This window comes from Flavobacterium collinsii, assembly GCF_902804485.1.
GTDB lineage: Bacteria > Bacteroidota > Bacteroidia > Flavobacteriales > Flavobacteriaceae > Flavobacterium > Flavobacterium collinsii.
This window is the reverse complement of the sequence record NZ_CADCST010000069.1, coordinates 1-57,671: the sequence shown is the minus strand read 5'-3', so window position 1 is coordinate 57,671 and position 57,671 is coordinate 1. Positions and strand designations below refer to the sequence as shown.

Sequence of the window (57,671 nt, the reverse complement as noted above, 5' to 3'; positions counted from 1 at the left end):
TCAATTTTATGTCAACTTATTTCAGGACGAGACATCGCTTAAATAAAAAAAGCCTCCCGAATGGAAGGCTTTTGTATGATATAGAAACAGCTATTATTTTTTAGCGTGTTTTGCATATTTAGTTTTGAATTTATCAATACGTCCTGCAGTATCGATAAGTTTAGATTTACCAGTATAAAATGGGTGAGATGTTCTAGAAATCTCCATTTTTACAACTGGATACTCAACTCCGTCAACTTCAATTGTTTCTTTTGTATCTGCAGTAGATTTAGTGATAAAAACTTCGTCATTTGACATGTCTTTAAATGCAACTAATCTGTAATTTTCTGGGTGAATTCCTTTTTTCATCTTTTTATTTTATTTATTGTTTAGAGCAATTTTATTTTGAAGCTTTTCCATGGTTAGAAAAAGGTGTAAACAACGCTACTCTTTTTTGTTTAAAACTTTTAATTATTTTTAAGTGTGCAAATTTACAACTTTTTTCGAATTAACAAATCTTTTAATCAATAATTTTAACGGCCTTGTGATTTGTATTAATTTTTTTAATATATATCTAGTGTGTATTGGGAATTACTATATTTGTGGATTAATTTTAAAACATATAAAAATATGATTAATGAAGTTATAAAAAAGAATGGAATTACTTACGGTGTAATGATTGGAATTGCATCTGCATTATTTACTGCTACAATATATGCAATCGATTTAAATCTGTTCACTGCCTGGTGGATGGGCATTATCGGCATCGTAATCAGTCTGACAATCAGTATTATTTTACTTTCTAAAACCAAGAAAGAATTAAAAGGAGTTTTTTCGTTCAAGGAGGCTTTTACAACTTACTTTTTGGCAGCTGTAATTGGCGTTTTAATTTCTACCTTATTTAACATTGTTTTATTTAACGTTATTGATCCGGGTGCAAAAGACACTCTAAATGAAATCATGATCAAATACACGGCAAACATGATGCAGAAATTTGGAGCTCCTGCTTCGTCTATCAATGAAGCCATTAGCAAAATGAAAGAAAGCAGCCCTTACTCGACTTTCGAATTATTAAAAGGATCTGTTTTTGCAATCGTTATCAGTGCCATTTTTGGATTAATTTTCGCAGCATTTTTTAAAAGCAAAACTACACAAGAATAAAAAAATAAATGAATTTATCTATACTTATACCGCTTCTAAATGAGGAGGAATCACTACAAGAACTCTATTCGTGGATTATTAAAGTGATGCAATCTAACAATTACTCTTATGAAATCATTTTTGTAGATGATGGAAGTACAGATGATTCTTGGAATATTATTGAAGGTTTTTCTAACGAAAATCCGAATGTAAAAGGAATTCGTTTCATGAAAAACTTTGGAAAATCGCAGGCTTTACATGCGGGTTTCGCCAAAGCGCAGGGTGATGTTATCATTACCATGGATGCTGATTTGCAAGATAGCCCGGACGAAATTCCAGGTTTATATGAAATGATTACAGCTCAAAAATTTGATTTAGTTTCAGGCTGGAAGAAAAAACGTTATGACTCGGTTGTAGCAAAGAATCTTCCTTCGAAATTATTTAACTGGGCCGCCAGAAAGACTTCAGGCGTTGAGCTGAACGATTTCAACTGCGGATTAAAAGCTTACAAAAATGCCGTTGTTAAAAACATAGAAGTTTCTGGTGAAATGCACCGTTACATTCCGGTTTTGGCAAAAAACGCTGGTTTTAATAAAATCGGTGAAAAAGTGGTTATTCACCAGGCCCGTAAATACGGGGAAACTAAATTTGGAATGGAACGTTTTATAAACGGCTTTCTTGATTTAATTACAATCTGGTTCTTATCACGATTCGGAAAAAGACCAATGCACTTATTTGGCGCCATTGGATCTTTGATGTTTATAATTGGTTTTTTATTGGCAGGTTATATCGGAATCTCCAAATTATACCATATGTATAATGGAATGAAATACAGTCTGATCACCAGCAATCCTTGGTTTTTTATCGCTTTAACCACTATGATTCTGGGAACACAATTGTTTCTGGCCGGTTTTCTGGGCGAAATTATCCTGAGAACCAAAAGCAACGAAGCACGTTATAAAGTAGCCCGAGAGGTTAATTTCTAACACAAAACTGTTATTAGGAATCTGGTTCTTCTTGCGGCTTCCAACCGTAAAAAAAACAGGCAAATTCCAAACAACGCATAAAACAAACTTATAAAAATAAATAGTTCCCGAACTCTATTATTATTTAAATATAAAAAGACACGAATGATGAATATAGCACCTAATATTCTAAATGTAGTAAACGAATGGTTAACACCAACCTTTGACAGCGAAACACAAGCTGCTGTTAAAGAATTAATGACAACTTCACCAAAGGAACTTGAGGAAAGTTTTTACAAAAACCTTGAATTTGGAACTGGCGGAATGCGCGGTGTGATGGGGGTTGGAAGCAACCGAATTAACAAATACACACTTGGAAAAAATACTCAGGGTTTATCTGATTATTTGCATGTCGCTTTCCCTAATCAGCCTTTAAAAGTCGTTATCGCTTATGATTGCCGTCATAACAGTAATACTTTAGCCAAAATTGTTGCTGATGTTTTCTCTGCAAATGGAATCCATGTTTATCTGTTCTCCGATTTACGACCAACTCCAGAATTATCGTTTGCACTTAAATATTTAGGCTGCCAATGCGGGATTGTACTAACAGCTTCTCACAATCCACCGGAATATAACGGTTATAAAGTGTACTGGGAAGATGGCGGACAAATTGTACCTCCACAGGATGCTGCAATTATCAACACTATCGAAAGCCTAGGTTACGATAAAATTAAATTCAAAGCCAACGAAAGTCTGATCGAGTATATCGATTCCGAAATCGACAAAGCTTTTATAAAATCGTCTATTGAAAATGCCAGTTTTAATACACCGGCAAAAGCAAAAGACGACTTGCATATTGTTTTTACATCTTTGCACGGAACATCGATTAAATCTGTTCCTGAAACTTTATCACAGGCGGGTTACAAAAATGTACACATCGTACCGGAACAAGCCATTCCTGATGGAAATTTCCCAACCGTAAAATCTCCAAATCCTGAAGAACCTGAAGCTTTGACAATGGCCTTAGCTTTGGCCGATAAAACACATTCGGATATTGTAGTCGGAACAGATCCTGATTGCGATCGTCTTGGTGTTGCCGTTAGAAACAACGAAGGCAAAATGATTTTATTGAACGGAAATCAAACGATGGTTTTAATGACTGCTTTCTTATTGAAACAATGGAAAAAAGCAGGCAAAATCAATGGAAAACAATTCATTGGTTCGACAATTGTCTCAACTCCAATGATGATGGAACTGGCCACAAACTATGGTGTGGAGTGCAAAGTAGGATTGACCGGTTTTAAATGGATTGCCAAAATGATTAAAGATTTCCCGGAACTTCAGTTTATCGGAGGTGGCGAGGAAAGCTTTGGTTTCATGGTTGGCGATGCTGTCAGAGATAAAGATGCCGTTGCTGCAACCTTATTAATTATCGAAATTGCCGCTCAGGCAAAAGCAGCCGGAAGTAGTGTTTACAAAGAGCTTTTACAGCTTTATGTTGAAAATGGCTTCTACAAAGAACACCTGGTTTCTATAACTAAAAAAGGAATGGAAGGTCTGGAAGAAATCAACCAGATGATGATCAGTCTGCGCGAAAATCCGTTAAAAGAAATCAGCGGTCAGCGTGTTATTATGATGGAAGACTACCAATCGTCAATTGCCTTAAATTTATTGAACGGTGAAGAATCTGTTATGGATGTTCCAAAATCAAACGTATTGATTTATTATACTGAAGACGGGTCTAAAATTTGTGCAAGACCAAGCGGAACAGAGCCAAAAATTAAATTCTATATCAGTGTAAATGCAGAATTAGAATCAGTCCAGGAGTTTGATGAAGCAGAAAGCTATTTAGACGGAAAAATACAAAATATCATTGCAGGAATGCAATTGAAATAAAAAAATGAGTGACAAACCTGACACAAATAACAAACCTGAACTATTAGATTCAATAATTGGACTAATAGATCAGAGTCGTCATTTTGTTGCTAAAACGGTTAATCAGGAATTAACACTTCTGTATTGGAAAATTGGAAAAACGATCAATAAAGAGATTCTAAAAAATGATCGGGCTGATTATGGAAAGAAAATCATTCAAGGTTTAAGTTTAGAATTATCCAAACGATACGGTACAGGATTCAGTAAAAGAAACATACATAGTTTCATAAAACTAAACTCTGTTTTTCAAGACTATACAATTGTGCAGACAGTGTCTGCACAATTGAGCTGGTCACATTTATACTCAATATTAAGTACAGAAAGCGATTTAAAACGTGAATTCTACATCCAAATGAGCATTCACGAAAGATGGAGCGTGCGAACCTTACAAGAACGCATTGACAGTATGCTTTTTGAAAGAACTGCTATCAGCAAAAAGCCGGAAGAAACAATCGTTAATGATTTAGCTTCACTAAAAAACGAAAAACAAATTAGCCCGGATTTAACTTTCCGCGATCCTTATTTCTTAGATTTTTTAGGACTACACGATACTTATTCTGAAAAAGATTTAGAAAGTTCGATCTTAGCTCAATTACAAAAGTTCATTACTGAAATGGGGAGTGAATTTGCTTTTCTCGCCCGCCAAAAAAGAATAACAATTGATGATGAAGATTTTTACATCGATTTACTTTTTTACCATCGTGGTCTACGCCGTTTGGTTGCCATTGACTTAAAACCAGGAAAATTTAAAGCGGGTTACAAAGGCCAAATAGAGCTTTATTTACGTTGGCTAGAGAAAAATGAACAAAAAGAAGGCAAAAACAAACCAATTGGATTAATTTTGTGCAGTGAAAAATCTCCCGAGCAAATTAATTATTTAATGCTGGATAATGACCAAAAAATTAAAGTTTCAGCTTATTTTAACCCAATTACCAGAAAAAAAATTATTGCTAGAAAAACTCGAAAGAGCCATTGCTATAGCAGAAAATAACATCCATAAATAAATGAGTAATTTTAAAAAAATAGTTCCTTTTATATATCCGTATAAAAAATACGCATTCCTAAATATCTTTTTTAATATTTTGTATGCGCTTTTTAGCACACTTTCTTTCATGGCATTAATTCCTATGCTTCAGGTTTTGTTTGACAAAACAAAGAAGAATTATGTGATGCCAACTTATGACGGAATTACCCATGCAAAAGAATTTGCCGAAAACTATCTAAGCTATTACATTACAAAAAATACAGATCCTAATAATCCCGGTTTTATACTTTCTGTGATGGTCGCTCTTATCATTTCAATCTTCTTATTGAAAAATTTAGCCGATTATCTCGCTATGTTTTTTATTAATTTTTTGCGAAATGGTGTATTAAGAGACATGCGAAATGCGTTGTATAAAAAAACACTGGAATTACCATTGGCATTTTATTCTGAAAAAAGAAAAGGGGATGTTATTTCCCGAATTTCTGCTGATGTAAATGAAGTCCAAACTTCGTTTTTAGCCATCTTAGAACTTATCGTAAAAGAGCCATTAACTATTGTTTTTACGATATGTGCTATGTTAATCATCAGTGCCAAACTTACCTTATTTGTCTTTATTTTTATCCCTGTTTCGGGTTACATCATTTCCTTAATCGGAAAACAATTAAAAAAACAGTCCGGAAAAGCGCAACAAGAACAAGGAAGTTTTTTATCCACTATTGAAGAAACAATTGGAGGATTAAAAGTCGTAAAAGGATACAATGCCGAGAATTACTTCAATACTATTTTTCAAAATTCAACAGAACGCTTTTTCAAACTATCCAACAGTATCGGGAATCGTCAGAACTTGGCATCACCTGCCAGCGAGTTTATGGGAATCACTGTAATTGCAATTTTACTTTGGTACGGAGGACAAATGGTTTTAATTGAAAAAACACTTGACGGCCCTTCTTTTATTGCTTATATGGGATTAGCCTATAATATTCTAACCCCTGCAAAAGCAATCTCTAAAGCTTCCTACGGAGTAAAAAGAGGTAATGCTGCTGCTGAACGCGTTCTTGAAATTTTAGAGCAGGAAAACACGATTACATCAAAAGATAAGGCGTTCGAAAAAACATCGTTCGACAATAACATCAGCATTAAGAACATCAACTTCAAATATGAAGATGAAACCGTTTTAAAAGACTTCTCTCTTGACATCAAAAAAGGGCAAACCGTTGCACTTGTCGGACAATCCGGAAGTGGAAAAAGTACGATTGCTAATTTGCTGACACGTTTCTACGACGTAAACGATGGGACAATTTCAATTGACGGTATCAACATCAAGGATATCAATTTGCAATCTCTTCGCAGTTTGATGGGACTGGTAACTCAGGACAGTATTTTATTCAATGATACCATCAAAGCTAATATTGCCTTAGGAAAACTCGACGCGACAGACGATGAAATTATCGAAGCACTTAAAATCGCTAATGCTTTTGAATTTGTAAAAGAACTTCCTTTAGGCATTTACACCAACATTGGCGACAGCGGAAACAAACTTTCAGGAGGACAAAAACAACGATTATCAATTGCCAGAGCGGTGTTAAAAAACCCTCCAATTATGATTTTGGATGAAGCAACATCAGCATTAGACACCGAAAGTGAAAAATTTGTTCAGGTGGCTTTAGAAAACATGATGCAAAACAGAACTTCGATTGTAATTGCCCACCGTCTTTCGACCATTCAGAAAGCAGATGTAATCGTAGTTATGCAAAAAGGAAAAATTGTCGAACAAGGAACACATGAAGAACTGATTGCGCATAACGGAACATACAACAAACTAGTGACCATGCAGTCTTTCGAATCATAAATAAAAAAACAAAGGCTTAGCCACAGATTACCCGGATTACCAAAGATTATTTTTCTATCAACGAATTAAAATCTTATATTTATCTGTGTAATCTGTGGCTTTTTTATTTAGTACCCCTTAAATCTGAAAACATGTATCTCAACAATCCGAATATAAAACTTCCAGATGATCCGGATACAATTGTCTGGAAATACTTAGACTTGTCTAAATTCCTTGATTTATTATTGTCTAAGAAATTATTCATGTCACGCTCTGACAAGTTTGAGGACCAGTACGAAGGCACGTTTAGCGAACCGACATTCGAAGAGATTAAAAAACTAGCCATAGACAATCCTGCTTTTTTAAACTACTACAAAACCCATCGCGAACAGGTAGCCATAAGCAGCTGGCACATCAACGAATATGAATCCTTTGCTATGTGGCAGATTTTCACCAAAAATAATGAGGGTCTAGCTATTCAGTCTACCATAAGAAGATTACAGAATGCTGTAAAACCGGAAAACAATTACGACCAATACATTGGCGAGGTAAATTATATCGACTACAAAAAAGAGTACATTCCGTTTGAAGATTTATTCTTTCCCTTTTTATTTAAGCGTAAAAGCTTTCAATATGAGCGCGAAGTTCGAATTCTTACCGATACCTCAAAAAGTGACATTAAACTAAACGATGGCTTAAAAATCAATGTTGACCTAAAGCAATTGATCGAAAAGATTTACATTCATCCAAAATCCGAAAACTGGTACAAAAAACTGGTAATCGATTTAACGGAACGCCTGGGATTTGATCTTGATATCGAGAAATCTGATCTGGAAAGTGATATTTTGATATAGTTTTTTTAAAGGTGCTGAGATTCTGAGGTGCTAAACTGCTGAGTCTTTTTTTATCTTAAAAATTATTCTTGCTTGAGTTTAGCAAAATATTTTTCTCTGAGATAAAAGTTTTCGTCTTCGATAATTATTTGATTCTTTTTTTTCATATAATAAAAAACTGAATCAGATTTACTTCTCTTTACAACAGAATCTCCAATCTGAATTTTATCATATAAAAGACTACTAACCTTCCATCTAATCCCGGTATTCAAAAAGAGATAGTGAGGAAAACGATACCCTTCACCCCCTTCAATCTTTTTTTCATATACAACTCCTGAAAAACTATATTCATTAGCCTCTTTATATTGTCTTTCTATATACTCGTTCGAATTTTCTACAAAATAACCTCCAATTATTACGAAAAAAAATAACGGTAAAAAAACATACCCAAGCACATTACTAATTACTTTTTCTTGATCTTTCAATTCTTCTTCAGAGTACATTAAGAAATTAGTCTAGTAAATAATTAAATAGGCTTATAACTTTTAACTTCCCATTTTTTTGAAGCTAAATCAATATAATTGTAATGTAAAACATCGTTTTTATCAAACTGCCCATTTTGATTGGTATCTTCAATCGTTCTGAAATACAAACGATTTCTTGATTCGATTAAACTCCAATCTACCAATTCCTGAAAGTCTTCTGAAATTTTAGTAAAACGCTCACCACTGATGTTACTTAAATACAAAGTCTTAATATCGCTGGTATCTATTTTACCATCTTTATTGGTGTCGGAGTCTGCTAAAGTATAAACCATAATCTGGTTCTGCGTTTTATCCGCAACCGATTTTAAATAAGTAGCTGTCAAAATCAGGGCTGGTTTATCCGTCAAAGGACGTATAGAATCTGAATCGACTTTCTGGAATTTCAGGTTTTGCAAATAACCTGTAATTTCGAACTCACCTAAATTTGAAATTGTAAAACTTACATCATTCACACTCGAAGATCCGTAACGTGCTTTTGTTCCTTTTTCAAAAACGCGCAGATCTCCAACCGGATGAATTAAATAATTTGTCCCCTCCATTTGAATAGGCAAATCGGCTATTTCAATCTGTGTTGAATCTGTTTTTGCAACAACATTTGTTTTACTGGCAGTATCGTAAATTACTTTAGGTTTCTTCACTTCATCTTTACAACTTACCATTGTTCCGATGATTGCCAGGGCTATATAGGTTAAGGACTTTTTCATGTATGCTAATTCTATTAGGATATCAAATATAGTATTTTTGATTGTATTATCTAGTTTTATTGAATTTTACTAGCATAAAGATACTAAGCAATACAATGCCAAGATAACCTACAAATATACCCCATTGCTGTTTTAGGAAAGAAAGTTGAAAAACATCAAGTTCTTTTCTTTTAACTTCTTCCGCTATTCTAATTGTATTTTCTCTTGAATACTTAGGTGTCCCACAAAAAAACCGACGATCTTTTTTAGGCTTTGGTTTAGCACTCGCTAATACATAAATATCATCTTTATACGGAGCCCAGGTTGGAACCTCCTCTACTTTCAAAATATCAATAACATTTACAAAAGTATTATAATCTGTTTTTGACCCAAAATGAATTTTTGCTCCATTCACGGTATCATATTTCTTAACTAAATCCCGAACAAAATACCTTAGTTCCTGCAATTTTAGCTCTTGCGTTTTGTCACCATTAAAAATAAAATCTCTGTATTTTCTTAAGTCTTTAACCTTGTACTTTTCAAATTCTTCTTTATCCGGAACTAAAGAAATATCCAACACCCCAAAAACCTTAAAAGCACCAACTTTATAAAAATGATAAAAACAAAACAAAGGAATTAAGATTAAAGAAATCATTCCCGGGACGTAAAAAATCTTCTTTCGTTTTTCACGTTTTACAATCATAGTCTCGCATTCAGCTTCACATTAAAAACCCTTGAAGTCATATAATTTGGAATGGCATACTGATTTTTAGAATATACATCGCGAACCCAGGTATTGGTAATCGCATTTTGATTATTGAAAAGATTAAAAATCTCAACTCCTACAGACAATTCTTTAAAGTTTTTCAACCATTTTGCTTTCGCAACTTTAGTACTGCCATCTACAAAAACTTTAGCAAAACCAACATCAGCTCTGCGATAATCATTCAGTCTGCTTTGATACAGGTAAGGATCTGAATAGGCCGGAGCTCCTCCCGGCAAACCGGTATTGTACACCAGGTTCAGGTATAATTTCACACTTGGTATGCTTGGCATATAATCCTGAAACAGCATCGCAAATTTCAAACGCTGATCTGTAGGCCTCGCGATGTAACCTTTGTTTTCATAATTTTCTTCGGTTTTTAAATACCCAAAGCTAATCCACGATTCCGTTCCGGGTACAAACTCACCATTGAGCCTGAAGTCAACTCCCTGAGCATATGCTTTCGCATTATTATTGGCAACATATCGAATTCTCACATTATCGATCGAATACACATTGACATCTGAAAGCGATTTGTAATAAAGTTCCGTAACCCATTTGAAAGGACGATTCCATATTTTAAAATTATAATCATTCCCTAAAACAATATGAACCGATTCCTGCGCTTTGACGTTTGGATTCACAACGCCATTCAAATCCCTAACTTCCCTGTAAAAAGGAGGCTGATGATAGAGCCCTCCCGAAAGTCGGAAAACCATATCCATATCCCAATCCGGTTTTAAAGCGAACTGGGCACGCGGACTGAAAACTGTTTGATTTTTACCCTCTACAGCAGCTCCGGAAACATTCCAGCTCTGAAAACGAGCTCCCAGATGGTACCAAACCTGACTGGATCCAATCTCAGCTTTTTTATTCCACTGTGCGTATCCCGAAAACCTGTTTATAGTATTAAAATTTGTTGCCCGCACATCCTGATAAGGCAATAACGGACCAGTATAAGGGGTGTACGGTTGATTATTTTTAGGCAAAAAAGCAATTGGCGGATTAATCGAAAACCCTGCCGAATCGATCATCTCCCACTCTGTAATTCTATCGCGAATGGATTCCCGGGTATATTTCAAACCAAATTCTAACTGGCTATCATTTTTCCATTCTTTAAACCCTTTGATCTCTGCATTTGCAATTAAAGCATCCAGATCATTTCGGGCATGACTCAATTGCGAACCTATTCCACGCGTAAAATCGACATTTGTAACATCTTCATTTTCTATAGTTCCCAGACGATACTGCGCCAGTATATCAAAATGCTCTTGCTCTACGGTATGAAAAAGAGAACCTATGAATTTTAAAGTCAGACTCGGAGAAACTTTGTAAGTCGTTTTCAGAGCACCAAAATACGTATTGTAGCGATCGCGCTCTTTACCTTCATAATACACAGCCAGTGCCATCGGCTGATCTATGGTTCCGAATTTTGTTTCACGGGTTAAAGGCTGGTATAAATATTTATTTTGAGAAATATTCCCTAAAAAACTAACCTGCCATTTTGCAGAAATATCATAATTAACATTCGTTTGAATATCCGCAAAAGTTGGTGTATAATTAGTTTGTGTATCCTGACTGTTAACCAGTAAACTGTTATTTCGGTAACGAACACCGGTTACGGCCGACCATTTTTTATTTTTGGAAACCGCGTCAACGGACATACTTCCGCCCAGTAAACTAGCTTCCAGAGAAGCTCCAAACTGAGTTGGTTTTCTGTAGGTAATATCTAAAACAGAGGACAATTTATCGCCAAACTTTGCCTGAAATCCTCCAGCCGAAAAGTCGACATTCTGAACGAGATCAGTATTCGTAAAACTCAGCCCTTCTTGTTGTCCCGAGCGAATTAAAAACGGACGGTAGACTTCGACCTCATTGACATACACCAGATTTTCATCGTAATTCCCACCACGAACGGCATACTGCGTACTCAGCTCATTATTAGAATTTACACCAGGCAGTGTTTTTAAAATATTTTCGATTCCGGCATTGGCTCCGGGAATTTTTTTGATGGTGGCGACATCTACATTGGTGATTCCCTGAACTCTTTTTTTATTTTTAGAAGAAACAAAAACTTCTCCCATTTGCTCTTCCGAACTACTCATTAGAGGATTAAAAACAAAAATCTCGTTTGATATCAGATGTACCGTCAGGCTCATCATCTTCAAAGAGACGTGCGTAAAAATCAAAGAAGTCTTTTTACCTGATGGCACTATGATGTCATAAAAACCATTAGAATCAGACTGCGAAACATTCCCGGAAGAGCTAATATTTACACCCGCAACAGGCTGTTTCTGACTATCCAGAATTATACCTTTAACATGAGCCTTCTGAGCAAATGAAATACTGGTCATGCATAAAAAAAGAAAAACGACTATTAACTTATTTTGATTCAAATGCTTTGGTTTTATTTTTGTTGGCTCCTAAAAAAATGAGTTTCAAAGATAGCAGAATTTCCTACATTATCAATCACTTCTATTTTTAAATCATTTGCTCCTTCTGCCACAAGGCTGTCATCAAAAGTATGGGTAATTTTTCTCGTTTTACTTTCATATTCAAACAAAATCCAATTTCCGTTTAAATAACCGTTATACGATTTGATTCCTGAAGAAGCATCGTTGATTGTAAACTCTATTTTTTTCGTTCCGGTAATCCATTTGTCCTGAATTGGCTTTGCTATTTTAATGGTTGGCGCAATGGTATCCAGGACCAAACCATACTGCCCTAATATTTTTGATTTGGCCGTAAAAACATCTCCTTTTCTTACCGTTCCATTATAACTGGCGTTATTTCCGCCAAATCTTCCAATAAAAAGCTTGTCCTTTAAAGCTTCCGGAAATGAACTGTCTTTAATTGTAATGGTAAAATTGGAATGTACCGGAACAGTATCGTCATGAATATAAATGCGATTATTTCTAACATCAAAGTTTAAATTGAAATCGTCATAAAAAGTTCCTGCCGGAAAAAATACAGACATATTATCTTTCTCAAAATTCGAATCTTTATTGACTTTAATAAAGTATTTTGAAGTTATCGGCTCTTCTTTTACAATTGATGTTGCAGTGTCGTACTCAATTGGAACAATAACAGAACTTAAATTTCCGAAATAATCAGAAACCTCAATTCTGTAAGTCGAAGCTAAATTTGGTTCAGCCGAAACAATCCCACGCAATGAATCGGTTTTAATAATACTCAAACCATAGGGTGTTTTCATAAAAAGTTTCTGAACACGCTGACCTGATTTTTTATATTTACCATAATCAATGAAAGCATTTATATAACGCATTTCGTCAAAGGAATAGGTATTAAACTGATAATTGTAATTTAGATTACCGTTCACAAAAGTAGAGACATTAAAAACTCCGTTTTTATTGAACGAAACATCATCATAATCTACAGCAGAAATCCCAAAACCAATTTTTCCATTGGCTTTTACTTTACTCGCCAGATAGGTTCCGTCTTTTTGCAAAGCAACATTTAACAACAAAGGTTGTCTGGACTGATTTACAGTCGTATTCTCTAATGGAAAAACATAAACACTCGAAATACTCGGTTTTTTTGTGTCTTTTATATTTTTATCGAAACCAAAAAATATCGGATTAATAACAAACTCTGTTTTGGTATCGCGAATTTCAAAGTGCAAATGTGGCCCTTCTGATGAACCTGTATTCCCTGAAAGTCCGATCAACTGACCTTTTGTTACCGGTAATTCATTGGGTTTCGGAAACATTTCGATCTCATAAGCCTTTTCTTTATAGTGCGTTTTCATTACATAATCCAGAATTGGTCCAACTGGTGTTTGCAAATGTCCGTACACCGAAGTATAGCCATTTGGATGCGTTATGTAAACGCATTTACCGTTTCCGAAAGTAGAAATTTTAATTCTGGATACATATCCATCGGCTATTGCATGGACATTTAATCCTTCTCTTTGATTTGTTTTTAAGTCAAAACCCGCGTGAAAGTGATTCGGTCGCAACTCCCCGAAATTACCGGAAAGTTGCATCGGAATTTCAAGTGGCGGACTAAAATAATCTTTCGGATATTGCGTCTGAGCGAAAATAAACGGGCAAAAAAACAGACTAAGTAGTGAAAATCTCATAAGTAACATTTTTGCTAAGATAAAAAATTAAGAAGCGAAAACCGAGTATAAAGCCACAAAAATACAATCGATTGAATTTCATCTATTTGTTTATTTTTAATGTAAAAAAATCGATAAAAAATTGCATTAATAAAAAGGAATACTAACTTTGTAGGATTAAGTAATGAATAGGATTTATAATGAGTGTAATTGCCGAAATAATTGATACTCTTGAATATAAAGTCGAAAAGCTTTTTGAGAAATCAAAAGGCTTAGAGAATAATAATCAGGCTTTACAATTAGAATTAACCAAAGCTGCGCAAATTATCCAGAAACAATCTGAAGAAATTGAAGCTTTGAAAAAGCAATACGAAACACTTAAGATAGCCAATTCGTTGCTCGGCAGCGACAATAACAAGAGAGAGACAAAGCTTAAAATAAATTCATTAATTCGCGAAATTGATTACTGTATAGCACAGCTATCAGATTAAAATAACGACATGGACGGAAAGCTTAGAATTAAAATATCAATTGCAGACAGAGTTTACCCTTTAACGGTAGAACCAGCTCAGGAAGAAGGACTTAGAAGTGCTTCTAAAAAAATTGATGCTATGATCAAGCAATTCGAAGAAAGTTACGCGGTTCGCGATAAACAGGATGTTCTGGCGATGTGTGCCCTGCAATTTGCATCACAAGTCGAACAAAAACAAATTGATAACGCAATCGATGGTGAAGAAACTATCGAAAGAATTAAAAGATTAAATTCGCTATTAGATCAATATCTCGAAAATTAAACGTTCTTTTACAACAACTAAGATACTGCCTACATTAGTTCACAATTGGTAAACTCAACACTAACAATTTAGAATGAGCAAATCGTCGCTACTATAGTATGCCATGCTTCGGCTTGGAAACTTGAACAGTGAGTTAGCTCAAAACTTGTCTTTACGAGTTTATTCAAGCAATTAATGTAGGCTTTTTTTATATATAAATTTTAACAAACATGGACATAATAACGATCATTATTTCAGGTATTATAGGAATTGCAGCAGGTTTTGCAATTGCTAAAATTATCGAAAAAAGCAATATTTCTAACCTCATTAAAAACGCAAAAAAAGAAGCAGCTTCCATTTTAAAAGATGCTAATTTAGAAGCTGAAAATATCAAAAAAGATAAAATCCTTCAGGCAAAAGAGCGTTTTATCGAACTAAAATCAGAGCATGAACAAGTTATTTTAGCAAGAGACAAAAAAGTAGCCGAGGTAGAAAAAAGAGTACGTGATAAAGAATCACAAGTTTCAAACGAACTTTCGAAGGCAAAAAAAGTAAACGACGATTTTGAATCTAAAACACAGGAATACAATAACAAAATTGAAGTTTTAGACAAAAAACAAACTGAAGTTGATAAATTACACAAAAGTCAATTGCAACAGCTTGAAGTAATTTCAGGACTTTCTGCTGAAGAAGCAAAAGAGCAATTAGTCGAAGGTTTAAAAGCTGAAGCTAAAAGCAAAGCAATGTCTCATATTCAGGACACGATCGAAGAGGCTAAACTTACTGCTCAGCAAGAAGCGAAGAAAATCATCATCAATACGATCCAGAGAGTTGGAACAGAGGAAGCAGTTGAAAATTGCGTTTCTGTTTTCAACATTGAATCTGACGACGTAAAAGGTAGAATCATTGGTCGTGAAGGTCGTAACATTAGAGCACTTGAAGCTGCAACAGGAGTTGAAATTATCGTTGACGATACACCGGAAGCAATCATCCTTTCTTGCTTTGATCCCGTTCGTAGAGAAATTGCCCGTTTATCATTACACAAATTAGTAACTGACGGACGTATTCACCCTGCAAGAATCGAAGAAGTAGTTGCTAAAACAGCCAAACAAATTGACGACGAAATTATCGAAGTTGGTAAACGTACTGTTATTGATTTAGGAATTCACGGTTTACACCCTGAACTTATCAAAGTGGTAGGTAGAATGAAATATCGTTCTTCTTACGGACAAAACTTATTACAGCACTCCAGAGAAGTTTCTAAACTTTGTGGTATCATGGCTGCCGAATTAGGCTTAAACGTAAAACTAGCTAAAAGAGCCGGTTTACTTCATGATATTGGTAAAGTTCCGGATACAGAAAGTGACTTACCTCACGCTTTATTAGGAATGCAGTGGGCTGAAAAATATGGTGAAAAAGAAGAAGTTTGTAACGCCATTGGAGCTCACCACGACGAGATTGAAATGAAATCATTACTTTCTCCTATTGTTCAGGTTTGTGATGCTATTTCGGGTGCAAGACCAGGTGCAAGACGTCAGGTTTTAGACTCTTATATTCAACGTCTAAAAGACCTTGAAGAAGTAGCTTACGGATTTAGCGGTGTAAAAAATGCATACGCAATTCAGGCCGGTAGAGAACTTCGTGTGATTGTAGAAAGCGAGAAAGTTTCTGATGATAATGCTGCAAATTTATCTTTCGAGATTTCGCAAAAAATCCAAACCGAAATGACTTACCCGGGTCAGGTAAAAGTTACTGTAATTAGAGAAACCAGAGCGGTTAATATCGCGAAGTAATCTTCTCACTATTTATAAAAAAGAAAGGCTATCAAATGATAGCCTTTCTTTTTTATACTAACTTAATATTTTAAATATCGTTAAAGATAATTTTAAAACTAGTTCCTACCCCTACTTTACTTTCTACCGAAATACTTCCCTTCATCGCCTCTATCTGATTTCTGGTAATATACAGACCAATTCCACGTGCTTCCTGATGTTTATGAAACGTTTTATACATCCCAAATAAAAGATCACCATAAACTGCCAAATCAATCCCTAAACCATTATCTGTAATTTTTAAGGATTTATAACCTTCCGGCTCAATTGAAAAATCAAAAACAACTACAGGATCCCTGTCCGGATGCGCATACTTTATCGCATTTGTTGTAAAATTCAAGAGAACACTTTCCAGATAAGCCGGATTAAAATTAATCGTCAGATACTTCGGAACATTGTTAACAATCGTAACTTTTGTTTGTTTATCATAGCCTTTAATAGTTGTAATCGTTTTCTCTATATATTCCGAAAGCCTCAAAGGCGCCACAGCGATATTGATATTGCTTTGTGTTTTTACAATCTGGGTTAAATTTGCGATCGTATCATTCAAATCATTTGAAACTGTTCGCAAATGTTCTAACATTTCGTTTATCGTTTGCTTATCCACATCTGCGTCAATAAAATCTAAAATAGATTTTATATTTCCGGCCTGAGTATTTAAATTATGCGAAACAATATGTGAAAAATTTACCAAGCGACTGTTTTGATCACTGTACAGTTTCATCGTTTTCAAGAGCTCTAATTCTTTCTCTTTTTGCAAAGAAACATCAGTATGTGTACCAATTACACGCAATGGCCTTCCGTTACCATCCCTTTCAATTACTTTTCCCCGATCTAAAATCCATTTATAATTACCACTTGAAGTCATTACCCGATGATAGTTTTCGTAATAGGGAATTTTATTATCGAAATGTTCTTGAATATCTGAATAATACTTTGGAAGATCTTCCGGATGCACAATCTTATCCCACCGTTCCGGATCATCAAAAATATCCGTCGATTCTAACTCCAGAATCTTTAAGGACAACGACGAATAGAAGACCGTATTAGTCACCATATCCCAATCCCAAATTCCAGCCGTAGAAGCCTCAAGAGCAAACTGAAAACGTTCTTCGGAAATACGCAGCTTTTCTTCTTTGTCCTTTAGTTCCGTAATATCCGAAACATGCCCGAAAAAACTAACTCGTCCGTCTGCAGACCGTTCGGTTTTGGCCGAAACCTTAAACCACCGCAATCCTTTTTTAGGCAAAAGGGCTCTAAATTCAACATTCCAAGGTTGCACTTCTTTACGCGATTTGACCAAAGATTGAAAAAAAAGATCACGATCCTGAAGAGAAATCCGATCGTAAATAACCAATTTTATATCATTGGTAAAATCTTCTACACTAAGCTCAAAAATATCATCAGCAGATTTGCTGACCAAAGGGAAAGAATACCTGTTATCGCTGTCGATAACAAATTGAAACAGTAGATCCGGCATCTCGGCAAGCAATTTTTTATAAAAATTATTTACCTCTAAGCAATTCTCATTTCCATATAAATCAAAAACCATATATCACTTATTTATGTAGATTGAAATATTAAAACAATGATCTCAATAGCAAGAGCAAAAAGCTAAAATTGACACTTTTAGACTCTAACTAACACAAAACTTTACACAATATATTACTTTTTGATTTAAAAATGACTTTCCGCTTCAAAAATTATTTCCTTGGATGAAAAGAAAACATCACTTCTTTCAGAAAACTCCTATCCAAATGCACATAAATTTCGGTAGTAGTAATAGATTCGTGCCCTAACATCAACTGGATCGATCTTAAGTCGGCACCATTTTCGAGTAAATGAGTTGCAAAAGAATGCCGCAAAGTATGCGGACTAATACTCTTATGCAGGTTGATTTTTACCGCAAGATCTTTTATAATGGTAAAAATCATGGCACGTGTAAGGTGATTGCCTCTCCTATTTAAAAACAAGGTATCCTCACAGCCTTTTTTTATTTTAAGATTCCCTCGAATCTCCTTCTGATAAATCTGTATGTATTTTTGAGTCACTTTTCCCACAGGAACAAAACGCTCTTTATTTCCTTTTCCGGTAATTTTCACAAAACCTTCATCAAAAAATAAATCTGAAATTTTTAACATAACCAGTTCGGAAACCCGAAGCCCACAGCCATATAAAGTTTCGAGCATAGCACGATTTCGTTCGCCTTCATTGGTACTTAGATCAATTGCCCCAATAAGAGTATCTATCTCCTCTACAGATAGTGTATCGGGCAATTTTCTTCCCGTTTTGGGAGTCTCAATCAATTCCATTGGACTGTCATTTCTATAATCTTCAAATACCAGATAATTAAAGAAGCTTTTTAGTCCCGAAATAATTCGCGCCTGCGAGCGTGGATTGACTTCTTTAGCGACCGCATAAATAAACTGCTGTACCGTTTCATCATCAATTTTAAGCGGAGAGATCTCTATACTATTCGTTTCCAAAAAAAGACACAGCCGTTCGATATCAAAACCATAGTTTTCGATAGTATTTTTAGACAAACCTCTCTCAATACGCAGATACGACTGATAATCTTTTATGTAACGGTCCCATTTCATATGTACAAAGTAAAACATTTTTAAGCATAAAAAAACCTTCCCGATTAAAGGAAGGTTTTCAAATATATTTTTTTTTGCAAAAACTAGAATTTGTAAGCCAAAGACAACGCAAGGTTACTATTTTTAGCACTGTCATAATAATCTCTTGAATTGTCGATATCTTTATCAGTAAGAGGAGATAAACCAATTGTATAACGAAGACCAACTGAAAGATTATCTGTAAAACTGTATCCGGCTCCTAAGTTAAAACCAAGATCTACTGATCTGGTAAAATCTTTAATGTCATTACCATCTAATTTAGCTGAAAGCAACACCCCTAGCTGCGGACCAGCTTCAACGTTAAACTTTTTATCAATGATATAATACTTAGCCAATACCGGAATATTCAAATAATTCAATTTAATATCGGAATCAGCCCCTGAAGGTACATCAACTTTAGTTCCCTGAGTAGAGAACAAAAGCTCTGGCTGAATAAAAAATCGCTGAACAACATGAATTTCTGCAAAACCTCCAACGTGAAAACCTATAAGAGATTTAGTATCTTCAACATCTCCTCCAACTACCGTTGAAATATTAAGGCCTCCTTTTACTCCAAATCTCGTTTGCTGAGCGTTAGTAAATCCAAACGCCATTACTGCTATAGCAGCCAAAATTATTCTTTTCATTACAATTTGTTTTTTGGGTTATTCGATATCAAATATAAAGATAACCTTATTAAAAACTCATTTTTATTATAGGAAATAAAACAGTACATACAATTTACCTCTCTTAAATTTGAAAATATATTATAATTTAGGAGATCTTTTCGCTGCATTCAAGTGCAGAATTTAAGTTTGAACATCATAATTAACTTACTAAATAAAATAGTCTTTATTTTTAATTTGAAATAAAAATCCGATTAAATTAAAGTTTCATAAGCAAAAACATATTATCAATAAACTTCTTAAATAGAGTTAATTACAGACTAAAAACCAATAAACATGGGAAATTTAGTAATTATTTAAACCAAAATATAAAACAATAAATTCCTAATTCTGTAGTTTTGACTATTAGATAACATTTAAAACATCAATTTTAAAAACACTTTTATGAAAAAAATAATCTTAGCAGCTGTCTTGTTCATCGCAACTTCAGCTACAATTCAGGCTCAATTGGTACAATTTGGAGTTAAAGCGGGGGTTAACTTTGCAAGTCAAACCGGAGACGCTGGTCTTAACGGAGTTGCATTTGACAAAGATGGTATTACAAGTTACCATGCTGGTGTAGTTGCCGAAATAAAACTACTTGATAAATTTGCTATTCAACCTGAGCTTTTATACTCGACACAAGGTGCAACTTATAAAAATGCAGTTAGTGAATTTAAAAACAAATTAGGCTACTTATCTATTCCAGTAATGGCTAAATTTTACCTAAATGATACTTTTAGTGTAGAAGTTGGGCCTCAGGCTTCGTTTTTATTAAGCGAGAAAAACAAGTTCGACGTTAAAGATGCTGAAACTTTTGAATTTGGTCTTAATGCAGGATTAGGAGTAAAACTTACTAAAAGCATCTTTGTTCAGGGTCGTTATGGTTTAGGATTAACAGAAGCGTCTAAAAATGCAGATGTTAAAAATTCAACTTTCCAAATCTCAGCCGGATTCTTATTCTAAAAAATATATCACATACTTTTACAAAAACCGTTCTATTAATTGGAACGGTTTTTTTATTTTTACAGCTATGCAATGGCAAAGATCAATGACATAGGCAAAAGTCAATAGCAATGAAAACACCAATTGCATATCACATTTCAAAATTTACATTTCACATATTACACTAAGCTCATGAAAATTGCCATCATCAACGGACCCAATTTGAATCTTTTAGGAAAAAGAGAACCGGAAGTTTACGGAAGTCAAACTTTTGAAGATTATTTTGAAACGTTGCAGGTCAAATTTCCAAACCTTGAACTTTCGTATTACCAAAGCAATATTGAAGGTGAATTGATTGGAAAAATCCAGGAATTCGGTTTTTCATTTGACGGGATTATCTTGAATGCCGGAGCTTACACTCACACGTCTATAGGATTGGGCGATGCGATGAAAGCTGTTACCACTCCGGTGATCGAAGTTCATATTTCTAATACTTACGCCCGTGAAAGTTTCAGACATCAATCCTATTTATCCGGAAATGCTAAAGGTGTTATCCTTGGTTTTGGACTAAAAAGTTACGAACTGGCGATTCAATCTTTTCTGTGAGATGTTAGATGTAAACTGTAAAATGTGAAATGTGTGATCTGAAATATTTTACCGTTTAAATTGTAAATCCAGGAGCATTGCACATTTGATAACGTTTTATGAATCAGAAATCGTCAATCAAAATTATACTGGTAAAATTAACCTGTTACTTACATTTTACAGCCAACATTTCACAACTTTTAATTTAACAAATTTTTAATATCCTCATTTTTAACTTATTCTATTTTTGTGAGAGAAACCACTTTCATGAAAAACTATACTCTACTTGCCTTTTTATTTTTTTCAATTTCAAACTTCGCCCAAATTAAGGGAACCGTAACCGATGAAAAAGGCAAACCTTTGCCTTTTGTTTCCATCTTTGAAGAAAACACCTATAGCGGAACAACTTCTAACGAACAAGGGAAATTTCAGCTTACCATAAAAGAACCCGGCAAAAACAAAATCGTTTTCCAGTATCTCGGGTATAGGACTCAAAAAATAACAATTCCAACTGATGCCAAAACAACACTTCCGGATGTAAAAATGTCTGAAGAAAGTTTTGCCTTAAACGAAGTAGTAATCGACCCAAAAAACAATCCTGCCAACACCATTATAAAAAGTGCCATTGCCAGCAAAAAAGACAACTCCGACAAAGTTATCCGATATACAGCCGATTTTTACTCCAAAGGGATGTTTAAGGTCAAAGATTTGCCCAAGAAAATTCTCGGACAAAAAGTAGATCTCGGTGATGATATGGCTTCCAATTTAGACTCGACAGGAACAGGGATTCTATATTTATCTGAAACCATATCTAAAGTTACTTTTGAAAAACCCAATAAGCTAAAAGAACGCATTGTCGCTTCTAAAATTTCAGGAAACAATAGAGGATACAGCTATAACACTGCTTCCCGATCGACTTATGATTTTTACGAAAACACTATAAGCTTCGATACTAAACTCATTTCTCCTATTGCAGACAATGCTTTCGCTTATTACAAATACAAACTTGAAGGCACTTTTTTCGATGACAACAAACAGCAGATTTATAAAATCAAGGTAATTCCAAAACGTGACAAAGAGCCTGTTTTTGAAGGCTACATTTACATAGTAGATGACAGCTTTGCCATTTATGCAATTGATCTGGACATCAAAGGCTATCGTATGAAAAACGAATTCACGGAGGTAATGAATCTAAAACAAAGTTTTAGCTACAATACGAAAAATAAAATCTGGATCAAAAATGCGCAAACCTTAGATTTCACAGCCAGTATTTTTGGCATTAAATTTTCCGGAAAATTTGCCTATGTATATTCCAATTATGAATTTCCTGCTTCGTTTGAAAAGAAAACATTCGGAAATGAAATTGTCTCATTCGAACTCAATGCAAACAAAAAAGATGATGCCTTCTGGAACAACATTCGTCCAATTCCCCTAACGATCGAAGAAAGCACTGATTATACAAAAAAAGACAGCCTGCTGGTTATTCGCAAATCTCAAAAATACATAGACTCAATTGATGCCAAAAACAACAAGTTTAAAGTATTGGATGTGTTGATGGGGTACGATTACAAAAACACCTTCAAACGACATTCTTTTGACTATAAAGGATTATTGAATCTGACTTCTTTAAGTTTTAATACGGTTCAGGGTTTTAATTTAGATTCTGGTTTTTCTTTTAAAAAGTGGAGTGAAGATGAAAGCAAAACGACTTCCATCAGTACCACTTTTAATTATGGTTTTTCAGAAGATCGCTTTAGAGTTATTGGAGAATTCAGTCATAAATTCAACAATATAAATTATGCTTTTATCAGAATTTCAGGAGGAACTAAAGTGGCACAATTCAATAGTGCCGAACCAATCAGCAAGCTGATCAATTCTGTGAGCTCATTGTTTTTTAAAGACAATTACATGAAACTGTACAATCTGGAGTTTGCACAGATTAACTATTCACAAAATATTCTGAATGGTGTCAATCTGAATGCAAACGTAGCTTACGAACAACGCAAACCACTTTTTAACACTACAGATTATACTTTCTTTAAAAAAGAGGACTTCTACTCGTCAAATAATCCACTGGCACCAAACGATTTTACGACTCCGGCATTTAGCCAACACCATTTGTTTAAAACTTCTTTAGGCGCCCGAATTAACTTTGGAAACAAATACATTTCAAGACCGGACGGAAGATATAATTTTAAAGACGACAAATTCCCAACCCTTTTCTTGTCTATTGAAAAAGCATTTGCCGCCAGTGAAAAGAAATATGAATTTGAAAAAATCGGAGCGGCCATATTCTACGATTTATCTTTGGGTAATAAAGGAGTATTAGGCATGAGTTTTAAAGCTGCAAAATTCTTTAACGCTGATAACATTTCATTTATCGATTACAAACATTTTAACGGAAACCAGACTCATATTGGAACCAGTGACCGTTATCTGAATGTTTTCAACCTAATGCCTTATTATACGAACAGTACTAATGACAGTTATTTTGAAATGCATCTGGAGCACAACGACAAAGGTTTTATCATGAATAAAATCCCGCTTTTGAATCTTTTAAAATCAACTATGAACATTGGTTTCCACTCTCTGGCCATACCGGATCGAAAACCATACACGGAGTTTACTGCCGGTTTAGACAATTTAGGATTTGGCAAGTTTAAGATCTTCCGACTAGATTATGTACATTCCTATCAGGGAGGCATCCAACAAAATGGAATTATTTTTGGATTGAAGATTTTGAATGCACTAGACTAGGTACAAAGTTGCAAAGATTCAGAGAGACAAAGATTTTGTGCAACTTTCTCAAAGATTGAAATAAAAAAAATCCGTTTACTCTTTAATCAAGAGTAAACGGATTTTTTCAATATGTATCAGTTCGAATGAAGTCAAGAACTTCACAAAGTATATACCTTTGCTCCTCTGAACCTTTGCAACTTTGAACCTTTTTTAACAATGATAATCATCCGGTTCAATATGAATCAGAACATTGCCTAATTGTGGGATTTTCTCTTTTAAGGTATCTTGCAGTTTGTGTGATAATTCGTGTCCTTCTCTCACCGAAATCTTAGCCGAAACAATAGCGTGAAGATCTACATGATATCGCATTCCTGCCTTACGAATAAAACATTTTTCGGTACCAAGAATACCAGGAACAGTTAAAGCCTTTACGCGGATTTCTTCGACTAAATCATCATTCAGATTTTCGTCCATAATCTCACCCAATGCTGGTCTGAAAATTTTGTAACTGTTGTATAAGATAAAAAAAGCAGCAAAAAGTGCCGCCCAGTCATCTGCTGATTCATACCCTTTCCCCATAATCAATGCGATCGAAATTCCACCAAATGCCGCAACAGAAGTAATTGCGTCACTGCGATGGTGCCAGGCATCTGCTGCCAATGAAGAGCTATTCGTCTGTTTACTTCGCTTCATCACCAAACGAAACGAGTATTCTTTCCATATAATAATAGCCCCCAGAACATAAAGCGTCCAGGACTTTGGCAAATCGTGGGGTGTCTGAATATTAGCGATACTTTCATACCCAATAATTGTGGCGGAAGTAATCAAAAAACCAACCACCAAAAACGTGATTAAAGGTTCTGCACGACCGTGTCCATAAGGATGGTTTTCGTCTGCCGGTTTATTCGAATACTTAATTCCGAACAGAACCAAAAATGACGAAAATATATCAGTTGTCGATTCGATTGCATCGGCAATTAGGGCATAAGAATTGCCAAAAAAACCTGCCAGCCCTTTTAAGATGGCTAAGCAGGTGTTTCCTATAATACTGAAATAAGTAGCTTTTACAGCTTTTTGTTCATCTGTCATCTAACGACATTTTTTTTGCAATGAATTAATTCATTGCAAATATTTCTTTACGCTCTAACGATTTTTGCTCCAATTGCTCTTAATCGCTCATCGATACGCTCATATCCACGATCAATTTGTTCTATATTTTGAATGGTGCTCGTTCCTTTCGCTGAAAGAGCCGCAATCAATAACGAAATCCCCGCACGAATATCAGGAGATGACATTGTTGTCGCTTTCAGTTGAGATTCGAAATTATGCCCCATAACCACCGCTCTGTGCGGGTCGCATAACATAATTTTTGCTCCCATATCAATTAATTTGTCAACGAAAAACAAACGGCTTTCAAACATTTTCTGGTGAATTAAAACGTCGCCTTTTGCCTGTGTTGCCACAACCAGAACGATACTCAATAAATCAGGAGTAAATCCTGGCCAAGGTGCATCGGCAATTGTTAAAATAGAACCATCAATGTCTGTTTTTACTTCGTACCCATCTTTATGAGCAGGAATGTAGATATCATCATTGCGTTTTTCAATAGTAATACCCAGTTTTCTAAAGGTGTTTGGAATTAAACCTAAATTTTCCCAGCTTACATTTTTGATTGTAATTTCGCTTTTGGTCATAGCAGCAAGACCAATCCAGGAACCGATTTCAATCATATCCGGAAGAATTCTGTGCTCGCATCCACCAAGGCTTTCAACACCTTCGATAGTCAATAAATTCGACCCTACTCCGGTAATTTTAGCTCCCATAGAGTTCAGCATTTTACACAATTGCTGTAAGTAAGGCTCACAGGCAGCGTTGTAAACAGTAGTTTTTCCTTTAGCCAAAACAGCAGCCATAACAATATTTGCCGTTCCGGTTACCGATGCTTCATCCAGTAACATATCTGTTCCGGTAAGACCTTCTGCCGGAGACTCAACTCCATAAAAATGATCTTCTCTGTTGTATCTGAATTTTGCACCAAGATTAATAAACCCTTCAAAGTGAGTATCTAATCTGCGACGTCCAATTTTATCCCCTCCTGGTTTTGGAATATACCCTTTACCGAAACGAGCTAAAAGTGGCCCAACAATCATAATAGAACCACGAAGCGCCCCACCTTCTTTTTTGAAAGCCTCTGTTTCTAAATATCCAACATTAACTTCATCTGCCTGAAACGTAATCGAACCCGGCTCATTTCGTTGAATTTTAACTCCTAAATTACCTAGTAAAGTGATTAGTTTATTAATGTCAATAATATCGGGAATATTATTAATTCTCACCTTATCTCCTGTTAGAAGCACGGCACATAAAATTTGTAATGCCTCGTTTTTTGCTCCTTGCGGAGTGATTTCTCCTTTTAAAGGAATTCCTCCTTCGATTTTAAAAATTCCCATATTTCTTTTTTAGGTTCTGAGTTACTGAGGTACTAAGGTTCTAAGTTTTTCTTTAAAAAAGACTTAGCAACTTAGCTTCTTAGATACTTAGCAACTTTTTATTTTATTTTTAGATTCTGAGTTACTGAGGTTCTGAGGTTCTAAGATTTTTTTGAGAGAAAAAAACTTAGCTCCTTAGAACCTTAGCCCCCTTTCTTTTACTTCTGATTATTATTTTTCTGAAAAGGCTTAGCTTTCCCCGGACCTTTGTTGTTTTTATTACTTTGGATTTTTGGCTGTCCTGCCGGTGTGATTTTATTAGACATACGTTTATTGGTACGCAATAAATCCGTTGTATTTAAAAGCTCTTCTGAACTTTGCAATAAATTGATTTTACCTCCTGACAACTCATACAGATGCTCAAAAATCACATCATCTTTAACGGTATCTTTGTTCCAGCTTAAATAAGACTTTTTCATGTGATTGGCAATTACCAATACCAATGCATTTTTCATCTCGCCATCCTCCCATTTATTAGCAACATCTATCATATATTTGATATTATTACCATAAAATCTGTATTTTGGAAAATTCTGTGGATACTGCAAAACATCAGGTTTCAACTGCAGGACATCGCGAGACGGAATTGGGTATGGCGAATCAACATTCAATTTAAAATCAGACATAATAAAAAGCTGATCCCATAACTTGTGTTGAAAATCCGGTACATCACGCAAGTGCGGATTCAGACTTCCCATTACCTGAATAATGTATTTTGCCGCTTTATTACGCGTTTCAGCATCTTCAATTGCGGTAGCCTGATCTATCAGTTTTTGCAAATGACGACCGTATTCTGGAATGATTAATCGTTGTCTTTCAGAATTGTATTCTAAGTTAAAAACAACATCATTCGCGACTTCTTTTCTATATTTTTCGTTCATAAGTTATAATGAAACTATACCTTCAATGGTAGAAACTTCTTTGTATTTGCCAATCACTTCGTCAGCACTATGCATGGTAACATCAACTGAAACACTGGTAAACTTACCAGTTTTCGATTTTGTTGTTTTGATAACCGCACCCATATTGTTAAAAGCTTTTTCAACTCGCTCTACATTATCGTCTATTGAAGGTACAATGAATTTATATAAGTATTCTGCTGGCCAAGTATTTGAATTATCTAACTCGACTTTTAATCTCTCGTAAAATTCAGCGGTGTTTTTTTCTTTATCGTTCTCCATTCGTAATTAAAAATAAACGCAAATATACGGTTTTGATTTCAGACTTTTGATTTTAGATTTTAGATTTTTTTCAGACTTAAAACTTTGTTTTAAAGGAGCAAAGTTACAGCGGTTCAAAGGTGCAGAGAAAAAAACTTTACAACATTATCACTATGTCAAATTTCATCTTATATTTGGGAATTCATCACAAAGAAATTTGCTCACAAAGTCACAGAGTCGTACCGTTTTAAACTTAGAACGTTCTCTTTATGACTCTCCAGAATTGAACAACAATACAATGAAAAAAATCATCATCTTATTTTTTACTATTCTCACTTTTCACCATGTTCAGGCACAGGAAGTTAAAACCATGACTTATTTCCAAAATGACACGATCAAACTGGATTTAGACTTATACTTACCTCAAAAGAAAACAAACGAAAAAACACCTTTAATCCTTTTTGCTTTTGGCGGAGGATTTTCTGGCGGAGAACGTACAAGCGAAAAAGACTTCGGAATGTTTATGGCAAAAAACGGCTACGCAGTTGCCAGCATTTCATACAGTCTATACATGAAAGAAAAAGATTTTGGCTGCAAAGGAACTTTAACCGAGAAAATAAAAGCAATTCAAATTGGCGTTAGTGATATGTGGCAGGCCACTTCGTTTTTAATTCAGCATGCGAATCAGTACAATCTCGACACTTCCAAATTCTTTGTTTCCGGAATCAGTGCGGGTGCCGAAATTGGTTTTCATGCCTCTTTTGGGGATTACAAACTCATGAATTTATACGCCGGCAATTTACCCGAAAATTTTAAATACTCCGGTTTCATTGGAGGCTCCGGAGCCATTATGGATATTAATTTAATCACCAAAGAAAAAGCAATCCCAATGTTACTGGCGCACGGAAATAACGACACAACAGTTCCTTATAGCGCAGGTTCACATCGCTCCTGCCCGACCAATGCTTCAGGCTGGTTAATTTTGTTTGGGTCCTATGCGGTGTACAACCAAATGAATGACCTTCATAAAGACATTGAACTTATTACATTCTGTGGCGGTGGGCATGAATATTCCGGCTACCTTTTTCACGACGGAAAACAATATGTTCTGGATTTTGTAAACGATGTTTTAAAGAAAAAGAATTTCACATCACATATTATCATTCCTTCAAAAATGAAAGAGGTGAGTTCCGGAAAATATTTATTTTGCAAGTGAGTATTTTAGGCAGGGGTAACGAAAATTAACCCACTAAAAAACTGCCTTACCTGGCAGATCGAAGTAAAACCCCTTTATCCTTTCCCTTTAAAAAACCCAATATCATAGCGAGTAGCAGGATCTTTATTTCTTAAAATTGCGAAATCGTCCGCTTAAGGCAAAATAATCTTTTTAAATACCAATAAGTTTAGGTAAATTTGCGCTTTATTTTTAGAAAGTGCAAAAACAAATCATAGTTCTCATTGGTGGCCCGGGAACGGGAAAATCTACTCTTATCAACGAATTGGTAGCTCGTGGCTACTGCTGTTACCCTGAAATTTCAAGACAAGTTACACTCGAAGCACAACAAAGAGGCATCGACCAATTATTTTTGGAACAACCTTTATTGTTTAGCGAAATGCTATTGAATGGCCGAATTAAACAATTCGAAGACTCGCTTGAAGAACCTGACAATGTAGTTTTTATCGACCGCGGAATTCCTGATGTTGTAGCCTATATGGATTATATCAATGACGATTACCCGGAGAGCTTTGTAAAAGCCTGTGAGGATTTTAAATATACTAAAACATTTATTTTACCACCTTGGGAAGAAATTTACGAAAGCGACACAGAGCGCTACGAAAATTTTGAACAGGCACAAAAAATTCAGAAACATCTTGTTGATACCTATAAAAAATACGGCTACGATTTAATCGAAGTACCTAAAGATACGGTTGAGAACAGAATTCTTTATATCTTAGATAAAATTTAGGCATGTTTTAAAGTTGCAAAACTAGAAACTGATTTCTAAATTTTTTAACTTTAAAACAGGACCAATGCCAGAAGCGCAAGAAATTCTTTTAAAATACTGGAAACACGACAGTTTTAGACCGTTACAAAAGGAGATTATTGACTCCGTTTTGAATGGTCAGGACACTTTTGCATTACTCCCCACAGGCGGAGGGAAGTCGATTTGTTTTCAGGTTCCGTCTATGATGAAGGAAGGCGTTTGTTTAGTCATTTCCCCTTTGGTTGCCCTGATGAAGGACCAGGTAGCCAACCTACAGAAACGTAACATCAAAGCGATCGCGCTTACAGGAGGCATACATACTGAAGAAATTATTGATCTTCTCGATAATTGCCAATACGGAAATTACAAGTTTTTATACCTCTCTCCTGAAAGACTACAATCAGACTGGATATTGGAACGTATTAAAAACCTTCCTATTAATTTAATTGCAATCGACGAAGCCCACTGTGTTTCACAATGGGGACACGATTTTCGTCCAGCCTACCTCAAAATTTCAGAACTGAAGAAATATTTCCCAAAGATTCCTTTTCTGGCTCTAACAGCAACCGCAACCCCAAGAGTCATTGAAGATATCAAAACAGAGTTAGGACTCAAAGACCCCCTCCTTTTTCAGCAATCTTTTGAAAGAAAAAACATTGCTTATATGGTCTTCGAAGTCGAAGACAAACTGTACCGTACCGAACAAATCTTAAAGAAAAATCCGCAGCCTTCTATTATATATGTACGAAACCGAAAATCTTGTCTAAATCTATCAACCCAACTCCAATCATTAGGATTTACCGCAACTTACTACCATGGAGGGCTTTCGTCTAAAGAAAAAGACAAAAACATGCAACTGTGGATGTCTGAACAAACGCAGGTTATCGTAGCCACCAATGCGTTTGGAATGGGGATCGACAAAGACAATGTAAAAACGGTTATTCATACACAGCTACCCGAAAACTTAGAAAACTATTATCAGGAATCCGGAAGAGCAGGACGAAATGGAGAAAAAGCATTCTCAGTATTACTTTTCAACAACTCAGATGCGAACCAGACTGAACAACAGTTTCTAAGTATCCTGCCTGACAAGAAGTTCCTAAAAACCATGTACATAAAACTCTGTACTTATTTTCAAATCGCTTACGGAGAAGGTTTAGACGATTCTTTTTCTTTTAAACTGAATCATTTTTGCCACAAATATGACTTCCCTACTTTAAAAACATACAATGCATTGCAATTTTTAAACCAGCAGGGAATCATTACCATGTCACAGGAATTCTCAGAAAAAATCACCTTGCAATTCTTAATTGAATCAAAAGAAGTGATTCGCTACATGAGCCTGAACCCAAATGACGAAGAAATCATATTAGCGATCTTAAGAACTTATCCCGGAGTTTACGAAATGAAAACTCCTTTCAATCTTTCACTGATTGCAAAAAAATCACAGCATACGGAAGAACAGGTTTCTGCCCTTTTAGAAAAACTAAAAGAAAAAGAAATCATCGAATATAAAGCCAAAAATAACGACGCAACTATATTATTCAACGAAGTCCGCGAAGATGAGTTAACCATAAATCGCGTCTCAAAATACCTTGAAAAACAAAACGAACTCAAAAAAGAACAGCTTTCGTCTGTTCTATATTACATAAAAGAAAACAAAACCTGCAAAAACCGACTGATCCTGGATTACTTCGGAGAAGAAACAACCGAAAACTGCGGCGTTTGCTCCTATTGCATTACTCAAAAGGGAAAAATTACCGAAGCCGATTCGATTGCCGATAAAATTCTGCATTTACTAAAATCAACCGCTTTGACTTCCAGAGAAATTCAAACTCAGATAAAACTGGATACCAATGATATTATTCTGGTGCTTCAGGAATTATTAGAAAACAATCATATCACCGTACTGGCGAATAATAAATACACTTTAAAATCATAATGGAAAAATTGAGAATTATTTTCATGGGAACTCCAGAATTTGCTGTTGGCATTCTGGACACCATTCTTAAAAACAATTACGACGTTGTTGGCGTGATTACTGCAGCAGACAAACCTGCAGGGCGTGGACAAAAAATAAAATATTCCGCAGTAAAAGAATATGCACTGGCGAACAACCTCACCTTACTACAACCAACAAATCTAAAAGACGAGAGCTTCTTAGCCGAGCTAAAAGCCCTGAATGCCAATTTGCAAATCGTGGTTGCTTTTAGAATGCTTCCAAAAGTAGTTTGGGAAATGCCAAGTTTAGGAACATTTAACCTTCATGCTTCTCTATTGCCAAATTACCGTGGTGCAGCCCCTATTAACTGGGCAATTATTAACGGAGAAACCAAAACCGGAGTTACAACATTCTTCATAGATGACAAAATAGACACCGGAGCAATGATTCTAAATTCGGAAATCGCAATTGAACCGGTAGAAAATGCCGGGCAACTACACGACCGGCTTATGTTATTAGGTAGCCAAACCGTGATAAAAACTTTAAAGGTGATCGAAAACGGAAATGTGAACACTACCATCCAGGAAGATACTGCCGAAATTAAAACCGCCTACAAACTAAACAAAGAAAACTGCAAAATCGACTGGACAAAATCAGGAGCCGAAATCAACAATCTGATTCGCGGTTTGAGTCCGTATCCAGCATCCTGGTGTTTCCTAAAAGACAAAGAGGAAGAACAAAGCATCAAAATATACGAGGCAAAACTACTTTCCGAAACACATTCACATGAGATAGGAAGCCTGATTTGCAGTAAAAAAGAAATAAAAGTTGCTGTTCAGGATGGGTACATTCAAATTTCAAGTTTACAGTTGCCGGGAAAAAAAAGAATGCAGGTGGCAGAATTGCTAAACGGCATCACTTTTTCAGATACGGCAAAAGTCTATTAAGCTCAATAAAACAGGGGTTTCTACCTGATTTTGACCCACTAACGTCCTGCTTTATGAACAAAAAAAGCAAGTTATTAACAATTTTTGCTAAAATTAAAGAAAACACTTGCAAGGAACGGATTTCCTACTAAATTTGTGTATTAACAATTTTTTTTAACCAACAATTAATAACTAATATTATGAACAAATCAGAATTAATCGATGCTATCGCTGCTGATGCAGGAATAACAAAAGCTGCGGCAAAATTGGCTTTAGAATCATTTTTAGGAAACGTAGGAGCTACTTTAAAAAAAGGTGGTAGAGTTTCGTTAGTAGGTTTTGGATCATGGTCAGTATCTGCTAGAGCTGCTAGAGACGGTAGAAACCCACAAACTGGAAAAACTATTCAAATCGCTGCTAAAAATGTTGTAAAATTCAAAGCTGGAGCTGAATTAGAAGGTGCAGTGAACTAAGTAAGAAAGTTCTCTAAACTTATAATATAATCAAAACCTTCCTTATGGAGGGTTTTTTTATGCGGTTTAACGATTTTATTTGGGATTTTAGAAATTTTATGATTAAATTTAATAAAAATTGTAGCCGTATGATTTCAGAAAAATTAAAAAAAGGACACCTGCTTATTGCCGAGCCTTCGATAATTGGAGATTTATCATTTAATAGATCGGTAATTTTATTAGCAGACCATAACAAGGAAGGATCAATAGGTTTTATCATTAATAAACCTTTAAAGTACACTATTAATGACTTAATACCTGAAATTGATGCCACTTTCAAAATATATAACGGAGGTCCTGTTGAACAGGATAACCTTTATTTTATTCACAATATTCCTGAACTAATCCCAAACAGTGTTGAGATTTCTAACGGGATTTATTGGGGAGGTGATTTTGAATCAACCAAAGACTTAATAAACGACGGATCTATCAGCAAAAATAACATTCGTTTTTTCTTAGGATATACTGGTTGGGACGAAAATCAGCTTGAGAATGAAATGCAGGGAAATTCCTGGATCATCACCGATAATAGTTATAAAAACAAAATTATCGGAAAATCGACCACCCATTTTTGGAAAGAGCAAATCATTGAACTTGGAGGCGACTATGTTATTTGGTCAAATGCACCTGAAAATCCATATCTGAATTAATTTTCAGAAATGGATTCATTTAGTTTTTGCACTAATACATGAGCCAAATTACTAGCAAAATCTTTTTTTCGATATTTGGTTATCGGCTGTACCCCCATGATTACATTAGTCAGAAATAATTCATCTGCTTTTTGAAGATCAAACGGCGAAATTATTTCCTCTACTACTTCTATACCTTCTACTTTTTTAGCCAAAGTTAAAACCTGTTTGCGCATTATTCCATTTAGGCAACCTTCAGAAATTGGCGGAGTGATTAATTTTTTACCCACAACCATGAACAAATTTCCTTGTAATACCTCAACTACATTTTTAGTATCATTTAGTAAAACACAGTTGGCCAAACCATTTTCATGAGCAAAAATACTTCCAGTCACATTTATCATCTTATTTGTCGTTTTAATAGACGATAATAATTGTTTGGTCACATAGAAGTCCTTATACAAATCCACCTCGTAATCAGCTGTATTTAAAACATATAGAACATTATCAAGTGGAGTAGCATGAATCAAATAGGAAACCTCATTCGTTTTAGGCAAATAAAGCCCACCTTCTTTTCTAAAAACTGTAATTCTGGCTCTGGAAGACGCCTGAATACCTTTTTGCTGCGCTAGGCTTAAAACCTGCTCTTCAAAATATTCCATGGTAAAATTCATCGGAATCTCCATTCGAACCACTCGCATAGAAGCCATTAATCGGAAATAATGATCTTCAAGGAACAAGATTTTATTATTGACAATTTTTACTGTTTCAAAAACACCATCTCCATATAAAAATGCTCGATTTTGAGTTAGTATATTATCTTCTTCTGCTATTATAGTTCCGTTAAAATTGATCATAAAAAAACCCTGAATTTTGTTCAGGGCAAATATAAGGCATAAAATAGAATTTTACTAAACAGATCCAATAAGATGTTTCAAATCTGAGATCTGATTCTCCCACAATTGTTTAGCTTCTCCTACTTCTTCTTTTTCAGCAAAATCGACTACCATTAACGACACATCTTTGGTTAGTTCATCAACCAGAATATGCAGTTCAAAAAAATATTCTGTGTCTTTACTACTTTCATCCACCCATTTGAATTTGACTTTTTCACCTGTTTTTTTGGAAGCCAAACGCGCTTTTTCCTGCGAGTCATTCCAGATAAAAGTAAAGAACTCACCTCTTGAGTTTACATTATCGGCGAACCATTCTGATAAACCTGAGGGTGTTGATATATATTGATACAATAATTGTGGCGAAGAATTGATCGGGAACTCTATTTCGTAACGTATTTTTGAATCCATGTGCTACTTTTAATTTTTTTGGAAATATAAGAATATATGTCCAAAAACAATGCATTTTTAAAAATATTTTTTTTTCTTCATTTTATGCTTGCAACAATTAATATTATTTCTATCTTTGCACCCGCAATGAGGAACACGGTTCACTTGCAATCTTGGCGAGGTAGCTCAGTTGGTTAGAGCGCAGGATTCATAACCCTGAGGTCACGGGTTCAACTCCCGTCCTCGCTACAAAAAACAAACCCCTAATCATCAACTGATTAGGGGTTTTTATTTAAAACCAACCCCTTCAAAGTAAGGAATTGAAGCGAGTAATTTTAAAAAAAGCACCTACAATTCGAACAATATAAACAATACGGAAGCAGACTTCAGACTCTGTACAACTTTTTTTTCTTAAGAAAAAGCATACAGTCAAGTTAGAATAGTATTTTGCCAACTAAATCATTTATAAACCATATGGATATAGTTAAATTTAAAATCACGTCAAAAACAATAAAAGTAGAAGTACGTAATTCAAATAATTATGTTTTTAATTTTAATACTGCTTTAGAAATCGAAAAAGAGGACAAAGAGGTTTTATTAAGACTTTATAATGCATTAGATCTTCTTTTTAAAAAAGAAACTCCTACTGAAGCAAAAAACTATATCTCACCCAATCAAACCAATATATTGGATCAGATTTCGGCTGCTGACAATCTGGAAGAAGAAAAATAAAACATCGTTAGTTTTCCTGAACATGATTAAAATTTAAAAAAGAAGAGAAAATCTCAAAGTTTTGAGATTTTCTCTTCTTTTTTACTTCTAAGACTCCCACATCCTGACAAAAATCCATTATTTCACTCGCCCTATCTTAAGAAACAAGCTGCCGAAATCTTTCCTTGGAAATCTCTAATCCATTTGAAAACTCAAAAACGACGTTTCCCAACTCTCCTCTAAATCAAAATCAGGTATTTCTACTTAGTGTACTAATGCATTAAAAAACGATTTTTGTCACGGAATACGTAAAACCGTAAGTTATTCTCTAAAAACTAATCTAATTTAGCCAAAGAATAAAGAATATAATCACAAAAAGAAAATTATAACACATTTAACCAAAAAATTAAAACCAAAAAAAAAGAACCATGGAAAATCTTTGGTGTTGGCGTTGTAAAATGGAAGTTCCTATGTTACACACAGAAGAATACCTAATTGCAACCAAACTCTATCGTGATGGCTTTGAACAAGGAAAATGTAATATGACCAGGACAGAGCGATTCAGTGAACTTCTTGATTACTATAAGCAATTAACCGGATTTAAAGAAACCAATCCTAATGCTATTATGCACCACCGGATTGAGCTTTACGGTCCACCTTGCGAAAGTTGTACAAAACCTTATCGAACTCCACATGCAAAATTCTGTGCTGCCTGCGGACACAAAAGAGCGGCCGCTGTAACCAACTGCATCCACCCTTCCCCTTCTCCTTCAATAAAAGAAGAACAAAAGTGGTGGCAAAAACTGCTGGTTCCAATTAAAGTAAATCACCCTGCACCTGCTCTCTATTCTTTAATTACAAAACTTCACTTAAATTTATAGAAGACAAAAGAATGAAACTCAATTGTAAAATCCATTTTTAGTTTGCTAAAAGTGGATTTTTTTATTTTCAGGTCTTTTTATTTGTTTTTTTAATGTCAAAAATGCGTTAAAATACCTTACCGACAGTAATTTTTCGACAATTAAAAATACTTTTGTGAGAACAAGAACTAAGTGATTCTTTCATCACAAATCAGTAACCGGAAAACACAATGGTATGGATTACGAAAAATTCATCTTCTGCCTCGAAGGTGTTCCTGACGTAGAAAACAGCACTGTTACCCAGGTGGTAAAAAACCTGGAAGAAATAGCTATCGATCAAGGTATTGCCAGCATTTACAAAACCTGCGATACGATTGAAAGCTTAGAAGAGAGCCTGAACGTGTTACTTTATGAAGACCATAATTTTAAGGATTATGAGATTATTTATTTAGTAATGCCGGGCGAACCTAACAATATCTGTCTTCATGATTACTATTACAGTCTGGAAGAAATTGCAGAGTTGTTTGAAGGAAAGATGAAAGGAAAGATTATTCATTTTGCCAATTTAAAAGTACTTGATCTAAACGACGACGAAGCACAATACTTTTTAGATATTACCGGTGCACGGGCTATTTCGGGCTACGGCTCTACCTATAACAAAATAGCCAGCTGCAGCACAATCGACAAAGCTTTCTTTAGTTTGTATCAGGAAAATGATGATCTCACAGAAGTCGTAGAAGAACTCTATCAAAAACATTATGCTCTGTGCAAATTACTCGATTTTAGACTGTATTACTAAATGATGAAAAACAAGACAGCCGGAACGATAAAAACATACGGTGCAAAAGGATTCCGGGAAAAGTTTCTGGGACTGGAAAATCCAATACAACTGTTGTTCAGATCGAATTCTGATCATTTTTTTTGTTTAAAAACAGAAGAAATGATGCAGCTTCGTTATGCCGTCCCTCCTTCAAAACACAGCTGTCATACTATAATTTTCGTAACCTCAGGAGTTCATTTTGTAAAAATTGGTTTCGAGGAATACCAGACCCATCCCAATGAAATGATCATCGTTCCTGCCGGGCAGATTTTTTCTATCGAGCACATTAACACCAAACACGTTGGTTTTATTTGTCAGTTTCATCCGGATGTTTTAATCGGGAAGTACGGCAACAGCGAAATGTTAAATGATTTTGATTTTCTTAAAATTGGAGGCAATCCTAAAATCGCAATCTCTGAAGACAACTTTCATTTCATAGTCAATCTCTTTAATCGCTTACAGGCAGCCTATCTTGAACCCGAAACCAACAATTCTGACATTGTTCAGGCTTATTTAATAGCTTTGTTTTTTGAAATGAATAAAAATGCCCCTAAAGCATCCAAGAACAGTACTGCTGCGGCTGTTATTGCTGCAAAATTCAAAAAACTCATTTACGAGAACATCAAAACACAACATCAGGTCAATTATTACGCCTCTTTGCTAAATGTTACGCCCAATCATCTAAACAAATCCGTCAAATCAGCAACTGGCAAGCCTGCAGCCAAATGGATTGACGAGACCATTTTGACCGAAGCAAAATATCTGCTCTATCAAACTACTCTTTCTGTAAGTGAAATCGCAATGCAGGTAGGACATGAGGATCATTCTTACTTTAGCCGTTTCTTTAAAAAACATGAAGGAATTACTCCCATTCAATATCGAAAATTGATTGATAAGTCCTAATTATTGCCTTTTACATCCTATAAAATTGGAAAGCTTTTTTTGAAATTTGTTCCGTAAAAAAAAAAAGCAATTTTATGATCTACGTTTTCAAAACTTCAATTGATACAAAATCAAAGCTGGAATTCGCGAATGCATTACTTGATGAATTACTGCCAAATGCGATATGGAATTTTGACCTGGAGGACTGCGACAATATATTAAGGATCGATAGTGAAGCTGAAATAACCGAAAAGATTCTCAAAAACGAAATTTTCGACTGTATCGAATTAGAATAAAACTGCATTTCCCCAATCATTACCCTTCACTCTCAATTTATTATTATGGAAGCCGCTTTACATCAAAACAAAACCTTTGACACGATTGATTATTCTGATCAGAAACTATCAGATAACGAATTTGTAAACTGCGATTTTATCAACTGTAACTTTTCCAAAAGCAATTTTACCTCTATTGATTTCTCAGATTGCACTTTTAATAACTGTAATCTTTCACTCGCTATACTTAAAAATACAGGTTTTAAAAATATCAAATTTATTGGCTGTAAATTAATGGGGCTCGATTTCAGTGCCTGTAATAGTTTTTTGTTCTCGATGTCTTTTCAGGACTGCCTTATTGATTATTCTACTTTTATCTACAAAAAGCTAAAGAAAACCAATTTCGTTGAGTGCTCTTTAAAAGATGTCGATTTTTCAAATACTGATCTATCGCAGACCGTTTTTAAAAACTGCGATCTTGCAAATGCCACTTTTGTGGAATGCATTTTGGAGAAAACCGATTTTAGAACGTCACGAAATTATGCTTTTGACCCCTCAGAAAATAAAATCAAAAAAACTAGAGTGTCTCACGCCGCACTTGCTGGTTTGTTAGAAAAGTTTGATCTGGATATTGAATAATTTTCCTCATTATCTTAAACAAAAAAGGGACATCATTGATTTTGACATCCCTTTTTATAAACAACCTTTGAACTAACTATGGCCTCCATTGCGGATCTCCAATTTTTTTATCAATTAGAACTTGATTTTTAATGGTAAAATTTCCTGCAGCGCTGTTTACAAACTGAGGATCTAAAGTCCCGTAAGTTCCTGAAGCATCATATTTTACTGCCGCTATACCAGCCGTATGCAGTGCAGTCGAATTAAAATAATTATTGTTTAAGAACGTTGGCGCTGTAGTTGAAGCCTGATTGGTATACATTGCCAATGGTGTATCAAAAAGTGTGTTGCGAATTGTGGAAGAATTACTAGCAAAACGCACATACAAAATTCGATTCGAAGCGGTCATCGCTTTATTTGAAATGGTACAGGCATCTACCAAAACGGTCGTTGTTAAACCTGTTCCCGTAATATTAAGCGCATTATCGATACGGATGAAATCCCTGCCCGTGGCACAATTATTAAAAGTACTGTTTCTAAGGATAAGCGATGCCAGATGCGAGGTTCTGAAATCGATACAGTCGCCCTGAACAGTCAGAATATTGGTGACCACAGTATTTTCAACCGTTACCGACGCAATTTTAGTAATACCGGTCGCTGTTTGCGTTATAAATGATTTTACAAAATCATGAACATTACAGCCACTAATTAAAAGCGCCCCGTAAGCCGTACTTACGTCATTGTATTTAACCGCATCACTTTGGGTTTTATCTCCGTTAAGATCCAAATCGATTAAACTTACCGTTGTAGCTCCCGCATTCAGTGTAAATTTATTATGAAGCAAGGGTTTATTATCTGTTCTTAAGCCTCTGATAGTAACTGGTTTGTTCAGAATAATTTCACCAATATAAACATTGTATTCCCCAGGCATCAATACCAATACAGCTCCCGGATTTGCAGCTGCAATTTTTGCATTCAAATCCTCTGTAGGTTTCACCAAAATACCCGTACCAATATCAATTCCTGTGGTAAAAGTAACCACTCCTCTCTTTTTAGCTCCGTTAAACAAAGTAGCGGTATAAGCCGTTTCTCCTGTTAACCCGGTAACTGTTGCCACACCGGCCGTTTTTTCAGCAGCCGTAATAGTGTGTGCAATCCCACCAGGACCTGCGGTAATTTGCGTGACAGAGCTGTTCGGTGTCCATCTTAACGTTACCTGAGTTGCTTCAATATCGGCAGACTGTACAGGAAAAAAGATTTGTTCGGACAATGTTGCTGCTGTTGTTACGGACCATTTCGAATCGGCAAGTCCTGAAGCACTTACCGCTTTAACTCTTATCGAATAAACCGTTTCTCCTTCTAACGCTACTTTTACCGGAATTTCTTTTGCGGTAACATTAACTGTTTTGTAAATTGTTTTGAAATCCGGATCATCAGCACTGAATTCTACCGTATAATGATCAACATCTTCCTTAGCAGTCCAGTTTAATTCCACCGTGGTTTGATTTCTCACTACCGCTTTCAGTTCTATTGGAGAAAATACTCTATTTGCTCCTATATCTTCCAGTACTGCTTCATTGTAACTTTCGCAACCGGCAATTACCAATAAAAACATAGCCAGCAATCCTTTAAATATATCTTTTGCGTTCATAATTCTAAAACTATAGTTTATTTGTTAATTGTTTTTAGTTTCCGAAAACCCAGTCATTTACTAACTGACCATTGCTTCCGTCAATAAACGTTTGCCAGATAGGCCAAAATTGTCTTTTATCAGGATTCACTCCGGCTTTGTACAATGTGGTTATTTTATTGTCCTCTAGTTTATCCCAGCTTTTTGAAGTGTAATCAGCACCCTGCGCCTGTGTTTCACCACGGTTCAGCCCGTAAACTTCCAGTGTCGTATTATCTGCTTTGTATTTGTAATATAAGGTCAATGGCACAGTAGCATATTCATCGCTGCGCGCTTTCAGACGTGCCATTTTAACTTTAGCTTCGTCTAATTTTGTTTTCAATAAATTCCAGCGAATCAGTGCAAATTTGCGTTCCATCTCTCCCGTAAATTCATATTTATTTTCCTCGATAATAGCATTCATCATGGCTTGTTTGCTTGTAAAACTATCTACATACGCATCTACTTTTACAGCTTGGCTTCCGGAAGCAAAAGCTCTGCGGCGAATTTCTTTTAAATAAACAGCAGCTGATCCGGGCCCTTCTAATTCGTTTGCGGCTTCGGCAGCAATTAAAAGTACCTCAGCATAACGCATATAAATTTTATTTACCCCATCGTCATTTGGTGCTGTAACAATACGGTTCATCCACTCAAAACGATATTTACCAAAATACCAGGTTTGTAAATCTGTAAGTTCCTGCTTTGCTTTACCATTTACTGCAGCTCCCCATTTGTAAGGAACACAGGTAACATCTCTGCGGCTATCAGCCTGATCGTAGTCATAAAAAACAAAAGGTAATGGCCCGTTCACTCCTCCTTTATTTGTTCCCATCTGCTGAAACTGATCGACAGCATCATGACGCACCGCAAAAGTAAATAAGACTCTCCCTCGTGTAGCTCCAAAAGGAATTTCCCAAAGAGATTCTCCTCCGGCTGCGATATTTTCCTGATTGTATTTTCTCCATAAACCTTCAAAAGTCGGTTCTAAATGTGCAGAACCACTCGCAATTACAGAACGACATTCGTCTAACGCCAGTTTATACATAGTGCCTACCGAAAGCGCAGGATCTGTACTTCTTCTCACCCCATCTGAGTATTGCTGAAAACCACTGGCGGTCATAGCCAAACGGGCTCTAAGACCTTTTACGAAAGCCTTGTTAATACGCTCTGTACTTGTTGTTGCTGCAGTCTCATTAGGCCATGCCACCAAAGTTCCGGCTTCACCCAAATCAGCGATTAATTGCTTGTAAATTTCATCACGGCTCGCTTTAGGTACGTAGATGGTCGAAGTAGAAACAGGTTCAAAACGGGAAGGAACATCTCCCCAGTTTCTTATCAGATCGGCATAATAAATAGCACGCAAAGTCAACGCTTCTCCTAACAGCTGTCCCATCTCGGTATTCGGTAATGGATTACCATATTTACGCAGACCTCTTATACACAAATTCGCACGCTCAATTCCTTCATACATCATTGCCCACGCATTTTTTGGAGAGTTCATTTCTGTATTATCAGCCTTAGCATCGTAAACTACCAAATCAGATTTAGCATTGTCACTCGAAGATGCTAAAAGCCATTCTGTATCGGTATTTAATCCCTGATAGGTCAAAAGTCTTCCTCTGTAAGACTGTTCCTCTCCAAATGATACTTTTATTCCATCAACAGCTCCTTGCGCTAATCCGGCCGTAGAAAAAATAAGCTGTTCGTCTAATGTTGATTGCGCAGGAGTATCAAAGTATTCCTCTCCTAAATCCTGACAAGAAGTCAATAGACCTGAGATTATCAATCCTGCTATTATTACTTTATATTTCATTTTGCGATAAGTTTTAAATTAGAAATTAAGGTTTAAACCAAAAACCAACTGTCTGCTACGCGGATAAGCTGAATAATCAACTCCCGGTGTTAACGGATTGCTTCTTTTTGTTGACACTTCAGGATCCGGGCCAGAATAATTTGTAATTACAAACACATTAGTTGCCGTAAAGTAGAACCTTAACTTACTTACGCCTAGCTTAGACGTTAAAGCTTGTGGTGTACTATACCCTAAAATCAAAGTATTCAGCCTAAGGAAGGAGCCATCTTCTACTGCCCAGTCCGTAAACATAAATTTCTGCATGTAAGGAGACCACATTGTGGTGTTGGCATTCAACGCCTCTAAAACCGTAGGATCTGTTATCAATTGTCCAGAAGTTGGATCTAAATTTGTCCATCTTTTACCATCAGCCATTTCAGTACTTAAATTTTTGTACTGCCCATTTCTATTTGAGGTTGAAAACTCAGCTTTATTGGCGTTGTAAATATCATTTCCAACACTCCAGTTGAAAGCAGCAGAAAGATCAAAACCATAAGCATTTGCATTAATGATTAAACCTCCAGTGTTTTTAGGATTAGAATTTCCAATCACTTTTTGATCGGATGCAGTAACTTTATTGTCGGCAGAGCCATCTGCATTTTTCAACTTCATCATTCCCGGCTGTAAAGCTCCCAGAAGGCTACTGGCATCGGCAACACCTGCTTTTAAAGTGTACTTGCCCCCCACATAATCAAAGTCTGAAACTTCGTAGCGCCCGTCATTTTGGTAGCCGTACATTAGGCCTATTGGAGAACCAACATTTACCGCATAATCGCTTCCAACATCCGTAGATGCCCAGTTGGTATTTTGTACAAAATTGTCCATTACACCAAGAGAATTAATTTTATTTTTATTAAACCCAACATTCACAGAAAAACTTAAACCAAAATTCTTCTTTTCGATAGCTATAAAATTCAAGGTGGCTTCAAAACCAGAATTTTGCGTTTCCCCCATATTTCTAAACTGCGTTTTATACCCTGTACCACCAACTGGAAATTCAATCAATAAGTCCTGCGTTACATTTTTATACACATCAAAAGTCCCGTTTAAACGATTTTTAAAAAATCCAAAATCAAAACCAATATTTTGCGTTACGGTAGTTTCCCACTTCAAATCCGGATTAGCTAAAACGCTTGATGGAGACCAATAGCTGTCAAACCCATTTATAAAAGAATTTGTACTGGACAGATAACTCTGAACCGTTTGACCAACTGGAATATTATTATTCCCTGCTTCACCATAACTCAGTCTTAATTTAAGAAGACTCAGCCAAGAAGCATTTTTTAGAAAATTTTCTTCAGAAATTTTCCATGCTGCTGCTGCTGCCGGGAAATATCCCCAGCGGTTGTTTCCTAAAAACCTACTGGAACCATCGGCACGAAAAGAAGCCGTTAAAAGATAACGATCTTTGTAATCGTAATTTAAACGCCCGAAAAACGACAATAATTTATCATCAGGGCTGTAAAAATTATCAACTGAAAAAGGAATTCCCTGAGTGGTTAATTTCTTAGCCTGATCCAAATCAAAGAATTTAGGATAATTTAGCATTGTTGTTGTTACTTTGTTTGAAGTCGTAGTAATCATTTCTTCTCCCAAGAGTCCTGTCAAATGATGGTTTTCTCCAAGAATATTTTTGAAATCATAATTTAAGGTATTCGCATTTCTAAAACGGACATCTTTACGATCGCTCATCACCATACCCGGTTTTCCAGCTCCAATTTTAGCCGTGCTTGAGAAGTAAGTAGAAGAACCATAAAAACGATAATCGGAATAATTGGAATTATCCAATCCTAAATCACTTTGAAATTTTAAATCTTTAGTTAGTTTCCACCCAAAGCTTCCTAATAAATTGTAATTTTTTCTGGTCTGCTGACGGTCATTATCCGTTACCGCTAAAAATGGATTTACCAGATAGCTGTTCACAGACTGATCATCATTATCTGTAGTTAATCCCGGCATCGGAATTGGCGCATAACCCACACTATGACGCAAACGGCTATCAAGCGATGAGGCCTGATTTTGATCGTTCGCACCTCCACCATTCACATTTGTATCCGAGTAACGTACTGTAAAACCAAGATCAATTTTATCACTTGCTTTATTTTTTAACGCCAATGAAAGGTTGTTTCTTTTAAAATTCGAACCCACCATAATAGCTTTCTCATCGTAGTATGCGTAATTAAAGTTATAGCTCAGTTTTTCATTCCCTCCGCGAATTCCTAAATCACGGCTGTTTACTTCACCACGACGGCCATAAATCTGCTTTTGCCAGTCGGTACCTTTTAATCCGTTGTACAAATCACGATCCTGCCAATTGCCAAAATACTTCGTATAAGAACTTGGATTGGTCATAATAGTCTTATCTGTTTGATCCAATAAAGCATATTCGTATTGCCATTTCACAAAATCATCCACCGGAAGAACATCAATTTCTTTAGCCATGGTTTTCATACCATAGAACATATTATAGCTCACCGCCATTTTTCCGTCTTTACCTGTTTTTGTCGTAATAATAATAACCCCGTTTGCTCCTCTGGATCCATAGATTGCCGTAGAAGAAGCATCTTTCAATACGGTCATCGATTCCACATTAGAAGCAGCAATATCACTCATGCTGTTTACCGGAAAACCATCCACTATAATTAAAGGCGAAGCATCTTGTGTTAGAGACCCGCCACCACGAATTCTGATTTTAATATCAGCATCCGGCGAACCCTCGCTCGAAGTAACCTGAACTCCGGCGATTCTACCTGTTAAAGCTTCGGCTATATTAGAAACCGGAACTTTCTTCAAATCATTTCCTGAAATGGAAGAAACTGCTCCTGTCAAATCTGATTTCTTAACTGTTCCATAACCCACTACAACAACCTCATTTAAAGCATTTGAATCTTCGGTTAGAACAATGTCTACTTTCGCTTTTCCGGCAACATTGATTTCTTTGGTTTTAAAACCTATAAAAGAATACGTCACTATTGCTTTGGGATTGCTCAGTTTTAATTTGTAACGTCCGTCAAAATCTGAAGAAGTTCCGTTTTTTGTTCCTTTCTCTAAAATATTAACACCTGGCAATGTGAGTCCTGCAGCGTCTTTAACGGTTCCTTCAAGTGTAATACTCTGAGCATTCAATTGATTGCTTGCCAGTAAGCACAATAAGAAAACAACTGCAAAGCAACAATTTGCTCCTTTGTTAAATAAATCTTTAAAATTCATGGTTAATTGTTTAAGTTATTAATTGTTTATTCTAAGTGGTTATTTAGTTTTTATCACGCTACTCCTTTTTTACTGATTATCAAAGCCTATTTTCTTTCTCAGCAGCCTCTATTTCGAGCTGTTTTTGACCTTTCAAATAACGCATTTTTTTAACATTTAAAAAAGTTGTAATCGATTACACAAACTTAAATATTTTTTTGACATAAAAAATTAAAATTCCTAAAAATTTCCTAAAATAAATAAAATATGAAAAATATAATTGCTTTTTTATGTGACATGTGCAATTTAATCTCTGTATAAATATTAAATATATTTTTATTTTTTCAATAATTGTTACGATTTCATAAAAAAAACAATCGATTACACGACAACTCGTTATCATATTATTAAGTTTTGTTTTTACATTCAGCGATGAGCTACTTGTCAAAAAAATACTCCAAGAAACCGCTCAACAAAAACGGATTTTAATACTCGGGAAGCAATATTTCGCCTACAACGAAATCCAATTCTTACAAATTATAAATACAGCATACCACTACGATGCTCTGGATGGATTAAAAGTAAAATAAGAGATAAAAAAAAGAGTCTTTGAACCAGAAAGTTCAAAGACTCTTTTTTTATACTAGAATACCTTTTAAAAAACTCAGATCAAACTACTCTAAAAAAGCATGAAGAATAATTAAGCTTTTTGGAGCTGTAAATTCTCTTTATGTTTTTGCATTAGGGCAAAAGTAATTACCATTCCACTTAGCGCCATACCCAGACCAATTAAATTTGGCGAAGCATAACTGTATCCTGCAGACAAAGGTAAACCTCCTAAAAAGGCTCCCAAAGCATTTCCAATATTAAAGCTTCCCTGAAGTGCTGCCGAAGCAATCATCTCAGCACCCTTAGCCGTTCTGATCATTAACATCTGAATTGGAGCGATCACCGAAAAAGAAATGGCTCCTGTTAAAAAGGTCAGAAATAAGGACACGTATTGATTGAAAGAGAAAAAATACACCAGAATTAAATCAATTGCCATCACAAAAAGCAAAGCCAATACGGTAGGTGCAGGAGAATATTTATCAGCCAGTTTCCCTCCGGCAAAATTTCCCACTACCATTCCCAAACCAGCCAGAATTAAAATATACGATACATCTTCGGCTGCAAATTTAGAAACATTGGTCAGCAAAGGTGCGATATAACTAATCCAGGCAAACAGACCGCCAAATCCAATGGCCGTAATTCCAATAATCAGCCAGGCCTCTGTTTTCTTAAAAAACAGCAATTGGGTTTTCATATTTACATTCCCGCTTTTTTCCAGATTGGGCATCCACAAAGAGATAAACAAAAAGGTGAGTAAACCTACCGCAGCAATTAAAACAAATGTATAACGCCAGATAAAATTATGTCCTATATAAGTACCAATAGGTACTCCAATTAAATTTGCCAAAGTTAAACCCGAAAACATAATCGCAATTGCCTGAGCTTCTTTGCCCTTATCAGCCAAACGGCTCGCGACTACCGCTCCAACTCCAAAAAAGGCACCGTGCGGTAGTCCGGAGAGAAATCTGGAAGCGAATAAAAAGTTATAGGTAGGCGCAATAATCGAAAGCGCATTAAAAACAGTTAGCATCAAAGCTAATATCAAAAGCATTTTTTTGGGCGCTAAATTTCTTCCCAGGATTACCAATAGCGGAGCACCAATGACAACACCCAGTGCATAAGCAGAAATTAAATATCCGGCAACCGGAATGGAGACTTTCATATCTGAGGCAATATCAGGCAACAAACCCATCATCACAAATTCGGTAATACCGATTGTTAAACCTCCTAACGAGAGTGCAATAAGACTTTTTTTCATTTGTTTAGATTAGAAACGGATAGTGTTTCTATGCTGCAAATTTAACACCGTTAACCCTAAAATAAGTTGTACATTTGTGACATAAACTTGTAAATTTAAGTTATGCCGAAATTTAATCAGTTTGAAAAGCTTGTGATTCATGAATTTGAAGATGATGTATTTCCTCATGTTCCGCACACCCACACCTATTATGAAATTATTTACATCAAAAAGGGAAACGGGGTTCACCACCTCAACCACAACTTACTTCCTTATAAATCGGGAGATTTGTTTGTCATTTCTCCCGAAGACGAACATTATTTTGAGATTAAAAAAAGGACTCGTTTTGTGTACATCAAGTTTACTGACAATTATTTCGATTCCAACAAGAATCTTTTCTGCGACGATTTACTCCTCAATACACCAGAGGATTTTATGCGGAATAAATTATTAAAGGAGATCCTTTTAAAATTAGACGATCCCTGCAAGACCATTTTAAAAAATACCATCGAAAACATTACAGCCTATAATTGCAAAGCCGATGTTTCGAGTTCTCCTATTGTTTTTTATCAAATTCTTTCCATTTTTGGCTTGATAAAAGAAACCATTCGTTGTATGAATCTGCAATTGAAACCGGCCCCTATCGATAACGAACAAATTGCAACTTACATCCATCAGAACATTTACCATCCAAAACTGGTTCAGATTAAGGTTATAGCCGATCATTTTAATATCGCCCAAACCTATTTCAGTGCATATTTTAAAAGGACTTTTGCAATCAGCTATCGCGATTACATTCATAATCTGAGAACCACTTTAATCGAAAAACGAATTCACAACAATCAATTGCCCATTAAACAAATTGCCCACGAGTTTGGTTTTACTGATGAAAGCCACCTTTCCAATTATTTTAAGAAAAGGAAAAACATGAAACCTACCGATTATAAAAAACTGTAGTCATTGAAATCTTAAAAAAAACTTCACGGTAAAAAAAAATACCTAAATTTGTATTTCTAAATTATTTTCGTTGACAAGAAAAGTTCACATAGTATTCCTATTCTTAACCTTTGGCTTCTTACTGATGTCAAATGCAAGTTATGCCTGTGGAAAAACCACTAAAAAAACTTCTTGTGAAAAGAAAGCCGTTTCTAAAAAAGAGGTATCGGATACTAGCGAAAAAAACTGCTGTAAAAAAGAGGACAGCTCCAAAAATGATTCGCACGGCTGTAGTCGAAAATGCGATCATTCCGGCTGCACAACTTCCGGACTTCAGTTCAGCATAATTGCAATGAATGAGTTTGAATTCAAACAAAATAGATTTAATTTCTCCGTTGAGAAAAGAACTCCTTATTACAAGAACATCAGTATTTCTGATGGTTTTACTTCTATCTGGGCACCCCCAAAAATAAAATAATTGCATTTCTGACAGCCCTAATTGCGTTTTATAGCGAACGTTTTAGGACTTACAGAAAAATTACTCTCTGTGTCTCAATCCATTTTTGAGGCCCTAATATGCAATAACAATCTTAAATTATTTAACTTAGAGGAAATTTAATCCTCTACTAAAATCGTATAAAATGAAAAAATCAATTTCAACTATAGTAGTAGTAATCTTAGTAGCTTTCTCTGCTAATATTATCCTGGCCAATTCCATAAAAAAAGAAACAACGACAGTAGAAGTTACTGCTTCAAGTCAGTTACAAACGGTTTATGATGCTTATTTTACCGTAAAGGATGCCTTAATTAAAAGTGATGCCAAACTAACTTCGGTGAAAGCCAAAGATTTACTGACTGCCATTACAGCTGTAAAAATGGACCAATTGAAAGGTGACGAACACAACGCCTGGATGAAAGTCATGAAAAAAATAACTGCTGATGCTAAGAATATTTCGGCTACAACAGATCTTAAAAAACAGCGCGAAACTTTCAAATCACTTTCAAAAAACACTTACGAACTTCTTAAAGTTTCAAAATCAGATCAGGCGGTATACAAACAATATTGTCCAATGGCTGATGCAGACTGGTTAAGCAAGGAAAAAGCAATCAAAAACCCTTATTACGGTTCGTCAATGCTAACATGTGGAAATGTGGTAGAAACGATCAAGTAAATATGAAGCTCTACATCAAAAACATGGTGTGTGGACGTTGTAAAATGGTTGTGAAGTCTGAGTTTGAAAAACTCGGACTTCACCCTATTGCTGTTGAATTAGGCGAAGTTGAACTACAGGACTCCATTTCTAAAAGTCAAAAAGAAATACTGCTTAAAAATTTACAAGCGCTGGGTTTTGATTTTATCGATGACAAAAAAAGTAAAACTGTTGAGAAAGTAAAAAACCTCATCGTGGATCTGGTGCATCATAAAAACAACGACCTCAAAGTTACTATGTCTGATTACTTAATCAAAAATCTCAATCAGGATTACAGCACACTAAGCAATTTATTCTCGGAACTTGAAAACACTACTATTGAAAAGTACTTTATCAGCCAAAAAATAGAAAAGGTAAAGGAGTTACTCATTTACAACGAATTGTCATTGAGTCAAATTGCAGATACGCTAAACTATAGCAACGTCGCGCATTTGAGCAATCAATTCAAGAAAATCACAGGCTTTAACCCTACCAGCTTTAAACAATTGAAGGATAAAAAACGCATTCAGATTGAGAATTTATAAGATTTTATTTCTCGCAAAGACGCAGAGGCGCTAAGTTTTTCTTATTTCAGAGAACCAGAAGTTTTACTATTGATCTAAAAAGAAAAACGCTGCAACTTAGCTTCTTTTTGAGATTATGAAAGTCTTTTAAGTATTTGCTATAAAAACCAGACTTCCCAAATCTTACAAATCATTCTCAAAATTGTACAACCCAAAGTAATTGTTACTTCGGAGATTTGCATTGTAATAATTAAACTATTGATACAATGACTCTTCACTATTTCATTTCAGAAATGTTGTGTGAGTACAAAATCTAAATCTTTAAAAAATTAGCATGAGACTACATACTATTATACTCGTCTTTTTAATAGCTTTTAGTGCAAAAGCGCAAAAAGTAGTTCGTTATGATTTACATGTTCGTGATACTATTGTGAACTTTTCCGGAAAAGAAAAACGAGCAATTACTGTTAACGGACAAATTCCGATGCCAACGCTAACTTTTACAGAAGGTGATGTTGCGGAGATTTACGTCCATAACGATTTAAAAAAAGAGAACACCGCCCTGCACTGGCACGGATTGTTCCTTCCGAATAAGGAAGACGGCGTTCCCTATTTAACGCAAATGCCTATAAAACCGGGAACAACACACAAATACAGCTTTCCTATTATTCAAAACGGAACGTATTGGTACCACAGTCATTCAGGATTGCAGGAACAAATTGGTTTGTACGGACTTTTTATCATCAACAAAAAGAAAGACGATACAACCATTAGAAAAGGAATCGACGATTTACCAACGGTCCCTGTTATTTTAAGTGAATGGACAGATTTGAAACCAGAAAATGTACAACGAATGCTGCACAATGCAAACGATTGGTTTGCCATAAAAAAAGGAACTACCCAAAGTTATGCAGAAGCTATTAAACAAGGACAGTTTTCAACAAAAGTAACCAACGAATGGAAACGTATGAATGCCATGGACGTCAGTGACGTTTATTACGAAAAATTTCTAATTAACGGCAAAAACGAACAGCAGCTTTCGCAATTTAAAGCTGGCGACAAAGTCAGATTGAGAATTGCCAACGGTGGTGCCTCGAGTTATTTCTGGCTGACCTATGGAGGCGGAAAAATAACTGTTGTGGCCAGCGACGGAAACGATGTTGAGCCGGTAGAAGTCGATCGATTAATTATTGCAGTTTCTGAAACCTATGATGTTGTGGTTACCATTCCCGAGGACAAAAAATCTTTTGCTTTTCTGGCTACAGCCGAAGACCGAACCGGATCAGCTTCTTTATTTTTAGGCGAAGGAGCCAAACAGTCTGTTGCTCATCTTCCGAAATTAAAATATTTTGAAGGGATGAAAATGATGAATGACATGATGAAAATGAACGGTGACATGAACGATATGGGGATGAAAATGTCTTTGAATAAGATGGATATGAATGCCGTTATGTACCCAGAAATTACCGGAGGAGGTGAAGCTGAAAAGATAGAAGATCATTCCAAGCACAATATGGAAGGCATGGACATGGCTGCCGATACAGCGGAAGTTGCCGGAATTACGACACTCAATTACGGGATGCTGAAATCGCCAACCCCAACAACACTACCCAAAGACGCTCCGGTAAAAGAGCTTCGCTTCGAGTTATCCGGAAATATGAACCGTTATGTATGGAGTTTAGACAACAAAGTAGTTTCTGAAACCGATAAGATCTTAATTAAAAAAGGAGAAAATGTTCGAATTGTATTGTACAACGGATCGATGATGCGCCATCCCATGCACTTACACGGACACGATTTCAGAATTCTGAACGAACATGGCGAGTATTCACCCCTAAAGAATGTGATTGACATTATGCCGATGGAGACCGACACGATCGAATTTCAGGCCAATGCCGACGGAGACTGGTTTTTTCATTGCCATATATTGTATCACATGATGGCTGGAATGGGTCGGATTTTTACTTATGAAAATTCAGCACCGAATCCGTTAATACACGATCCTAAAATGGCTTATAAGATGTTAAAGATGGACGACCGTATGTTTCATTTTATGGCTGAAAATGATTTTGCCTCCAATGGAAACGACGGAGAAGCGATGTTTGGCAACACCCGCTGGAGCATTGGTACCGAATGGAGATTGGGTTACAACGACAAACACGGTTATGAAACGGAGACACATATTGGCCGCTACATTGGCAAAATGCAATGGTTTATGCCTTTTATTGGTTTTGACTGGCGTTACAGAAGAATGGGAATGGACGAACAGGAACAGAATTTATTTGGACAAAAAAACACCAAAGACAATCGTTCGGTGCTGAGTGCCGGTATCGAATATACCTTACCTATGCTCGTAAAAGCGCAGGTCGAAGTCTATACCGATGGAAACGTGAGAATACAATTTGAACGAAAAGACATCCCGCTTTCCAGGCGTCTGCGTATGAATTTGATGTGGAATACAGATAAGGAATATATGGCAGGCTTAAAGTATATCGCCGGAAGAAACTTTGGAATCACTACACATTATGACAGTGATATGGGAGTTGGTTTTGGAGTAAATCTGAACTATTAACTAAATTGCGTTTTTACTTTAATCTGTAACTAAAAAAAACAATTTATTACAAAAACATTAACTAAACTGTAAGAGTTAACACAGGAAACTCTTTTTATATTTGAACCACTATCTTCAATTAGAAAACAAAATTATAAAACCTTAAATTAAACAAAAATGAAAAAATTATTTACCGTTTTAGCTCTTGCTTTATTTACAATTGGTATTCAGGCGCAAGACACTAAGCCTGCTCCTAAAAAAGAAAAAGAGAAAAAAGAATCCTGCTGTAAAAAAACAGATACTGCGAAAAAAGACGATACAAAAAAAGATAAAAAATCATGTTGCGTTAAAAAATAAACGAAACTTGTTTCAACAAAAAGACCTCAATTACTTGAGGTCTTTTTTTATTTCTTAGCACGACCCAACCAAAGGGAACGGACGAAGTAATTGACACAAACTAAATCAGATATTCAGCATTTGGCTTTAAATTTTATACTAATTCGGGACAAGAATGCCTGTTTTCACAAGCCTTAACAAAGTTCGAAACTTTATTAAAGGTTATTAATGTAAACTCCAGATACCTGAGCATTTAGCAAAAAATAGTCCGTGAAATCACTTCGCCCGTTCCCTTAGGCCGGATCCTGATGAAAAAACTATTTAATTCGAACACTCCACTCAAAATCCATTTCAGAAACCTGAGTACCGTTCTCATCTGTTCCAATCGATTTCATCCAGAAGGTTTGCCCCTCACCTGTTTCGATTGTCCTTTTTATTGCATCGGCTATTAAGTGTCCGTCATTACAAACAAATGTTATTCTTCCTGTCGCCTTTTTGGTAAAGTTTCCTTTATTGTTAGCGACTAACATCGAAATCTTTTTTCCGCTTTGTTGAATCTGAGAGATCACTAATGCTCCGGTAGTTAGTTCCGCAGCCATTGCCTGAACGGCAAAATACATCGAGTTAAAAGGATTTTGGTTGATCCATCGGTGTTTGACACTTACCACACATCTGTCTTTGTCGATTGCCTTTACACGCACACCACAAATGTAGGCCGATGGTAGTTTGAATAATACAAATTTATTAAGTTTAGAAACGGATAATGCCATGGTATTTACTTTTTTTATGTAAAAATACAAAAAAACTATGCGTGCACAATAAATTTAAAATACTTTCCTGGATTACCAATAAAATCAGGTATTCCGAATGGTTTTCAGTCCATTATAGCCGTCTTTAAAATTTTAATCTTGTTAATATTTTGTTAATATTTGGTACTATGCAAAACAAGATACTGTCTTTTAGATATATATTTGCATAAGAAATTACTATATACTTTTAATCATGGAAACAACAACACCACTCATCATGGAAACAACCTCAGAAAAGAACACTGCAACGTTCACACATTTAAGCACATTAAGTCAGTACATCATTCCGTTTGGGAATTATATATTCCCAATATTGATCTGGACGAGTTACAAAGACAAATCAGAATATGTAAATCATCACGGAAAGCAAGCTTTAAATTTTCAATTGAGCCTTTTGCTTTATACGTTAATTCTGGCTCTAATTGCAGTTCCGATTTTCATCACCGTTTTTTTACAGAATCTTCCAATGGAAGCTGTTTTTAACGACGAAGATTTCATCATCAGAAATTTTGACTTTAATGGAAACATTGCCTTACTAAGCATCGGAGCAACAGCAGTTTTACTTTTTGGAGTATTAAAATTTGTTGAATTCTTTTTAGTGATTTATGCCTCAATAAAAGCGTCAAACGGAGAATTATACAAGTATCCGTTAACGATTCCTTTTATAAAGTAAGAGGCTAAAAGTTAAAAGTTATAGTCGAAACCTTAATTGACCATCATCAGAAAAGTTTCGAAATCAATCATCAATCATCAATCACCCGATCCGGAAGGGCAAACCGGCAACTCAATCATCAATCAATCATCATCAATCAAAAAACGAATTGTTCAATCTAAAAAAAACAAAATGAAATTATGAACATTGAAAACACAAAAGCACAGATGCGCAAAGGTGTTCTTGAGTTTTGCATCTTATCAGTACTAAAAGAAAAAGACGCATATACCTCAGAAATACTAGACACTTTAAAAAACGCAAAATTACTAGTTGTTGAGGGAACAGTTTATCCACTTTTGACTAGGCTGAAAAACGACGGTTTGCTTAATTATCGATGGGAAGAATCTACATCAGGACCACCAAGAAAATATTATGGATTAACCGAAATAGGACAAACATTTTTAAACGAACTTAGCGGTACCTGGACAGAATTGTCTGACGCCGTAAAACTAATCACCAATCAAAATCAATAAGTCATGAACAAAACAGTAAATATTAACTTAGGCGGTATGGTTTTTCACATCGATGAAGACGCATATTTAAAACTGACACGCTATTTTGACGCTATAAAACGATCCCTTACCAATTCTTCCGGACAGGATGAAATTATTAAAGATATCGAAATGCGTATTTCTGAATTATTAATTGAGAAACAAAAAAGCGACAAACATGTTGTAGGACTGAAAGACGTTGATGAGGTGATTACCGTTATGGGACAACCTGAAGATTATATCCTTGAAGACGAAGAAAAAACAAACCAGTCTTTTAGCGACTACGGAGCAAGAAAACACAAAAAATTATACCGTGACAAAGAAAAAGGTATGATTGGTGGTGTAGCAACCGGTTTAGGACACTATTTTGGAATTGATGCCGTTTGGATCAAGATCATTTTCTTAATATTTGTTTTCGCAGGTTTTGGAACAGGAATCTTAGCTTACTTTGTTCTTTGGATTGTCACTCCGGAAGCGATTACTACCTCAGAAAAACTAGAAATGACAGGCGAACCGGTAACTATTTCGAACATCGAAAAAAAAGTTCGCGAAGAAATTGAAAACTTATCTGATAAATTCAAAAATGCAGATTATGACGCGATGGGAAACCAGGTAAAGTCGGGAGCTGAGAGAATAAGTAGTTCATTTGGAGACTTTGTCATGACGGTTTTTAAAATATTCGCTAAATTCTTAGGAGTGATTTTAATCATGTCAGGAATCAGTGTTTTAATCATGTTACTGATTGGTGTTTTCACTTTAGGAACCAACGTTTTTGTTGATTTTCCATGGCAAAATTTTGTAGATGCCGGAAACTTCACTGATTATCCGCTTTGGTCATTTGGTTTATTAATGTTCTTTGCTGTTGGAATTCCATTTTTCTTCCTGACACTTTTAGGTTTCAAATTGTTATCGCCAAACCTAAAGTCTATTGGAAATATTACTAAATATACTTTGTTAGCGATTTGGATTATTGCAGTTGCTATCGCAATCAGCATTGGAATCAAACAGGCAACTGAGCTTTCTTATGACAATAAAATGGTAGAGAAGAAAGCAATCAACATTACAGCAAAAGACACGCTTTATGTAAAATTCAGATACAACGATTATTATGCAAAAGACCTGAACCACCATAGTGATTTTGAATTTGTACAGGACTCAGCCAATAATCAGTTAATCTATTCCAACGATGTTCGCTTGCATGTTTTACATACAGATGAGGCTGCACCTTACATTCAAATTGAAAAAACAGCCAGAGGCAACTCGTTTATCAATGCCAAACAAAGAGCAGAAAAGATCAATTACAAATTTCAGATTAACGGAAATCGCTTAATTTTAGATAATTATTTTCTGACAGATGTAAAAAACAAATTCAGAGGACAAGAAGTTGATGTATACCTGTACTTACCTGAAGGACAGCTATTCAAACCAGATGCATCTGTACAAGATTATGACGATTCTGAGAATGATTTTTTCAACTTACATTTTAGCGGTAACTACAGCTATAAAGTAGAAGGGTCTAAAATCAAATGCCTTGACTGTCCAGCAGACGAAAATGATTACGAGAATGACTACGAAAATAACTATGAAAATGACAGTGAAGAAAACAACATTGAAAACGACACCGTAAACGAAGTTTCCATTAAAGTAAATGGAAAAGAAATTTTAAACGGAAAAAAAACCAAAGGAAAATTAACCACTGATAAAAACGGAGTTATAATCAAAATCAACTAGGCCATGATAAAAATAATCATTCATATTACAAAATTCATTATTGCAGCAGTTACTGCATTATTGTTTGCCTCTTGTAACTTTAATGTGAATACTATTAAAGGAAGCGGAAATGTTACTACTGAAAAAAGAATTGTTCAGGGCAATTTTACAAAAGTATCAGTTAGTAATGCAATCGATCTGATTATTATCCAATCTGATTCTACAGAAATTGTTGTTGAGGCAGATGATAACATTCAACAGGAAATCACAACAAAAGTAGAGAATGGAACTTTATATGTTAAATGTAAACAAGGCTCTTTTCGTGATATTACCAAGAAAAAAGTAACCGTAAGAATGCCTGTAATTGACAAATTAGAGTCTTCAAGTGCTGCCACTATTATGAGCAAAGGTCTGATTCAGGGTCAGGATATTAATCTAGAAGCCTCAAGTGCTTCAACATTAGATGTAAATATCGAATCGGATAACATTACTTGCGATTCAGACAGCGGAAGCTCTATTGGACTGGAAGGAAAAGCATTAAAAATGCAGGTCTCAGCTTCAAGCGGCGGTAGCATCAATGCTCATAAATTATTCGCAAATGATATTCATGCTGAAGCCTCGAGCGGAGGAAGTATAAATATTCACCCAATTGTAAACCTGAAAGCTTCAGCTAGCAGCGGCGGATCTATCAATTATGACATCACTCCAAAAACAATTGAAAAAACTTCAAGTTCAGGAGGAACGATTAGTAGGTAATAAACCTTATTTATCTTGTCTCGTCCTAAAAAAGCGATACAGGTTATTACATAAAAATAATTAATTAAACAGTTGCAAGAACCCTCTTGCAACTGTTTTTTGTTTTATATCTTC

General features: G+C 35.5%; 54 protein-coding genes and 1 tRNA gene. 35 read left to right on the top strand and 20 right to left on the bottom strand.

Annotated features, from left to right (window positions below; translation table 11 throughout):
- Nucleotides 1–93: 93 nt before the first annotated feature.
- On the bottom strand, nt 94–348 hold the full coding sequence (locus FLA105534_RS06745) for a type B 50S ribosomal protein L31 (RefSeq protein ID WP_008464817.1): 255 nt from the start codon (nt 346–348) through the stop codon (nt 94–96).
- A 261-nt stretch (nt 349–609) separates the two neighbouring features.
- On the opposite strand from FLA105534_RS06745, the gene FLA105534_RS06740 reads away from it, so the two are divergent.
- The 6 genes from FLA105534_RS06740 to FLA105534_RS06715 all read left to right on the top strand — a co-directional run bounded on the left by FLA105534_RS06740 (nt 610) and on the right by FLA105534_RS06715 (nt 7,686).
- Nucleotides 610–1,140, top strand: coding sequence for a DUF4199 domain-containing protein (locus FLA105534_RS06740; RefSeq protein ID WP_173965264.1), 531 nt, complete (start codon nt 610–612; stop codon nt 1,138–1,140).
- Nucleotides 1,141–1,148: 8 nt separating this feature from the next.
- A complete protein-coding gene (locus FLA105534_RS06735; protein WP_173965263.1) occupies nt 1,149–2,105 on the top strand; it encodes a glycosyltransferase family 2 protein in 957 nt (318 codons plus the stop codon).
- A gap of 147 nt (nt 2,106–2,252) precedes the next feature.
- The gene (locus FLA105534_RS06730; protein WP_173965270.1) at nt 2,253–3,980 is read left to right on the top strand and encodes a phospho-sugar mutase; all 1,728 of its coding nucleotides are present in this window, start codon (nt 2,253–2,255) and stop codon (nt 3,978–3,980) included.
- Between the two features lie 4 nt (nt 3,981–3,984).
- The gene (locus FLA105534_RS06725; RefSeq protein WP_173965262.1) at nt 3,985–5,010 is read left to right on the top strand and encodes a PDDEXK nuclease domain-containing protein; all 1,026 of its coding nucleotides are present in this window, start codon (nt 3,985–3,987) and stop codon (nt 5,008–5,010) included.
- Between the two features lie 13 nt (nt 5,011–5,023).
- Nucleotides 5,024–6,853 carry an ABC transporter ATP-binding protein gene (locus FLA105534_RS06720; RefSeq protein WP_173965261.1) on the top strand — a complete coding sequence of 610 codons (1,830 nt, stop codon included), beginning with the start codon at nt 5,024–5,026 and terminating at the stop codon, nt 6,851–6,853.
- 131 nt (nt 6,854–6,984) lie between these two features.
- The gene (locus FLA105534_RS06715; protein WP_173965260.1) at nt 6,985–7,686 is read left to right on the top strand and encodes a DUF2971 domain-containing protein; all 702 of its coding nucleotides are present in this window, start codon (nt 6,985–6,987) and stop codon (nt 7,684–7,686) included.
- A gap of 62 nt (nt 7,687–7,748) precedes the next feature.
- Here the strand turns inward: FLA105534_RS06715 and FLA105534_RS06710 are convergent, their stop codons facing one another.
- Genes FLA105534_RS06710 through FLA105534_RS06690 form a run of 5 tightly spaced genes read right to left on the bottom strand, consistent with a single transcriptional unit; the run spans nt 7,749 to nt 13,758 of the window.
- On the bottom strand, nt 7,749–8,168 hold the full coding sequence (locus tag FLA105534_RS06710) for a hypothetical protein (protein WP_173965259.1): 420 nt from the start codon (nt 8,166–8,168) through the stop codon (nt 7,749–7,751).
- Between the two features lie 23 nt (nt 8,169–8,191).
- A complete protein-coding gene (locus tag FLA105534_RS06705) occupies nt 8,192–8,914 on the bottom strand; it encodes a hypothetical protein (protein ID WP_173965258.1) in 723 nt (240 codons plus the stop codon).
- Between the two features lie 46 nt (nt 8,915–8,960).
- Nucleotides 8,961–9,548 carry a hypothetical protein gene (locus FLA105534_RS06700; protein ID WP_246253184.1) on the bottom strand — a complete coding sequence of 196 codons (588 nt, stop codon included), beginning with the start codon at nt 9,546–9,548 and terminating at the stop codon, nt 8,961–8,963.
- A gap of 44 nt (nt 9,549–9,592) precedes the next feature.
- Nucleotides 9,593–12,010 (bottom strand): TonB-dependent receptor, encoded by a 2,418-nt coding sequence (locus FLA105534_RS06695; RefSeq protein WP_173965269.1) that lies wholly within the window; start codon nt 12,008–12,010, stop codon nt 9,593–9,595.
- 53 nt (nt 12,011–12,063) lie between these two features.
- Nucleotides 12,064–13,758 (bottom strand): M23 family metallopeptidase, encoded by a 1,695-nt coding sequence (locus tag FLA105534_RS06690; RefSeq protein ID WP_173965256.1) that lies wholly within the window; start codon nt 13,756–13,758, stop codon nt 12,064–12,066.
- A gap of 179 nt (nt 13,759–13,937) precedes the next feature.
- On the opposite strand from FLA105534_RS06690, the gene FLA105534_RS06685 reads away from it, so the two are divergent.
- From FLA105534_RS06685 to rny, 3 genes are all read left to right on the top strand, one after another.
- Entirely contained in the window at nt 13,938–14,228 is a 291-nt protein-coding gene (locus FLA105534_RS06685; RefSeq protein ID WP_173965255.1) for a hypothetical protein, read from the top strand.
- Nucleotides 14,229–14,237: 9 nt separating this feature from the next.
- Nucleotides 14,238–14,531 (top strand): cell division protein ZapA, encoded by a 294-nt coding sequence (locus FLA105534_RS06680; protein ID WP_012022231.1) that lies wholly within the window; start codon nt 14,238–14,240, stop codon nt 14,529–14,531.
- A gap of 209 nt (nt 14,532–14,740) precedes the next feature.
- Nucleotides 14,741–16,303 carry a ribonuclease Y gene (rny, locus tag FLA105534_RS06675; RefSeq protein WP_173965254.1) on the top strand — a complete coding sequence of 521 codons (1,563 nt, stop codon included), beginning with the start codon at nt 14,741–14,743 and terminating at the stop codon, nt 16,301–16,303.
- 70 nt (nt 16,304–16,373) lie between these two features.
- Here rny and FLA105534_RS06670 read toward each other — a convergent pair whose 3' ends face one another.
- The 3 genes from FLA105534_RS06670 to FLA105534_RS06660 form a co-directional block, all read right to left on the bottom strand.
- Complete coding sequence (locus FLA105534_RS06670; protein ID WP_173965253.1) at nt 16,374–17,894, bottom strand: sensor histidine kinase; 1,521 nt, start codon at nt 17,892–17,894, stop codon at nt 16,374–16,376.
- Nucleotides 17,895–18,045: 151 nt separating this feature from the next.
- On the bottom strand, nt 18,046–18,942 hold the full coding sequence (xerD, locus tag FLA105534_RS06665) for a site-specific tyrosine recombinase XerD (protein WP_173965268.1): 897 nt from the start codon (nt 18,940–18,942) through the stop codon (nt 18,046–18,048).
- 83 nt (nt 18,943–19,025) lie between these two features.
- Nucleotides 19,026–19,607 carry a porin family protein gene (locus FLA105534_RS06660; protein ID WP_173965252.1) on the bottom strand — a complete coding sequence of 194 codons (582 nt, stop codon included), beginning with the start codon at nt 19,605–19,607 and terminating at the stop codon, nt 19,026–19,028.
- A 423-nt stretch (nt 19,608–20,030) separates the two neighbouring features.
- Here FLA105534_RS06660 and FLA105534_RS06655 point away from each other — a divergent pair, with 423 nt between their 5' ends.
- The 3 genes from FLA105534_RS06655 to FLA105534_RS06645 all read left to right on the top strand — a co-directional run bounded on the left by FLA105534_RS06655 (nt 20,031) and on the right by FLA105534_RS06645 (nt 23,912).
- Nucleotides 20,031–20,591, top strand: a complete 561-nt coding sequence (locus tag FLA105534_RS06655; protein WP_173965251.1) for a porin family protein — start codon at nt 20,031–20,033, stop codon at nt 20,589–20,591.
- A 171-nt stretch (nt 20,592–20,762) separates the two neighbouring features.
- Nucleotides 20,763–21,176 carry a type II 3-dehydroquinate dehydratase gene (gene aroQ / locus FLA105534_RS06650; protein ID WP_173965250.1) on the top strand — a complete coding sequence of 138 codons (414 nt, stop codon included), beginning with the start codon at nt 20,763–20,765 and terminating at the stop codon, nt 21,174–21,176.
- Between the two features lie 246 nt (nt 21,177–21,422).
- Nucleotides 21,423–23,912: a DUF5686 and carboxypeptidase regulatory-like domain-containing protein gene (locus FLA105534_RS06645; RefSeq protein WP_173965249.1), complete on the top strand. Its 2,490-nt coding sequence runs from the start codon at nt 21,423–21,425 to the stop codon at nt 23,910–23,912.
- 192 nt (nt 23,913–24,104) lie between these two features.
- Here FLA105534_RS06645 and FLA105534_RS06640 read toward each other — a convergent pair whose 3' ends face one another.
- From FLA105534_RS06640 to FLA105534_RS06625, 4 genes are all read right to left on the bottom strand, one after another.
- The gene (locus tag FLA105534_RS06640; RefSeq protein ID WP_173965248.1) at nt 24,105–24,983 is read right to left on the bottom strand and encodes a cation diffusion facilitator family transporter; all 879 of its coding nucleotides are present in this window, start codon (nt 24,981–24,983) and stop codon (nt 24,105–24,107) included.
- A 47-nt stretch (nt 24,984–25,030) separates the two neighbouring features.
- On the bottom strand, nt 25,031–26,344 hold the full coding sequence (murA, locus tag FLA105534_RS06635; protein WP_173965247.1) for a UDP-N-acetylglucosamine 1-carboxyvinyltransferase: 1,314 nt from the start codon (nt 26,342–26,344) through the stop codon (nt 25,031–25,033).
- 197 nt (nt 26,345–26,541) lie between these two features.
- Entirely contained in the window at nt 26,542–27,264 is a 723-nt protein-coding gene (locus FLA105534_RS06630) for a DUF4290 domain-containing protein (protein ID WP_173965246.1), read from the bottom strand.
- Between the two features lie 3 nt (nt 27,265–27,267).
- Complete coding sequence (locus tag FLA105534_RS06625) at nt 27,268–27,564, bottom strand: DUF493 family protein (RefSeq protein WP_173965245.1); 297 nt, start codon at nt 27,562–27,564, stop codon at nt 27,268–27,270.
- Nucleotides 27,565–27,841: 277 nt separating this feature from the next.
- On the opposite strand from FLA105534_RS06625, the gene FLA105534_RS06620 reads away from it, so the two are divergent.
- The 6 genes from FLA105534_RS06620 (at nt 27,842) to FLA105534_RS06595 (ending at nt 33,558) form a co-directional block, all read left to right on the top strand.
- On the top strand, nt 27,842–28,759 hold the full coding sequence (locus FLA105534_RS06620) for a carboxylesterase family protein (RefSeq protein WP_173965244.1): 918 nt from the start codon (nt 27,842–27,844) through the stop codon (nt 28,757–28,759).
- Nucleotides 28,760–28,976: 217 nt separating this feature from the next.
- Entirely contained in the window at nt 28,977–29,510 is a 534-nt protein-coding gene (locus tag FLA105534_RS06615) for an AAA family ATPase (protein WP_173965243.1), read from the top strand.
- Between the two features lie 64 nt (nt 29,511–29,574).
- The gene (locus tag FLA105534_RS06610; RefSeq protein ID WP_173965242.1) at nt 29,575–31,470 is read left to right on the top strand and encodes a RecQ family ATP-dependent DNA helicase; all 1,896 of its coding nucleotides are present in this window, start codon (nt 29,575–29,577) and stop codon (nt 31,468–31,470) included.
- Nucleotides 31,470–32,417: a methionyl-tRNA formyltransferase gene (fmt, locus tag FLA105534_RS06605; protein ID WP_173965241.1), complete on the top strand. Its 948-nt coding sequence runs from the start codon at nt 31,470–31,472 to the stop codon at nt 32,415–32,417. Before FLA105534_RS06610 ends, fmt begins: the two co-directional genes overlap by 1 nt.
- A gap of 179 nt (nt 32,418–32,596) precedes the next feature.
- Entirely contained in the window at nt 32,597–32,869 is a 273-nt protein-coding gene (locus FLA105534_RS06600; protein ID WP_017498096.1) for an HU family DNA-binding protein, read from the top strand.
- Between the two features lie 128 nt (nt 32,870–32,997).
- Nucleotides 32,998–33,558 (top strand): YqgE/AlgH family protein, encoded by a 561-nt coding sequence (locus FLA105534_RS06595; protein ID WP_173965240.1) that lies wholly within the window; start codon nt 32,998–33,000, stop codon nt 33,556–33,558.
- Here the strand turns inward: FLA105534_RS06595 and FLA105534_RS06590 are convergent.
- Nucleotides 33,555–34,394 carry an aminotransferase class IV gene (locus FLA105534_RS06590; RefSeq protein ID WP_173965239.1) on the bottom strand — a complete coding sequence of 280 codons (840 nt, stop codon included), beginning with the start codon at nt 34,392–34,394 and terminating at the stop codon, nt 33,555–33,557. The two genes, FLA105534_RS06595 and FLA105534_RS06590, sit on opposite strands and share 4 nt — an antisense overlap.
- 54 nt (nt 34,395–34,448) lie before the next feature.
- Nucleotides 34,449–34,841 carry an START-like domain-containing protein gene (locus FLA105534_RS06585; protein ID WP_026727620.1) on the bottom strand — a complete coding sequence of 131 codons (393 nt, stop codon included), beginning with the start codon at nt 34,839–34,841 and terminating at the stop codon, nt 34,449–34,451.
- Between the two features lie 154 nt (nt 34,842–34,995).
- Between FLA105534_RS06585 and FLA105534_RS06580 the strand changes: the two genes are divergently transcribed.
- The 7 genes from FLA105534_RS06580 (at nt 34,996) to FLA105534_RS06550 (ending at nt 39,007) form a co-directional block, all read left to right on the top strand.
- Nucleotides 34,996–35,069: transfer RNA gene (locus tag FLA105534_RS06580), tRNA-Met, on the top strand.
- Between the two features lie 225 nt (nt 35,070–35,294).
- Entirely contained in the window at nt 35,295–35,552 is a 258-nt protein-coding gene (locus tag FLA105534_RS06575) for a hypothetical protein (RefSeq protein WP_173965238.1), read from the top strand.
- A gap of 449 nt (nt 35,553–36,001) precedes the next feature.
- A complete protein-coding gene (locus FLA105534_RS06570) occupies nt 36,002–36,412 on the top strand; it encodes a hypothetical protein (RefSeq protein WP_173965237.1) in 411 nt (136 codons plus the stop codon).
- 214 nt (nt 36,413–36,626) lie between these two features.
- A complete protein-coding gene (locus FLA105534_RS06565; protein ID WP_173965236.1) occupies nt 36,627–37,190 on the top strand; it encodes a DUF6642 family protein in 564 nt (187 codons plus the stop codon).
- Nucleotides 37,191–38,114 carry a helix-turn-helix domain-containing protein gene (locus FLA105534_RS06560; RefSeq protein ID WP_246253183.1) on the top strand — a complete coding sequence of 308 codons (924 nt, stop codon included), beginning with the start codon at nt 37,191–37,193 and terminating at the stop codon, nt 38,112–38,114. It begins immediately after the preceding gene.
- Between the two features lie 74 nt (nt 38,115–38,188).
- Nucleotides 38,189–38,389 carry a hypothetical protein gene (locus FLA105534_RS06555; protein ID WP_173965235.1) on the top strand — a complete coding sequence of 67 codons (201 nt, stop codon included), beginning with the start codon at nt 38,189–38,191 and terminating at the stop codon, nt 38,387–38,389.
- Nucleotides 38,390–38,434: 45 nt separating this feature from the next.
- On the top strand, nt 38,435–39,007 hold the full coding sequence (locus FLA105534_RS06550; protein WP_173965234.1) for a pentapeptide repeat-containing protein: 573 nt from the start codon (nt 38,435–38,437) through the stop codon (nt 39,005–39,007).
- Between the two features lie 76 nt (nt 39,008–39,083).
- Here FLA105534_RS06550 and FLA105534_RS06545 read toward each other — a convergent pair whose 3' ends face one another.
- From FLA105534_RS06545 to FLA105534_RS06530, 4 genes are all read right to left on the bottom strand, one after another.
- Complete coding sequence (locus FLA105534_RS06545; RefSeq protein WP_173965233.1) at nt 39,084–40,637, bottom strand: DUF5123 domain-containing protein; 1,554 nt, start codon at nt 40,635–40,637, stop codon at nt 39,084–39,086.
- 34 nt (nt 40,638–40,671) lie between these two features.
- Nucleotides 40,672–42,468, bottom strand: a complete 1,797-nt coding sequence (locus tag FLA105534_RS06540; protein WP_173965232.1) for a RagB/SusD family nutrient uptake outer membrane protein — start codon at nt 42,466–42,468, stop codon at nt 40,672–40,674.
- 18 nt (nt 42,469–42,486) lie between these two features.
- A complete protein-coding gene (locus FLA105534_RS06535; RefSeq protein WP_173965231.1) occupies nt 42,487–45,717 on the bottom strand; it encodes a SusC/RagA family TonB-linked outer membrane protein in 3,231 nt (1,076 codons plus the stop codon).
- A 679-nt stretch (nt 45,718–46,396) separates the two neighbouring features.
- Nucleotides 46,397–47,563 (bottom strand): MFS transporter, encoded by a 1,167-nt coding sequence (locus tag FLA105534_RS06530; RefSeq protein WP_173965230.1) that lies wholly within the window; start codon nt 47,561–47,563, stop codon nt 46,397–46,399.
- A gap of 102 nt (nt 47,564–47,665) precedes the next feature.
- Here FLA105534_RS06530 and FLA105534_RS06525 point away from each other — a divergent pair, with 102 nt between their 5' ends.
- The 6 genes from FLA105534_RS06525 to FLA105534_RS06500 all read left to right on the top strand — a co-directional run bounded on the left by FLA105534_RS06525 (nt 47,666) and on the right by FLA105534_RS06500 (nt 53,100).
- Entirely contained in the window at nt 47,666–48,499 is an 834-nt protein-coding gene (locus tag FLA105534_RS06525) for an AraC family transcriptional regulator (RefSeq protein WP_173965229.1), read from the top strand.
- A gap of 70 nt (nt 48,500–48,569) precedes the next feature.
- A complete protein-coding gene (locus FLA105534_RS06520) occupies nt 48,570–48,956 on the top strand; it encodes a hypothetical protein (RefSeq protein WP_246253182.1) in 387 nt (128 codons plus the stop codon).
- A gap of 163 nt (nt 48,957–49,119) precedes the next feature.
- Nucleotides 49,120–49,650 (top strand): DUF3347 domain-containing protein, encoded by a 531-nt coding sequence (locus FLA105534_RS06515; protein WP_173965228.1) that lies wholly within the window; start codon nt 49,120–49,122, stop codon nt 49,648–49,650.
- 2 nt (nt 49,651–49,652) lie between these two features.
- A complete protein-coding gene (locus FLA105534_RS06510) occupies nt 49,653–50,213 on the top strand; it encodes a helix-turn-helix domain-containing protein (protein ID WP_173965227.1) in 561 nt (186 codons plus the stop codon).
- A gap of 313 nt (nt 50,214–50,526) precedes the next feature.
- The gene (locus FLA105534_RS06505; protein ID WP_173965226.1) at nt 50,527–52,764 is read left to right on the top strand and encodes a multicopper oxidase family protein; all 2,238 of its coding nucleotides are present in this window, start codon (nt 50,527–50,529) and stop codon (nt 52,762–52,764) included.
- 156 nt (nt 52,765–52,920) lie between these two features.
- Nucleotides 52,921–53,100 carry a hypothetical protein gene (locus FLA105534_RS06500; RefSeq protein ID WP_173965225.1) on the top strand — a complete coding sequence of 60 codons (180 nt, stop codon included), beginning with the start codon at nt 52,921–52,923 and terminating at the stop codon, nt 53,098–53,100.
- Between the two features lie 296 nt (nt 53,101–53,396).
- Here the strand turns inward: FLA105534_RS06500 and FLA105534_RS06495 are convergent, their stop codons facing one another.
- Nucleotides 53,397–53,849 (bottom strand): DUF4442 domain-containing protein, encoded by a 453-nt coding sequence (locus FLA105534_RS06495; protein ID WP_173965224.1) that lies wholly within the window; start codon nt 53,847–53,849, stop codon nt 53,397–53,399.
- A 232-nt stretch (nt 53,850–54,081) separates the two neighbouring features.
- On the opposite strand from FLA105534_RS06495, the gene FLA105534_RS06490 reads away from it, so the two are divergent.
- From FLA105534_RS06490 to FLA105534_RS06475, 4 genes are all read left to right on the top strand, one after another.
- Nucleotides 54,082–54,561: a DUF4870 domain-containing protein gene (locus tag FLA105534_RS06490; RefSeq protein ID WP_246253181.1), complete on the top strand. Its 480-nt coding sequence runs from the start codon at nt 54,082–54,084 to the stop codon at nt 54,559–54,561.
- Nucleotides 54,562–54,740: 179 nt separating this feature from the next.
- Nucleotides 54,741–55,073, top strand: coding sequence for a PadR family transcriptional regulator (locus tag FLA105534_RS06485; RefSeq protein ID WP_017498072.1), 333 nt, complete (start codon nt 54,741–54,743; stop codon nt 55,071–55,073).
- A gap of 3 nt (nt 55,074–55,076) precedes the next feature.
- The gene (locus FLA105534_RS06480) at nt 55,077–56,822 is read left to right on the top strand and encodes a PspC domain-containing protein (protein ID WP_173965223.1); all 1,746 of its coding nucleotides are present in this window, start codon (nt 55,077–55,079) and stop codon (nt 56,820–56,822) included.
- 3 nt (nt 56,823–56,825) lie between these two features.
- Nucleotides 56,826–57,557: a head GIN domain-containing protein gene (locus FLA105534_RS06475; RefSeq protein ID WP_173965222.1), complete on the top strand. Its 732-nt coding sequence runs from the start codon at nt 56,826–56,828 to the stop codon at nt 57,555–57,557.
- Nucleotides 57,558–57,671 lie beyond the last annotated feature (114 nt).

Bases quoted from the DNA above. Each gene is read 5' to 3' on its own strand.
- FLA105534_RS06705 (WP_173965258.1), bottom strand. From the start codon at position 8,914: ATGAAAAAGTCCTTAACCTATATAGCCCTGGCAATCATCGGAACAATG.
- FLA105534_RS06540 (WP_173965232.1), bottom strand. From the start codon at position 42,468: ATGAAATATAAAGTAATAATAGCAGGATTGATAATCTCAGGTCTATTG.
- FLA105534_RS06700 (WP_246253184.1), bottom strand. From the start codon at position 9,548: ATGATTTCTTTAATCTTAATTCCTTTGTTTTGTTTTTATCATTTTTAT.
- murA (WP_173965247.1), bottom strand. From the start codon at position 26,344: ATGGGAATTTTTAAAATCGAAGGAGGAATTCCTTTAAAAGGAGAAATC.
- FLA105534_RS06475 (WP_173965222.1), top strand. From the start codon at position 56,826: ATGATAAAAATAATCATTCATATTACAAAATTCATTATTGCAGCAGTT.
- FLA105534_RS06590 (WP_173965239.1), bottom strand. From the start codon at position 34,394: ATGATCAATTTTAACGGAACTATAATAGCAGAAGAAGATAATATACTA.
- FLA105534_RS06570 (WP_173965237.1), top strand. From the start codon at position 36,002: ATGTTACACACAGAAGAATACCTAATTGCAACCAAACTCTATCGTGAT.
- FLA105534_RS06715 (WP_173965260.1), top strand. From the start codon at position 6,985: ATGTATCTCAACAATCCGAATATAAAACTTCCAGATGATCCGGATACA.
- FLA105534_RS06720 (WP_173965261.1), top strand. From the start codon at position 5,024: ATGAGTAATTTTAAAAAAATAGTTCCTTTTATATATCCGTATAAAAAA.
- FLA105534_RS06480 (WP_173965223.1), top strand. From the start codon at position 55,077: ATGAACAAAACAGTAAATATTAACTTAGGCGGTATGGTTTTTCACATC.
- FLA105534_RS06630 (WP_173965246.1), bottom strand. From the start codon at position 27,264: ATGAACGAAAAATATAGAAAAGAAGTCGCGAATGATGTTGTTTTTAAC.
- FLA105534_RS06610 (WP_173965242.1), top strand. From the start codon at position 29,575: ATGCCAGAAGCGCAAGAAATTCTTTTAAAATACTGGAAACACGACAGT.
- FLA105534_RS06515 (WP_173965228.1), top strand. From the start codon at position 49,120: ATGAAAAAATCAATTTCAACTATAGTAGTAGTAATCTTAGTAGCTTTC.
- FLA105534_RS06595 (WP_173965240.1), top strand. From the start codon at position 32,998: ATGATTTCAGAAAAATTAAAAAAAGGACACCTGCTTATTGCCGAGCCT.
- FLA105534_RS06730 (WP_173965270.1), top strand. From the start codon at position 2,253: ATGAATATAGCACCTAATATTCTAAATGTAGTAAACGAATGGTTAACA.
- FLA105534_RS06575 (WP_173965238.1), top strand. From the start codon at position 35,295: ATGGATATAGTTAAATTTAAAATCACGTCAAAAACAATAAAAGTAGAA.
- FLA105534_RS06600 (WP_017498096.1), top strand. From the start codon at position 32,597: ATGAACAAATCAGAATTAATCGATGCTATCGCTGCTGATGCAGGAATA.
- FLA105534_RS06550 (WP_173965234.1), top strand. From the start codon at position 38,435: ATGGAAGCCGCTTTACATCAAAACAAAACCTTTGACACGATTGATTAT.
- FLA105534_RS06725 (WP_173965262.1), top strand. From the start codon at position 3,985: ATGAGTGACAAACCTGACACAAATAACAAACCTGAACTATTAGATTCA.
- FLA105534_RS06510 (WP_173965227.1), top strand. From the start codon at position 49,653: ATGAAGCTCTACATCAAAAACATGGTGTGTGGACGTTGTAAAATGGTT.
- FLA105534_RS06490 (WP_246253181.1), top strand. From the start codon at position 54,082: ATGGAAACAACAACACCACTCATCATGGAAACAACCTCAGAAAAGAAC.
- rny (WP_173965254.1), top strand. From the start codon at position 14,741: ATGGACATAATAACGATCATTATTTCAGGTATTATAGGAATTGCAGCA.
- FLA105534_RS06545 (WP_173965233.1), bottom strand. From the start codon at position 40,637: ATGAACGCAAAAGATATATTTAAAGGATTGCTGGCTATGTTTTTATTG.
- FLA105534_RS06695 (WP_173965269.1), bottom strand. From the start codon at position 12,010: ATGACCAGTATTTCATTTGCTCAGAAGGCTCATGTTAAAGGTATAATT.
- FLA105534_RS06485 (WP_017498072.1), top strand. From the start codon at position 54,741: ATGAACATTGAAAACACAAAAGCACAGATGCGCAAAGGTGTTCTTGAG.
- aroQ (WP_173965250.1), top strand. From the start codon at position 20,763: ATGAAAATTGCCATCATCAACGGACCCAATTTGAATCTTTTAGGAAAA.
- FLA105534_RS06525 (WP_173965229.1), top strand. From the start codon at position 47,666: ATGCCGAAATTTAATCAGTTTGAAAAGCTTGTGATTCATGAATTTGAA.
- FLA105534_RS06625 (WP_173965245.1), bottom strand. From the start codon at position 27,564: ATGGAGAACGATAAAGAAAAAAACACCGCTGAATTTTACGAGAGATTA.
- FLA105534_RS06565 (WP_173965236.1), top strand. From the start codon at position 36,627: ATGGATTACGAAAAATTCATCTTCTGCCTCGAAGGTGTTCCTGACGTA.
- FLA105534_RS06535 (WP_173965231.1), bottom strand. From the start codon at position 45,717: ATGAATTTTAAAGATTTATTTAACAAAGGAGCAAATTGTTGCTTTGCA.
- FLA105534_RS06745 (WP_008464817.1), bottom strand. From the start codon at position 348: ATGAAAAAAGGAATTCACCCAGAAAATTACAGATTAGTTGCATTTAAA.
- FLA105534_RS06685 (WP_173965255.1), top strand. From the start codon at position 13,938: ATGAGTGTAATTGCCGAAATAATTGATACTCTTGAATATAAAGTCGAA.
- FLA105534_RS06500 (WP_173965225.1), top strand. From the start codon at position 52,921: ATGAAAAAATTATTTACCGTTTTAGCTCTTGCTTTATTTACAATTGGT.
- FLA105534_RS06560 (WP_246253183.1), top strand. From the start codon at position 37,191: ATGATGAAAAACAAGACAGCCGGAACGATAAAAACATACGGTGCAAAA.
- xerD (WP_173965268.1), bottom strand. From the start codon at position 18,942: ATGAAATGGGACCGTTACATAAAAGATTATCAGTCGTATCTGCGTATT.
- FLA105534_RS06670 (WP_173965253.1), bottom strand. From the start codon at position 17,894: ATGGTTTTTGATTTATATGGAAATGAGAATTGCTTAGAGGTAAATAAT.
- FLA105534_RS06495 (WP_173965224.1), bottom strand. From the start codon at position 53,849: ATGGCATTATCCGTTTCTAAACTTAATAAATTTGTATTATTCAAACTA.
- FLA105534_RS06640 (WP_173965248.1), bottom strand. From the start codon at position 24,983: ATGACAGATGAACAAAAAGCTGTAAAAGCTACTTATTTCAGTATTATA.
- FLA105534_RS06660 (WP_173965252.1), bottom strand. From the start codon at position 19,607: ATGAAAAGAATAATTTTGGCTGCTATAGCAGTAATGGCGTTTGGATTT.
- fmt (WP_173965241.1), top strand. From the start codon at position 31,470: ATGGAAAAATTGAGAATTATTTTCATGGGAACTCCAGAATTTGCTGTT.
- FLA105534_RS06680 (WP_012022231.1), top strand. From the start codon at position 14,238: ATGGACGGAAAGCTTAGAATTAAAATATCAATTGCAGACAGAGTTTAC.
- FLA105534_RS06505 (WP_173965226.1), top strand. From the start codon at position 50,527: ATGAGACTACATACTATTATACTCGTCTTTTTAATAGCTTTTAGTGCA.
- FLA105534_RS06530 (WP_173965230.1), bottom strand. From the start codon at position 47,563: ATGAAAAAAAGTCTTATTGCACTCTCGTTAGGAGGTTTAACAATCGGT.
- FLA105534_RS06555 (WP_173965235.1), top strand. From the start codon at position 38,189: ATGATCTACGTTTTCAAAACTTCAATTGATACAAAATCAAAGCTGGAA.
- FLA105534_RS06740 (WP_173965264.1), top strand. From the start codon at position 610: ATGATTAATGAAGTTATAAAAAAGAATGGAATTACTTACGGTGTAATG.
- FLA105534_RS06710 (WP_173965259.1), bottom strand. From the start codon at position 8,168: ATGTACTCTGAAGAAGAATTGAAAGATCAAGAAAAAGTAATTAGTAAT.
- FLA105534_RS06690 (WP_173965256.1), bottom strand. From the start codon at position 13,758: ATGAGATTTTCACTACTTAGTCTGTTTTTTTGCCCGTTTATTTTCGCT.
- FLA105534_RS06620 (WP_173965244.1), top strand. From the start codon at position 27,842: ATGAAAAAAATCATCATCTTATTTTTTACTATTCTCACTTTTCACCAT.
- FLA105534_RS06735 (WP_173965263.1), top strand. From the start codon at position 1,149: ATGAATTTATCTATACTTATACCGCTTCTAAATGAGGAGGAATCACTA.
- FLA105534_RS06645 (WP_173965249.1), top strand. From the start codon at position 21,423: ATGAAAAACTATACTCTACTTGCCTTTTTATTTTTTTCAATTTCAAAC.
- FLA105534_RS06655 (WP_173965251.1), top strand. From the start codon at position 20,031: ATGAAAAAAATAATCTTAGCAGCTGTCTTGTTCATCGCAACTTCAGCT.
- FLA105534_RS06585 (WP_026727620.1), bottom strand. From the start codon at position 34,841: ATGGATTCAAAAATACGTTACGAAATAGAGTTCCCGATCAATTCTTCG.